Below are 56555 nucleotides of genomic sequence, written 5' to 3'. Positions count from 1 at the left end.
CGACCGTCACCGGCCGGGTTGAGCCGGTTGAAGCCCGGCAGCTCGATGTCGGCGACGACCTCGAGGGTCAGGCCGTCGACGACGAGCAGCCCGCCGTCGTACGCCGTCACGACGCGAGGGGTCTGGGTGGCGGCCTCCTCGCGGCCCGAGCCCTCCTCGTCCTCGTGCTCGTCCTCGTCGTCGTGCTCGTCCTCGGTGCTGACCTCGGCGGTCGTGTCCTCGGTCTCTGCCTCGGTCGAGCAGGCGGTCAGGGCGAGGGCGGGGATGGCGAGGGCGGCGAGCAGGGGGAGGGGGCGGCGGTGTCGAAGGCTGCGTGTCATGAGCGCCACCATAAACGATAACCATTCCCGTTCTCCAACCGAGGCCTGTCTGCTCCTGCGAACGGTTGGTAGGGTGATACCTGTCGCGACTGGCGAACGGGTGGGTCACCACCAGGGAGCGACGCACAGCAGACTTCGGGTCGTACGCCTGGGCCCTTCGGTCACCACACCACGTGTGTGTGCCCGGACCGATCCCGGGATCCCCACACGCACTGCTGATGCGAGGAGAAGCCATGAGCTCCGACGTCATGAACCAGTCCCTGTCCGAGCTGGACCCGGAGATCGCCGCCGTCCTGGACGGCGAGCTGACCCGCCAGCGCGACACCCTCGAGATGATCGCGAGCGAGAACTTCGTGCCCCGCGCGATCCTCCAGGCCCAGGGCTCGGTCCTCACCAACAAGTACGCCGAGGGGTACCCCGGCAAGCGCTACTACGGCGGCTGCGAGCAGGTCGACATCGCGGAGAACCTCGCCCGGGACCGCGCCAAGGCCCTGTTCGGGGCCGACCACGCCAACGTCCAGCCGCACGCCGGGGCCCAGGCGAACGCCGCCGTGCTGCACGCCCTCGCCGACGCGGGGGACACGATCCTGGGTCTCGAGCTCGCCCACGGCGGTCACCTCACCCATGGCATGAAGCTCAACTTCTCGGGCAAGCTGTACGACGTCGCCGCCTACGGCGTGGACCCCGAGACCTACCTGGTCGACATGGACGTCGTCCGCGCCAAGGCCCTCGAGACCAGGCCGCGCGTCATCATCGCGGGCTGGTCGGCCTACCCGCGCCAGCTCGACTTCGCGGCCTTCCGGTCGATCGCCGACGAGGTGGGTGCGGCCCTCTGGGTCGACATGGCGCACTTCGCCGGTCTGGTGGCCGCCGGTCTGCACCCGAGCCCGGTGCCCTACGCCGACGTCGTCTCCTCGACCGTCCACAAGACCATCGGCGGCCCGCGTTCGGGCTTCATCCTCTCCCGTGAGGAGCATGCCAAGAAGATCGACTCGGCGGTGTTCCCCGGGCAGCAGGGTGGGCCGCTCATGCACGTCATCGCGGCCAAGGCCGTGGCCTTCAAGATCGCCGCGACCGAGGGCTTCGTGGAGCGTCAGCAGCGCACCCTGGACGGCGCCCGGCTGATCGCCGAGCGGCTCGGTGCGGCCGACGTCGCGGGCGCGGGCGTCTCCGTCCTGACCGGGGGCACCGACGTCCACCTCGCGCTCGTGGACCTACGGCACTCCGAGCTCGACGGCCAGCAGGCCGAGGACCTGCTCCACGCGGCCGGCATCACCGTGAACCGCAACGCCGTGCCCTTCGACCCGCGCCCGCCCCGCGTCACCTCGGGCCTGCGCATCGGCACGCCCGCTCTCGCGACCCGCGGGTTCGGCGAGGGCGAGTTCCGCGAGGTGGCCGACATCATCGCCACCGCCCTGGTCCAGGGCCAGGGCGCCGACGTCGAGGCCCTCAAGGCCCGGGTGAAGTCGCTCACCGACGGCTTCCCGCTCTACCCCGAGCTCGCCCAGTGAGCGGGGCGCACGAGGGCGCGGCGCCGGACCAGGGCAACGAGGGGGCCGGCCTGACCGACGTCGGCACGCCCGTGGGGACCGACGAGGCCCTGCCGCAGGGGGCTGTCGGCACGGCCGAGACCGCGAGCCCGAGCGGCACGGCCCAGATCCTCGACGGCAAGGCCACGGCCGCGACGATCAAGGCCGAGCTGGCCGTGCGGGTCGCGGCCCTGCGTGAACGCGGCGTCGTGCCCGGCCTCGGCACGATCCTCGTCGGGGACGACCCGGGCTCGCACGCCTACGTGGGGGGCAAGCACCGGGACTGCGCCGAGGTGGGCATCGCCTCGATCCGTGAGGACCTGCCCGGCACGGCCACCCAGGCCGACGTCGAGGCCGCGATCGACCGCCTCAACGCCGACCCGGCGTGCACCGGCTACATCGTCCAGCTGCCGCTGCCCCGAGGGGTGGACGTCAACGCCGTGCTCGAGCGGATCGACCCGCGCAAGGACGCCGACGGCCTGCACCCGACCAACCTCGGGCGCCTGGTGCTGCGGGTCAACGAGCCGATCGACACCCCGCTGCCGTGCACCCCGCGCGGGATCCTGGAGCTGCTCGGCCGGTACGGGCTGAGCGTCAACGGCGCCAACGTCGTCGTCCTCGGTCGCGGTACGACGGTGGGTCGCTCGATCGGCCTGCTGCTGACCCGGCGCGAGCACAACGCGACCGTCACCCTGACCCACACCGGCACCCGGGACCTGCTGGCCCACCTGCGCGAGGCCGACGTGATCGTCGCCGCCGCAGGGGTGCCGGGGATCGTGCGTGCCGAGGACATCAAGCCCGGAGCGATCGTGCTCGACGTCGGGGTGTCCCGCACCGTCGACGAGGCGACCGGCAGGGCTCGCCTGGTGGGCGACGTCGACCCGGGGGTGCGGGAGGTCGCGGGCTGGATCTCGCCCAACCCGGGCGGGGTCGGTCCGATGACCCGCGCGATGCTGCTGGCCAACGTGGTCGACACCGCGGAGGCCGCCGTCGGCTGACCGCTCAGTGCCGCTGACCGCTCAACGCCGGGGAGCGGGGGGCGCTGTCAGGCCCTGGAGGCCGGACCGGGTCGGGTCCCCGGCACCGGGCCCACCTCGAGAGCGGCCTCCGGGCCGTCCTGCTGGACCAGGGCCTTGATCTCGTGGATGCCCGAGGGGATGGTCGGGGCGGTCCGGCCCGCACGGTACGTCGCAGCGATCTCGGCGATGCGGTACGGGCTCAGGCGACGCAGCGCCACGGGGCGGTAGTCGGCGTGCTGCACGGGCGACCACCACTCGTGCACGGCGTCGCGCAGCGTGGGTCTGGCGATCCCGCCGAGCGAGATGACGGCCGTGCGCTCCTTGTGGATGCGTCGCGCGTAGGCTCCGAGGCCAGCCTTGCGCCGGTGGCCGTCGCTGACCCGCAGCTCGGGCGCGAAGGCGATGGTGCCGCCGCGGGCCAGCGCGCGCCACGACCACTCCTTGTCCTCGGCGGCGTCCAGGTCCTCGCGGAAGGGCATCTCGCGCCAGGTGCTGGCCCGCCAGGACGACCCGTGGTTGGAGAAGCCCCAGCGCGGGTACCGCAGGGCGTCCTCGGGACGCTGGAGGTAGTACCCGTCGAGCGGCGTGCCGTCGGGGGTGCGCTTGGCGTAGTTGGTGCCGACGACGGCGGGATCGTCGTAGTAGCGCAACGAGTCCTCGACCCACGTGCGGGAGTGCGGCACCGAGTGGGCCGAGAGCGCACAGTGCACCGTCCCGTGCGCTGCGCGCGCGCCGAGGTTCAGGGCGCCGCCATAGGTGAACTCCTCGGGCGCCATCTCGATGACCTGGTCGGCGAGCTCGTGGGCGATGTCGAGGGTGCCGTCGGTCGAGCCCGAGTCGACGACGATCAGCTCGACCGGCACGGACTGCTCCCGCACCGCCCGCAGGGTCAGCCCGATCGTGTCGGCCTTGTCCTTGGCGCGCACGATCACGCTCGCGGTCCTCGTCATGGGGGCACTCCTCGACCTGGGGTCGTCGGTGGGGTGGCGGCACTGCTCCGGGCCCCCATCGTTCGCCCTCGGTCGGCGCGAACACTCACGTCACGATACGGCCGAACGGGTGACATGCCAACGTGCCCGACGGACGGCCGGTGCCCGGTGACTTCCGCCACCGGGTGCGGTCTGACCTGAGGACAGCACCGACGAGCGAAGGAGTTCCGATGGGCATCGTCCGACCGCACCTGTGGTTCCACAGCGGCGCCGAGAAGGCCGCCGAGTTCTACGCCTCCGTCATCCCGAACTCCGAGGTGACCCGCGTGACCCCCGCACCACCGGGCGGGGTCCCGGGGTGTGCCGAGGGGGAGCCCTTCATCGTCGACTTCACCCTGGACGGCATGCCGGTCACCGCGATCAACGCCGGCCCGTACCTGACGTTGGACGAGGCCTTCTCCATGTACCTGACCTGCGACGACCAGGACGAGGTCGACCGCTACTGGGAGGTTCTCACCGCCGACGGCGGCGACCCCGGTCAGTGCGGTTGGCTCAAGGACCGCTTCGGGCTGTCCTGGCAGGTGGTCCCGCGTCAGCTCGAGGAGATCATGACCCGGCCCGACGGCGAGGGTGTGGGGCGCGCCATGGCCGCGATGCTCACCATGACCAAGCTCGAGATCGAGCCGATGGAGCGCGCGTACGCCGACGGGTGAGTCCGTCGTTGCTGCCGCGGGCGCGGCGCGGTTGGATGCTCGCGTGACAGCACAGGCAGCAGGGGTGGGGCGCCGTGTGACCGGCGTCTTCGTCCACGTGACGGACATGGGCAGGGCGATCGCCTTCTGGTCGGCGGTCCTTGGGGTGCCGGCCGGCCGGACCAGCCACGAGGGTCTGATCCACGACCTGCACCCGCCAGGACCTGACGCCGTCCCCGTGGTGCTCGACGGTCACCGTCATGCCCGCGGGATCGATCGGGGCGACCACGGTCCGCTCTTCATGCTCGCGGTGGACGACGTCGCGGTGGCACGGGAGCGGCTCGCCGAGCTCGGCGGCGCCCCGGGGGAGGTCGAGGACATCGGCAGCGTCCTCGTGGTGCACGCCCAGGACCCGGACGGCAACCGGTTCGTCCTCGCCCAGCCCGCCCGCTGAGGACACGGCGCGCCAGGTCCGACGTCCGGCGTCGGCGCCCTTCGGTGCCTGTGGTGCCGGCGGGCGCCTGGCCTCGCTCGTGCTGGTGCTCGTGCTCGTGCGAGATTGTGGGGTCGATCGTGGTCGCGATGTGACCCTGATCGACCCCGATCCTGCCGATCGCCTGCGGTGCCCGATCGACCTCGGGCGTGGGCGGTCAGGGTGGTGCTGACCGCGTCGTTCGTGCCGTGTCGGTGGCGTGGGGTTGGATGGCCGGGTGCTGACGATCGCCACTGCCAACGTGAACGGAATCCGTGCCGCCTTCCGGCGGGGGATGGGGGACTGGGTCGAGGCCCGCAAGCCCGACGTCCTGCTGCTGCAGGAGGTGCGCGCCCCGCAGGAGATGGTCGGTGACTTCCTGCCGGCCGAGGAGTGGCACCTCGCCCACGACGAGTCCGTGATCAAGGGCCGCGCCGGGGTGGCCATCGCCTCGCGGCTGCCCATGAGCGCGATCCGCATCGGGCTCGGCCAGGGTGTCCCCGTCAACACGGGTCGCTGGGTCGAGGCCGACCTCGAGCTGCCCGAGGGCGGGACGCTCACCGTGATCTCGACGTACATCCACTCGGGCACCGTGGGCACGCCGAAGATGGACGAGAAGTACGCCTTCCTCGAGCTCGTGACCGCACGGCTCGCCGAGCTCCGGGCCTCGGGCGCCGACGTCGTGGTGGCGGGAGATGTGAACATCGCCCACCAGAACATCGACATCAAGAACTGGAAGGGCAACCTCAAGGCTGCCGGCTTCCTCCCCGAGGAGCGTGCCTACCTCGACCGCTGGTTCGGCGACGGGTGGGCAGACCTCGGTCGGCGTCTCGGTGGGGACGGCCCCGGGCCGTACACCTGGTGGTCCTGGCGCGGGCAGTCCTACGTGAACGACGCCGGGTGGCGCATCGACTACCAGCTCGCCACCCCCGAGCTCGCGGAGCGCGCGCTCAAGGCCGAGGTCGACCGTGCCCCCACGTACGAGGAGCGCTGGAGCGACCACGCCCCGCTGCTGGTCAGCTACGACCTCTGAGCGGCTGCCCTCCCCATCTGCCACGGCCACTACCTTGCGCTGCATGACACCTGCAGTGCAAGGTAGTCCCTGTGGCGAGCGACGGAGGTGGTGAGCGAGGGTCCCGGCTGCTGCGCGGGATCCTCGACGCCTGCCTGCTGGCCCTGGTCGCCGAGCAGGACCGCTACGGCTACGAGCTCGCCGCGGCGCTGCGCCAGGCCGGGCTCGGCATGGTGCGCGACGGGTCGATCTACCCCTTGGTCTCGCGACTCGAGGCCAAGGGGCTGCTCGACAGCTACGTCGCGCCGTCCACCAGCGGACCGGGCCGCCGCTACTACCGCATCACCGATGCCGGCCGTCGCGAGCTGTGGGAAGCGCGCACGACCTGGAAGCAGGTCGCGACCGGGGTCGACGCGATCCTGCACGTGAGCAGACAAGGGGACTGATCGTGGAACCACGACTGCGCCGCAGCGACGGCGCCGAGATCGACGTGCAGATCGAGCGGATCGACCGCTCCTGGTCCACGCGTGACCTGACGACTGCTGAGCGCCACGAGCGGTACGAGCGCCTCGACGGGCTGAGGGAGCATCTCGAGCGGGCGGCGGCCGAGGGGCGGTCGCCCGAGGAGGTGCTGAACCCGGACCCGGTCGCGTTCGCGTTCGCAGCGGAGTGGGGCGCGGCGCGATGCCCGCACGTACGCGCTGATCCTGCGCATCGCCACCGGTCCTCCCGCCGCGCGGCCCGGGCGGGCTCCGTGCTCGGCGGGCTGCTGCTCCTTGTCGGCCTCGGGCTCGCCTGGACGCTCCTCGACGGCACCGGGGTCTCGGTGACGTGGCCCGCGGCGGTCGTGCTCGTCGTCCTCGGCGCTGCCCTGACCGCGCTGCAGGTGCGGTGGTCGAACCGGGCCTGGGCGCGACGAGGCGGGGTGACGTCGTGACGGGGGCCGGGCCGTCCGCTCCCGTCGCTCGGGTCCTGGACCAGGTCGATCGGGCCTGGCGCCAGAGCGGTGTCCCGCGGCCCGAGCGTCAGGTACGCCTGGACGAGCTGCGCACCCACCTCGAGGATGCGGTGGCCCATGGCCAAGACCCGCAGGAGGTGGTGGGACCGGACCCCGTGGCCTTCGCGGCGGAATGGGTGCACGCTGATCGTCGGCGGCCGGTGGCGAGCGTGACCCTGCGTGTCGTGGGTGTGCTCCTCGTGGTGACGGGCGCGCTCGCCCTGACGTACGTGCTCGCTCCGGATGACCTCGGCGGTGGTCGCCCCGGGCTGACCTGGAGCGCCCTCGTCTTCGCGCTGATCCCGCCCGCTGTCGTGCTGTACCGGGAGGCCCTGACGTTGCGGCCCCTGGGGCTGGACCTCAGACGCCGCAAGGACGTCGCGCTCGCGGGCATCATCGCGGTGGCCCTCCTGGGCGGGGCCGCCGGCGCGCGCACGTCCGAAGCGCTGCTCCCGGTGCCCTACCCCGTCGCGTCCGGCCTGATCGGCGCCGGGCTGCTCCTCCTCGGCTGGGCCTGGGTGATGCGGCTGACGCCCCGCACCCGCCGGATGGTCTAGGGGGTGCCGTCGACCGCGGCGGCAGCTGCGTGGTCCGGCGTCGGGAGCTCGCGCATGCGGATCAGCGGTGACAGCACGACGGGTAGTGCCGAGAGCAGGGTCCCGCCCGCAGCGATCCACATCGTCGGGATCACGCCGAGCGCGGTCCCGAGCCACCCGCCGAGCAGACCGCCCAGGGGCACGGTGCCCCAGACGATGAACCGCACGGAGGCGTTCATCCGGCCCAGCAGCGCGGGCGGGCACAGGCGCTGCCGGAAGCTGACCTGCGCGACGTTGTAGACGACGACCGCGAAGCTGAACAGCACGCCGTTGGCGATGAGCGTGACCTCGGGCGGGATGCCGACGTCGGCGAGCGGGACGGCCAGCGGGACGAGCGCGAAGGCGGGCCCCATCGCCAGGGCCGAGACGGGGACGATGCGCCCCCCGCCGATCCACCGGGCGCACCGGTCGGCCACGACAGCACCCAGCAGCCCGCCCACCGCCCCGGCAGAGAAGACGACGCCGAGCCCTGCCTCGTCGAGGTCGAGGACGCGCAGCGCGTAGATGACCAGGAGTGCGCTCGAGACGGCGTTGAACAGGTTCCCGATCGAGGTGCAGGCCACGATCCTGCGCAGCAGGGGCTGGCGGACCACGAACTGCAGCCCCTCGGCGATCTCGACCCGCAAGGAGCGCCGGTCCTCACGCCGCGGCAGCACCTCCTCCTGCCGGATGCGCCCGACGAACACCGCCGAGGCCAGGTAGGTCACCACCGTCACGCCGATCAGGGCGGGGGCCGAGATCACCCGCAGCAGTGCACCGCCGATGGCGGGTGCTCCGACCATGGCGACCGACTGCGTGGCCTGGAGCTTGCTGTTGCCCTCGGAGATCCGGTCGAGCCCCACCAGCCCGGGCACGTAGCTCTGGTGGGCGACGTCGAAGAACACCGTCGCTGCGCTGAGGACCAGGCCCGCGGCGTACAGCAGGGGCATCGAGGCGTGGCCGGCCAGGGCGAGCGCTACCACCACCGCCAGGACGACGGCGCGCACCAGGTCCGCGACGATCAGGGTGCGGCGCTTGCGCATCCGGTCCACCCACGCCCCGGCGGGCAGCCCGATGACCAGGAACGCTGCGGTCTGGGTGGCGTTGAGGGCGCCCATCTGCCACTCGGTCGCGTCGAGGTGGGTGACCGCGTAGACGGGCAGGGCCAGGCCGGTGAGCTGGGCGCCGAACTGCCCGAGCGCATCGCCGATCCACAGCTGGCGGAAGTTGCGGTGGAAGGCGAGGGACCGCGGTCGGGGGCTGGGCATGGCGGCAGCATGGCGGGAGTGATTGGGAAGTGTCAATCGGTTTGTAGGATGAGGCCATGCCCGACGTCGAGGACGGTCCGCCCGCGGAGATCCCTCCCGAGCGCGCCGCCGAGGTGCCCGAGGCCTCGGAGCGCGAGGCGGACGCCGATGCCCGCGCCCTGGCCTCGGTGCTGCGCATGCGCATCCTGCGGCTGTGCCTGGACCAGGCGCTGACCAACAAGGAGATCGCCGAGCGGCTGGGGAGGCGCCCTGCGACCACCTTCCACCACGTGCGGACCCTCGCCGAGCGTGGCTTCCTCGCGGCTCAGCCGGAGCGGCGCGGTGCGCGGGGCGCGCGTGAGATCCCCTACCGGGCGACCGGGAAGTCATGGCGCATGCCCCGGGTGCCGGGCACCACGCGCGTGCTCATCGACACCTTCCTGAGCGAGGTCGCCGAGCTCGATGACCCGGACGCCATGGTGGTCAGCCGGCTCGGCCTGCGCCTCGACGAGGCCGGGTACGCCGAGCTGCACCGGCGGCTGTCGGAGCTCCTGCAGGATCTCGCCGACCGTCCGGGTGATCCGGGCGGCACCCCCTACTCGATCTTCCTCGCCGTGCACGAGGATGTTGCCCGCCGGGAGACCTGAGCCGCGGCCGATGCGTACCGCCCTCGGGCCTGCGGCGGGAACGGTCTGACCAGGAGAGGGAGGTGCAGCCCGCGCGGCCGGCTCGACGTGGCGCCCTGCCGCGGAGGCCGCGTTACCGTGACGAGCATGGCGACACCCCCGGACCAGGACCCCGACGGGCCGCACCCGCAGGACGACGCGTCGCGCCCGGTGGCCGAGATCACCACCGACCGGCTGCTCATGCGCGGCTTCACCGACGCCGACCGGGACCCCTTCGCCCGCATGAACGCCGATCCGCGGGTCATGGAGCACTTCGTGACGCCGATGACGCGGGACAGGTCCGACGCCTTCGTCGACCGGATCATCGACCACTGGAGCACGCACGGGTGGGGGCTGTGGGCCCTCGAGCGGCGGGACACCGGCGAGTTCATCGGCTACACCGGTCTGTGGCCCGTGCGGTTCGAGGCGGCGTTCGTGCCGAGGGTCGAGGTCGGGTGGCGGCTCGCCGCCGAGCACTGGGGGCACGGCTTCGCCACGGAGGCTGCCCGGGCCGCCGTCGACCACGCCTTCACGACCCTGGGCTGGCCCGAGGTGACGTCCTTCACCGCGGTCGGCAACCTGCGCTCGCAGCGGGTCATGGAGCGCATCGGCATGCGCCGCGAGCCCGAGTGGGACTTCGACCACCCTGCCGTCCCCGTCGGCCACCCGGTGCGCCCGCACGTGTTCTACCGGCTCCGGGCGCGCTGACCCGTCGGCACAGAGAGGAGTGCGATGGCACGGGATGCTGGAGGCCGAGGGGTCGGGGCTGCGTCGCCCTGGCGGAGGGCCGGGCTGGTTCTCGTCGCGGCCCTCGCCGTCGTCGCCGTGCTGATCGGCCTGTTCTGGGCCCTGCAGCGGCAGCTCATGTACCACCCGGACGCCACGCCCGTCGGGGAGGTGGCCGACCGGGTCGACGGTGCGGAGGACGTCGTCCTGCAGACCGAGGACGGCCTCGACCTCGGTGCGTGGCTGGTGCCCCCGCAGGGTGGGGACCGGGAGACCGCCGTGCTCTACCTGCCGGGCAACGGTGGCAACCGCGCCGGTCGGCTCGAGACCGCCCAGGCGATCGCCGCCCACGGCTTCACGGTGCTGCTGGTGGACTACCGCGGCTACGGCGGCAACCCCGGCTCACCGAGCGAGGAGGGTCTCGCGCACGACGCCCGCGCCGCCGTCGCCCTGCTCCGTGACCGTGGCTTCGAGCCCGCGCGCACCCTCTACGTGGGGGAGTCGATCGGCACGGGCGTCGCCTCGGGCCTGGTCGTGACGGACCCGCCGGCCGGGGTGCTGCTGCGCTCGCCCTTCACCTCCTTCGCCGAGGTGGTCGACGGCCACGCTCCGTTCCCCGCCCGCCGGCTCGTCCGCGACGAGTACCCCAGCGCCGCTGACCTGCGCAGCAGCGACGTCCCGGTCACGATCCTCTACGGGGACGCCGACGGCGTCGTGCCCCCTCGCCTCTCGGCGGAGCTCGCCACCCAGGTGCCCAACCTCGTCGACGAGGTCGTGGTGCCGGGGGCCGGGCACAACGACTCCCTGTGGTTCGGGGAGTTCCTCGCAGAGGCGGTCGTGGCGCTCGCGGACGTCGCGGTCTCCGACTGAGCCGGTTGCTTCGACGACCCGGCCGGCCGCGCCCGGCCGGGCTGGTCAGTGCGTGCCGTCGGCTCCGTGCTCGCGCAGCCAGTCCATCGCGAGCGGGACGGCCTCGAGCACGGAGATGTGACCGTCCCGGGGCCGGAACCACAGCTCGGCGTCGGGCAGGGTCTCGACGAGCCGTCGGCTGTGCGAGACGGGGACGACGCGGTCCTCGCCACCGTGGACGAGCAGCACGGGCGCGCTGATCGTGCTCGGGTCGAAGCCCCAGGGGGAGACGAACGCGACGTCGTCGTCGATGAGCCCGTCGGGGCCGGCCGCCTCAGCGGCCTGGGCGTCCTCGCCGAGCGCGGACCACGTGCTGTCGAGGGTCGCCCAGTCGCGGGCGGTGAAGCTGCGGGGGTCGAACTCGTCGGTCTCGGCGAAACGGGCGCGCGCCTGCCGGCCCTCACGGGCAGCCCGGAGCGCGGCGTCGGAGGCCATGCCGCCGAACCCGTCGAACGCCTCGGTGAACGGGGCGAGGCCAGCGAGGGTGACGGCGGCCGTCACGCGGGCTGGCAGCAGGGCTGCACAGGCCAGGGCGTGGGGGCCGCCGCCCGAGGCCCCCATGACGGCGAACTGGTCGAGGCCGAGGGTGTCGGCGACACGCTCGACGTCCGCGGCGGCCGAGGCGACGTCGCGTCCCGGCCGGGGCGATGACGTCGCGTAGCTCGGTCGGGCGTAGGAGACCAGGCGGACGCCTCGCGCCTCGGCGGCGTCGAGCAGCGGGCGCAGGAGGGCGCCGGTCTGGGGGGAGCCGTGGTGCCAGACGACCGTGATGGCGTCGAGCACCCGCGCCCCGGTGTCGTGCACCGAGAGGGCGCGGTCGTCGTGCGTCCGGACGGCGTGCTGGGTCGCCATGGGGGAACGGTAGTCCTGCGAGGTCGAGGAAGGCAGTATCCGGAGAGAGCAACGTCGGCAACCCGACCAATCGCAAATGCACCCCGACAGTCCCGACCTCGTTCAACCCGCGCTGCGAGGTCCCGCCTTGCTCCTTGGGTCACCGCTAGACTCCCCCACATCCTGAACAAGGGAGCGATTTGTGTCGATCTGGCTAGACCTCGGCTTCTCGGGCAACCCGTATGACTCTCGGCCGCTGAAGGCCAATACAGAGGGTGCGGCTCTTCTGGTAGGACGAACCAAGGAGAGTCGCGCCCTCATGAGTCAACTCAGGAATACCAGTCTGCACCCCACGCTAGAAGGCTCCAATGGCGTAGGCAAGACGAGCCTTGTACTCGTGAACGTCTTCACTGCGATGCAGGCAAAGTCGACCGGTCACACGCAACAGGCGCTCCTCCCAATTGACCGAGTCCTGCAGATCAGAAGCGACCCCGACCGTCTTCACCGAGAAGCAATTCTTGCAATCGCACAGGCGCTCATCACCCATCGTCCCCAGTTGCAGTCGTTCGGTTACAGCACGAGCAATTTTGGCGCGCTCGAGGATTGGCTAAATAGCCCGGTCGTAAAGTCTGGCGGCGGTGGTGCACAGTTCTTAGGGACTGGAGGAAATGCCGAAGTCACCCGTGAGGTAAATACGGGCGACGGGTTCCTAGATTCCGGGTTGGAGACACTTGTCCGGCGCGCCCTTGAGGACACGTTCCCAACTGACTCGGCTGGCGCTCTTATCGGTGTGATCGACAACGTCGAGCTGCTGAGCAGAAGCAACGAGGCGCGAAGGGTTCTCGAAGAGCTGCGCGACACTACATTCGATCTCCCTCGAGTGCGCTGGGTCCTGTGCGGCGCACTAGGCATCATCCGCTCGTCGGTCACATCTTCCCGTCTCGACGGGCGCGTTGCGCCGCCTATTGAGGTGCCGCCTGTAGCGGATGACGACATAGAAGCGCTTATTCAGACGCGCCTCGAATACTTCAAGGTTCGGGATGACGCGACCGCGCCCGTCGGCCCGACAGAGTTTCGGCACCTTTACCAGATTTGCCACAACAACCTCCGAGACGCGCTAAAGTACGCACAGGCGTTCAGTGTCTGGCTTGACCTGCAAGACGAGCTCGGTAGACCCGAGAACTACTTTGAGCTTCTTGAGGTCTGGCTCGCAGAGGAAGCGGAGAGCATCACAAAGGCGATCACCCTGCAACCGCGAGCGTGGAAGCTCTTTGATGACCTCGCTGGCGCAGGCGGCGCATGCGCACCAAGCGACAACGAGAAGTTTGGCTTCAATACGCCGCAGCAGATGCGAACGAACTTCGCAGCTCTTGAGCGCGTCAACTTGATCAAGGGCGAGGTGGACGAGGATGACCTCCGTCGACGCACTGTGAACTTGTCCGACAAGGGCTGGATAGTTCACTACGCACGCTCGGGCTTCGCCTCGGCCCCGGCGGGCGCGCCGGAGGCGGGCTCTTGACTTGAAGTAGCAACGTTACTGGTGGCGCTCCCTGAGGCGGCCCACTTGGAGGGCATCGTCCCGATAGCGGAGCAGCAGTCCGGAGGTCTCTCGGGTCAAGCGGTCGCCTCGTGCGCAGCCGGGGGCTCTTGGTGCGGAGCACCGTCCCCGGCCACGGGGAGAGGGCCGCTTGAGCCGTGGGGCCGGAGGGCAAGGCTCAAGCGGCCGGGATGACGCCCGGAGGTGAGGTACACGCTCGACCTGGCCAGGGCTTCCGGTGGCTCGGCGCGAGGGACTAGTCTCGTAGTCCTGGACTAGGAGGCTTCGTGTCTGACTTCCGCGCACAGCGCATGCCGTCCCCGGACGGCCAGGGCATCGCCAAGAGCAGGTGGGAACGGGCATGGTCGGCGTACACCAAGGCCGTCCGCCCGCTGACGGATCCGCTGGTTGAGCCGCTGCGGCCGCTCATGATGCCGATTGCTCGGGGGGCCACCTTCGATCTCGTCGGGTTCTGGTTCGTGTGGCACACCGCGGGCGGGTTCGAGGGGATCCAGTCCCAACTAGGGATGAGCCGGTCGGCGATCTATCGGCGCATCTCGGCGTTCCGCAGAGTCTTCGGTGAGCACCCGGACGTGTACCGCTTTCCCGGCGTGACGATCGATCTGGAGCAGGCCATCCAGGAGACCGCGAGCGACACGCGAGAGCCGTAGTCCCAAGAAGCTGGACTACAAGCAGGTGGGAGTCCTATAGTCCCGGAGCATGGGACTAGAGCATCGCGCCGATACGGGAGCCGTCGTGGCTGCGCGCGCTCGTGCTCCCAGGACCGCCGGATGGGTGCTGTCCTTGTACCCGCGTGCAGCTGAGGGCGGCGGGTGCTTTGTCTCGTCCTACCGCCCGCAGCGCTCCTACGTCGCGCGGGGCGCAGCTCGGGACCCCGAGCGCGCCGCGCAGGAAGCCGGACGGCGCGCCCGGGCGGCGCTCCGCCGCTACTGCGCGGCCAACCGGTTGAACCGGCTCGGCACCCTGACCTACTCCGGCGAGGGGTGTCACGACCCGCTGCAGACTCGCGAGCACGTCCGAGAGTTCTTTCGTGCGCTGCGCACGGGGCTGGGTGGTGAGCCTCTGGCCTACGTGTGGGTGCCCGAGTGGCACAAGACGGGCCACGGCCTGCACGTGCACTTCGCGGTCGGCCGGTACGTCTCGCGCTCGGCCATCAACGCCGCGTGGGGCCGGGGGTTCGTCCACATCAAGCTCCTGGGCCACGTGCCGGTCGGCGCCGGGGCGCTGGGCGAGGCGCGCCAGGCGGCGGGCTACCTGTCCAAGTACGTCTCCAAGACCTTCACGGACCCCACCGCGCGCGTGCTGGGCCTGCACCGGTATGGCCTGGCTCAGGGATTCCAACCCGAGAAGCTCACGCTGAGGGGACGCTCGCCGGAGGACGTGCTGGGCCAAGCCTCAGACCTCTTCGGCATGCAGCCGGCCAACGTCTGGTCCTCCGCCGACACCGAGCAGTGGTCCGGGCCGCCGGCCATCTGGGCGCAGTGGGCCGGATGAGCCCCCTGCCCGTGGATGACGCGGTGGCGCGGTGGGTGGCCAAGACCTGCCGCGCCCAGGGCCTGCCGGAGAAGATCACCGATCCCGCCGTGCTGGGCCAGATCGGCGTCCTGCTGGGGGCACGGACGGGGAAGCCGCGCGCGCACGGCGCGCCAGCGCCGAGCACGCGGATCCCCGCCGCGCCCTCACAGCCGCCACTCGGGCTGCACCCGGTCCGGATCTAGCCCGCGCCTGCCCGGCACGGCCGCCGGGAGGATCGTCGCCTTGGCTAAAACCGCCTTGACGATCGCAACCTGACGCGAGAACGCTAGGCCGTCCCACTGCCCGCGTAGCTCGTCCCCGCGACCCACGTACGCGGCCACGGCGTCGCGGTGGGTCACCCGGTAGAACTCAGCTCGGTTGGCCTCGAGGCGAGCCTGGATCCGGCTTCTTGCCTTGAGCCACTCGGCCTTGGAGATCTCCCCGTCCGCCCAGGTCGCCGCCAGGTCGTCGAGCCGGTCGGTGTCGCCCTTGATCGCCTCACCCAGGTCTCGCACGCGCTCGTCGTCCTGCCCGCCGCCGGTCAGGACCTCGTCCATCACCGGGGAGTCCAGTCGGTACAGCACCGCCGTGGTGATGAACTGCTCCAGCATCTCGGCGTAGATGAACACCCCGCCACAGCCCCGATGGTCCGGCCCCATCGCACACCCATACCGGCGCTTGCCGTCCTTCGGCGTCGAGTACAGCCGCCCCCCGCACTTGCCGCACTCGAGCATCCCGGTCAGCAAGTACCGGCGCGCGCTGCGGTTCGTGCGCCGCGCAGGATCCAGCAGCAACCGGCGTAGCCGCTCACCGTCCTCGGGACTGATGATCGGCTCCCACAGGCCCGGCCCGATGACCTGACCCCGGTGCACCCGCATCCCCCACGATCGCGGATTCGTCAGCAGCTGCCGCACGGTGTTGGTCCGCCACTCCTTGCCGCCCACCGTCCGCACCCCGCTCGCCTGCAGCCACGTCGACAGCGAGATCAAGGTCTCCCCGGCGAGCGCCCGTGCCGCCAACTCCCGCACCACCGGGGCCTCGGCGGGGTGATGGGTCACCCGATCGTCCAAGAAGCCGAACGGGCGCGGGCCGCCCATCATCGGACGGCCGGACTCGGCAATCTCCAGCGCCTTGCGCGCCCCGCGACGACGCTTGGCCTCGGACTCGCTCGCCGAGAACGCCGCGACCACCCGCGCCACGAGCAACCCGTCCCCCTTGGCCAGATCGACGTCACCGGAGAGGGTCACCACGTCCTCCACCCCGGCACGCTTGCAGACCTCGACGAACTGCTCGAACTCGATCGGACGCCGGTGCAAGCGATCCATGTGCCACACCACCACGGCATCTCGCCGCCCATCAGCCAAGTCGCTGACCATCCGCTCGTAGGCAGGGCGCAGCTTGCCTGAGAACGCCGATGAGTCGTCGTCCACGTACTCCTCGGCCACCGTCCACCCGCGCCGCTCAGCCTCAGCTCGGCAGTCGGCCAGCTGCCGCCGGACCCCGAGCTCTTCGCCAGATCGATCCTGGGAGATCCGGGCGTAGACCGCCACTGCGGCGCGCTTCGTCATGGGGGCAGACTAGCGACATGTCGGCAACCCGACCTTGCTCACACCTAGGCTGCAAGCTGGCTCTCTTCACGCCCCCGTGCCGCCGCAACGTCGGCCGGATGGCCGATCCGCCAGCCGCTCCGGCGCCATAGCCTGACGCTCATGCGTACCGTCCTGGCGAGCCTCTGGTCGGAGCCCCGGGCGCCCGGTGCGGAGGGGACGAACCGGCGCGACCTCTTCGTTCTCGCGTTCATTCCGGTTGCCATCCTGGAGGGGGCGCTCCGCGTCGACCTGCCGGACCGTTGGGCGCAGGTCGCGCTTCTCGTCGTCGTCCTCCCGGCCCTGGTGTGGCGACGGAGGCGTCCGCTCGCCACCCTCGCCGCGACCGTCCTCCCTGGGTTGGTGTTCACGTGGATCACGGGCACCTCCCTCGAGCTCGGCACATCGGTGGCGTTCCTGCTGCTCCCGTACTCCTTGGCGCGGTGGGGGTCCGGACGCGAGACCGTCCTCGGGTTCGTCGCGCTGCTCGCGTGGCAGACGGTGTCACTCGCAACCGAGGGCCTCTCCTCGGACACCGTCGGCGGGCTCGTCGTGCTCGGAGCAGCCGGAGCGGTGGGCGCTGCCGTGCGGTTCCGTGCCCGGTCGCGCGTGCGGACGCTGGAGCAGGTGCGCCTGCTGGAGCGCGAACGTCTGGCCCGAGACCTGCACGACACTGTCGCCCACCACGTCTCGACGATCGCGGTCCGGGCGCAGGTCGGGCAGACGATCGCGCAGACGCGCCCCGAGCAGGCGGCGGCGGAGCTGGCACTCATCGAGGCGGAGGCCCGCCGTACGCTCGACGAGATGAGAGGCCTGGTGAAGGTGCTGCGGCGGACCGACCCCGACGACCTCACCCGGCCGGGGCTCGGGGACCTCGAACGCCTCGCGTCGCCGGACGGCTCCGGGCTCTCCGTCCGGGTGCGGACCGACCCGCTGGACGAGGTGGCCGCCCCCGTCATCGCCGCGCTCGTCCGGTTGGCCCAGGAGTCGGTGACCAACACCCGCCGGCACGCACGACGCGCCACCGTCGTCGAGGTCGACGTGCGTGTCGACGCGGAGGAGGTGCACCTGCGGGTGCACGACGACGGCGAGGGGAGCGGCCCGCGCGCCGCGGGCAAGGACGGATGGGGGCTGGTGGGCATGCGTGAGCGGACGTCGCTGCTCGGAGGGTCCTGCGCTGCGGGGCGTGATCCCGACGGTGGCTGGACCGTGACGGCCGTCCTCCCACGGCGGTGGCCGGCATGAGCATCCGGGTGCTGCTCGCCGATGACCAGCAGCTCGTGCGGACGGGGGTACGCGTCCTGCTCGAGTCCCAGCCGGGGATCGAGGTCGTCGCCGAGGCGTCCGACGGGCAGCAGGCCGTCGAGCTCGCCCGTCAGCTGCGGCCCGACGTGTGCCTCCTCGACATCCGTATGCCCGTGATGGACGGCGTGGAGGCCACTCGGCTGCTTGCCGGCCCTGGCGTCGTCGACCCGTTCGCCGTCGTCGTCATCACGACCTTCGACCTCGACGAGCACGTGCACGACGCCCTGCGCGCGGGTGCACGGGGCTTCCTCCTCAAGGACGCCGGGCCCGTGCTGCTCGGCCAGGCCGTTCATGCCGCAGCGGCAGGAGATGCCTTGATCGCCCCGAGTGTCACGGCGCGGCTGCTGCAGACCTTCGCTGCCGGTCGGCACGACGGCGCTGCGCGTCCCCCCGCGGAACCGCTGACGCCCCGTGAGGACGACGTGCTGCTGGCCGTCGCGCGCGGACGGACCAACACCGAGATCGGCGACGAGCTGTTCATCAGCCTCAGCACCGTCAAGACCCACATCGCCAGCCTCATGGCCAAGCTCGGGGTGCGGAACCGGGTCGAGATCGCGCTCTGGGCGTACGAGTCAGGCCGCCTGCGCGACGGTCGGTGACCTCGGCCGAAAGGACGAGGCGCGGCTCAGCCGGACGCCGACCGGGTTCGGGCTCCGAGGCCGATGTCGAGGGGCGCCCCCGACGACGACGCTCGGTGCATGAGCGACGTCACCGCACCGCCACGGTCCACCGCCGCGAAGTCCACCCGGCGGGACCGCTGGCCGCGCCGAGAACGGTGGGCCGTCACCGGCCTGCTGGCGCTGTCCACGGTGCCGGTGCTCGCCGGCGCCATCCGCGTCGGCGAGCTGGCCAGCGGAGCGGTGATGACCGAGGCCAACGCGCGGTTCGTGTCAGACCCTGCGCCCGTCGTGATCCACATCGTCACGGCGACGGTCTTCTCGGTCCTGGGCGCCTTCCAGCTCATGCCGTCGTACCGCCGTCGGAACCTGCGTCGCCACCGGATGACAGGACGCGTGGTCGCACCGGCGGGACTGGTCGCTGCGCTCTCAGGTGTCTGGATGACTGTCTTCTACGCGACTCCGGCTCCGGACGGAGTCTGGCTCGCGGTCGTCCGCCTGGTCGTCGGCGTGTGTATGGCCGCGTCTATCGTGCTCGGCGTCCGCGCGGCAGTGCGGCGTGACATCCGGTCGCACCGGGGATGGATGATCCGCGGATATGCGATCGGCGTCGGTGCGGGGACCCAGGTGCTGACGAGCGTCCCGTTGCTCCTGGCTGACGGGCTGCCCACCGAGTTATGGCGCACCGCCACGATGGCGCTCGGGTGGCTCATCAACGCGGTGATCGGCGAGGTGATCATCTGGCGAGGCCGTGCCCGATCGGTCAGCCCTCTGGCGCGCTGACCGATCGCTCGCCCTCGGCGGGAGGAGCCTCGTGCGGCCCCGGCGTAGGCATGTGCGCCCGCTCCCCGTCCTGGTCGAAGATCGTCAGGATCTCCGCGGGTCCGCCTTCTGCGCCCAGGGAGTGCGGCACCATCGTCGAGAACTCCGCGGCGTCGCCGGTCTCGACGAGCATCTCGCGGTCGCCCAGGTAGAGGCGCATCGTCCCGGACAGCACGGTGAACCACTCGCGTCCGGGGTGCACCCGCTGATGGTGAGGGCTCGAGGGGTGCTCGGGGGTGTACCGCATCTTGGCGACGGTCACCCCGCGCACCGTGCTCTCGCGCGACATCACCCACGTCGTGATGCCGGCACGGTGCTGGGGTTCGGGGCGGATGACGACGTCCTCGTCGTCGATGGCCTCGAGGAGGTGGTCGATGGTCGTGTCGAGGGCGCGGGCGATGGGCACCAGCTGGTCCAGGGCGATGCGCCGGTGGCCCGTCTCGATACGGCTCAAGGTCGACGGGCTCAGGTAGCAGCGGGCTGCGAGGGCGTCGAGCGACCAGCCGCGCGCGAGGCGCAACCCGCGGATCCTCTGTCGGATCACCGCGTCCAGGTCCAGTTCTTGCTTCATGCGCAAGACTGTATGCCCTAGCAGCAATCCGTGCCTAGCCTGGAGCCATGCCGCACCTCGACTCCCGCACCACCCAGCACGGTCAGACCGGTGATGCCACCCACGCCGGTCACGCCACCCACCCCGACCTTGCCGATCTGCTCGATCTCGACGCCCAGGTGCTCGGCACCTACCTCCCCGCCGTGACGGCGTGGGCCGCCGAGCACACCACCGACGTCCGGACGGTCCTGGACCTCGGAGCCGGCACCGGCGTCGGCGCGGTCGCCCTCGCCGCACGCTTCCCCGAGGCGCAGGTGCTCGCTCTCGAACGCTCGCCCCTGATGATCGAGCGGCTCGCCGCCGCGAGCCTCGCCCACGCCCTGACTGACCGCCTCCAGACGGTTCTCGCCGACCTCGACGAGCCGTGGCCCGCCCTCCCGCCGGTTGACCTGGCCTGGGCCTCGAGTTCCCTGCACGAGGTCACCGACCCCGCCCGCGTGCTCCGCGCCGTCCACGACGCCCTGCGCCCCGGTGGTGTCGCCGTCGTCATCGAGATGGACGCCCTACCCGGCGTGCTGCCCCACGACGTCGGCTCGGGCCGCCCTGGCCTTGAGGCTCGCTGCCACGCTGCCCTGGCCGAGGCGGGCTGGAACGCGGTCCCCGACTGGACTCCCGCCCTCGCGGCCGGTGGGCTCGACGTGATCGAGCAGCGCCGGTTCCCCGTCGAGGTGGGCCCTGGGGACCCGCAGGCCGAGGAGTACGCCCGTGCCGGTCTGCGCCACCAGCGCCTCGCCCTCACCGACAGGCTCCCCGCCGAGGACCTTGCCACCCTCGACCGCCTCCTGGCCGATCACGGCCCCGACGCCGTGCTCTCCAGCGCTCGCCTGACCATCCGCGGCAGCCGCGTGGCCTGGCTCGCCCGCCGTCCCTGACCCCGCCGCCGTCCCCCCTGACCCCGCGACCCCACACACGAGGAGCCCAGCCATGACCTTCCAACCCAGCACCGCCGTCCTGCCCGCCGGCGCCCCGACCGACCCCGCCCGCCACGACGTCGTCATCGTCGGCGGGGGAGCGGCCGGCCTCAGCGCCGCCGTGACCCTCGCCCGGTCCCTGCGCGACGTCCTGGTGATCGACGCGGGCGAGCCTCGCAACGCCCCGGCCGAGGGTGCCCACAACCTCCTCGGCCGCGAGGGCATCCCGCCCCTCGAGCTGCTCGCCACCGGCCGCGAGGAGGCCCTCGCCTACGGCGCGCAGATCCGCCGCGGAACCGTCACCACAGCCCGCCGCACCGACGACGGCTTCGCGCTCACCCTCGCCGACGGCGACACCGTGACCGCCCGACGCCTGCTCCTCGCCACCGGCCTGGTCGACGAGCTGCCCGAGGTCCCCGGGGTGCGCGAGCTGTGGGGCAACCACGTGCTGCACTGCCCCTACTGCCACGGCTACGAGGTGCGCGGCCGCCGCATCGGCGTGCTCGGCACCAGCCCCAACGCCCTGCACCAGACGTTCCTCCTGCGCCAGCTCAGCGCCGACGTCACCCTCTTCCTCCACGAGTCGCCCGAGCCCGACGACGAGGGCTGGGAGCAGCTCGCGGCCCTCGGCATCACCGTGGTCACCGGACGGGTCCGCGAGCTGGCCAGGGAGGGCGACTGCCTGCGCGCCGTCGTGCTCGAGGACGGGCACGCCTTCCCGGTGGACGCCGTGGCCGTGCAGCCACGGTTCGTGGCCCGAGGGGACCTCTACGAGCAGCTCGGCGGGACGCTGACCGAGAACCCCATGGGCACCCACATCACGAAGGACATGGCCGGAGCGACAGACCTGCCCGGCGTGTGGGCCGCGGGCAACGCGGGAGATCTCAGCGCCATGGTGGGCGCCTCGGCGGCCCAGGGCGTCATGGCCGGTGCGGTGATCAACTCCGACCTCGTCTTGGCCGACCTGCGCACCGCGGTCGAGGCCCGCGTCGGGGCCTAGTCCCACCCCCACACGTCGGCCGAATCCCTCGCGTGCACCGTCCCCGCCGACCCCCCCGCCATGGCCGAGCGGAGAGTTGGTCACGAGATCCGTGACCAACTCTCCGCAGCCGTGCGCGACCCAGAGAGCAGCGGCAAGGGCTGGTCCGGCGACGGGCGGGGAGAGCTTCTCGTGCCATCCGTGAGGGACTCACCCGCTCTTCGGGGCGCACGGCGCCGCGCCAGCGCCCTTGACCTCCGGGAGTCGCCGGCGGGACCGGATCGCGGGGGTCACCTGGTGCGCTGCCGGTCCGCGGCGCTGTTGATCACCCCGGCGACCTCCTCGGCCTGCGGGGTGGTGACGACCCACTGCGTGCCGTCGGCCTTGGTGAGCTCGACGGCCCGGGAGCCCCGCCCGAGGAAGGCGTAGCGGCTGCCGGTCGGGGACGTGCGCAGCCCCCACCCGCCGAACTCGCCGAAGGCCGAGACCGTGATCGCCTCGGCGCCGGTGACCTCGGCGACGTCCAGCCGGAGCGCGTCGCCCAGGTACCACCGGATCCGTACGAGGTCCTCGTCCACGCTCAGCCGTCCGCCCCCGCCGATCGGGTGGGCGAGGACCGCGCGTGCCGCCGAGCGGCGGAGGGCGGGGTCCGGTGGGTCAGTCGCCAGGACCACCGGTCGATGGTCCTGCGGTACGCGCGCGGCGACCACGCCGACCAGGGTCGCGAGCACGGCGATCCCGAGGGTTGTCCACAGGGGCAGCCGTCCCGCCGCACCGTCTCGCTGCACGGCGAGCGCGACGATCCCCAGGCCTCCCAGGTACACGGAGGTCCCGACGCCGAGACCGAGCAACCCGCGACGCATCGTGACCCAGGTGCGCCCGTAGCCGGCCGCGATCCCCAGGGCCACGCCCAGCACGGTCGTCAGCGCCGGGACGACCGCGACGAAGCTGGTCCGTGAGCCGAACCCGTCGGGCTCGCCCGACCAGTCCCAGTGCGTGGCGACCTGATCACCCAGGCCCTCGGACCACACCGCCGCGACCGTCAGGAAGGTCGCGCTGACCAGGATCGGGACCCCGAGGGCCACGGCCATCGCGGGCGGGTCGAGCCGTGGTCCACGATCCCTGGTCGGCGCCTCCATCCCGCTACGTGCCCCCGCGCAACGCCGTGATCGGCTCGATGGCCGCGGCCTTGAGCGCCGGGTAGGTGCCGGCCAGCAGGCCGATCACCGCGCCCAGGACCGAGGAGCCGAGCACCACCCAGGTGTCGAGGATCGGTGTCCACTCCTTCGAGAGCGACACCACGAGCACGACGGCCACGCCCAGGGCCGAGCCGATCAGCCCCCCGAGCAGGCCGATCACCGCAGACTCGACGAGGAACTGGCTGCCGATGTTCTTGCGGGTGGCGCCCAGGGCCCGGCGCAGGCCGATCTCACCGATCCGCTCCCGCACCGACAGCAGGGTCACGTTGGCGATGCCCAGCCCACCGACCAGCAGGGCCACCGCGCCGAGGGCCAGGAAGATCGCGTTGATGTCCGCCTGCACGTTCTGCTGCACGGCCGACGGCGGCGGGGGCACCTGGACGTTCACCGACTCGGGGTCGTTCGGGGCGAGGGCGATCGGCACCTGCTCGCCCACCACGGGTCCCGCTCCGATGGCGATCCGCGCGTGGGCCTCCTCGAGCACCGAGAGCTCGAAGTCGCTGCGCGCGGTCCCCATGGGCAGGATCACGGCGTCGAGCAGGTCGGTGCGTCGGGAGACGTCACCGATCACGCCGATCACCGTGTACGGGCGCCCGTCGATGAAGATCGAGGGCTGCCGGTCGACCCGGTTCACGCCCAGACGGGTCGCCGCCCTCGAGCCCAGGACGACCACGCGGTCGGCTCGCTCGTCGTGCCCGGCGTCGAAGAACCGACCCGTGACGACCTGGCCCCGGACGGCCTCGAGGAGACCCGGGGTCGCTGCCAGCACCTGCGGGCTGACGGTCGCGGCGGCCGCGGGGTCGTTGACCGGGACGGCCGTGATCTCGGCGTCTGCGACGTCGACCGCGCTGACCCCGCCCACGGCCTCGATCCCGGCGAGCCGCATCATGCGGTCCTCGACGTCCCAGGGGATGCGACCGGTGGCCCGCTCGCCACCCTGCGTCCGGGCGGTCGCCGGCTCGACCGTCACCTGGGTCGATGCCACGGCGTCGAACTGCCGCGAGATCTGCCCCGCGGCGGTCTGCGCGAGCCCGACCGTCACCACTAGGGAGCCGATGCCCAGCACCGTCCCGACGATCGTCAGGAGCAGACGGGCCGGCCGGGCACCGATGCCGTGGGCCGCCTCGGCGACCAGGTCCCGCACCCCGAAGAGGTCGCCCGCCGCAGCCCCGCCACGGCTCACCTCGCGGGCGGCCCGACGGTCCGCCCGGCGCTGCCGCAGACGACGCCACGGCGAACCGAGCCGACCCGGTCGGCGACCGCGCCGGGGCCGCGGGGCGCCGTCCGCCGTCGTCTCGGGGGCGGCCCCCGTCTCGGCCTCCTCCGCGCGGGCGGTCGTGACCTCCGCCGGGCTGCCCGTCACGCGACGACCTCCGTGAGGGTCCCGTCGGCGATGCGCACGCTGCGCTCGGCCCGGCGGGAGACGGCTGCGTCGTGGGTGATGACCACCAGGGTCAGGCCGTCGGCGTGCAGCTCGTCGAACAGGTCGAGCACCCCGGCGGAGTTCTCCGAGTCGAGGTTGCCGGTGGGCTCGTCGGCCAGCAGCACGTGCGGCTGGGTCATCACGGCCCTGGCCACAGCCACCCGTTGCCGCTCACCGCCCGAGAGGACCGTGGGCATGAACTCCAGGCGGTGGCTCAGCCCCACCCGGTCCAGGGCCGCGAGCGCGCGATCACGACGCTCGACCCGCGGCACCCCGCTGTAGAGGGTCGCGAGCAGCACGTTGTCGAGCACCGAGCGGTGCGGCAGCAGGTGGAAGGACTGGAAGACGAAGCCGATGCGCCCGCCCCGCAGGGCTGCCCGCTGGTCCTCGGTGGCCTCGGCCGTGCTCACGCCGTCGAGCAGGTAGTCCCCCGAGGTCGGACGGTCGAGCAGCCCGAGGATGTGCAGCAGGGTCGACTTGCCCGAGCCGGAGGGTCCGACGATGGACACGTACTCGCGCGCCTCGACCTTCAGGTCCACCGAGCGCAGCGCCTCGACGGGGGGAGTGCCCGGGAAGGCCCTGCCGAGCCCGCGCAGCTCGATGACCGGCGGCGGTGGCCCTGCGGGCTCCTCGGCGGGGGTCGGGTCGGCGAACACCTCGAGGACGGTCACCCTTCGGCCTCGTCCTCGGTCGCCTCCTCCGCGTCGGCGTCCTCCTCCTCGTCCTCGCCGTCCTCCTCGTCGGCCCCGCCGCCCTCCTCGGGCTCCCAGGCCTCACCCTGGGTCTGCCCGACGACCACGCGGTCACCGGCCGCGAGCTCGCCACCGATCGGGGTCACCGCGACGAACCCGCCTGCGGCGAGCCCGGTCTCGACCTCGACGAGGACGGTCTCCTCCTGGCCGGCCACCACGAGCTCGACCCGCGCCTCGCCCCCGGGGCCCGCGGTCAGCGCCGCGATGGGCACGGCCAGCACCTCGCCCCCGGTCGAGGAGACGCCGATGGTGATCCGGACGTTCGAGCCCTGGAGCTCGGAGCGCTGCTCCTCGGTGAGCTCTCCTGGCTCGATGACCACCCGCTCGCGGTTCGCCGCGGCGGCGCCCGAGTCCCCGCCGGATCCGCCGTCCTCGCCACCGCTCGAGCCGGTGCTCTTCGCGGCGACGCCGACCGACACCACGGTGCCGGTGACGTCCTCGCCGCCTGGCAGCGTGATGGTGGCCTCCGTGCCCTCCTCGATCAGCGCGGCGTCGGCCTTGCCGACCGACCCCTCGATCTGCAGGGTGGCCCCCGAGACGCTCATCACCGAGCCTGACACCGTGGCACCCCGCTGGACGCTGACCGCGTCGACCCGTCGCGGCGCCGCAGCGAGGTAGACGACCTCGCTGGCGGGCAGCGGCGTGATGACGTCCCGCTGGGCCGCGGCGAGGTCCTCCTGGGCCTGGGCCAGGCTGCGCACCGCGGCGTCGACCATGCCCTGGGAGGCCGAGGTGTCCGGGCCGGCCTGGCCCTCCTCCCGGGCGGCGATCGCGACGTCGTAGGCCCCCTGGGCGTCGATCACGGCGCCCGGGTCGCAGGGCTGCTCCTCGGTGGGCCTGTCGCAGGCTGCTCGTGCGGCGTCCAGGCGGTGCTGGGCGCTGTTGACGTCGGCCTGCAGGCGGACCCGCTCCGAGTGGAGGGTGCCGGTGCTCGAGGAGGCGAGCTCGCGTCGTGCGTCGGCCACGGCCTGCTCGGCCGCGGTCACGCTGTCCCGCGCGGAGTCGAGGGCCAACTCGGCCTCCTCGCCCGCGGTCGGGGCCGGGTAGCCGACCGCGGCGTACAGGGCCGCCACCCCGTTCGCGGTGCTCGAGTCGTAGACGTCGCCGTCGCCGACCTCGATACCCAGGCCGCGCAGGGCCCCCTTGAGCTGGGCGACGTCGGGGCCAGACACCCCGGCGCGCAGGGTGCGGTAGACGGGCAGGTCGCCCTCGAGCAGGATCACGGGCCGACCGGTGATCTCCAGGAGCACCTCGCCCGCGTCGATCGTGGCCCCGACCTCGGGGACCTGACCGGTCACCACGGCAGGGCCGCCCAGGTCACCGGCCTCGATGGTCACCTCCGCCGGGTCCTCGTAGATCGCGTCGCCGCGCAGGACGACGTCGTTGGCCAGGACCCGCTCCTCGACGGGCACGGTGATGGGGCCCGCCTCGGGGGGCTCGGCGTCGGCCGCGGCCTCAGCCGGGGAGACGATCATGCGGCTGAGGCCCAGCCCCGCGGCCAGGCTGATCACCGCGGTCAGCGCGATGATCCAGATGGTGCGGGTGGAGCCTGCGGCGGGCAGGCGGAACGAGGACAGACGAGGACGTCGCACGATGAGGGCCCCTCAGCCCATCGACTCGCGCACGTGCTCGACATAGGCCTCCAGGTCGGCCTTGTGGGCGTCGACGAACGCCTGCTGGTGCTCGTGGTTCACCTCGGTCAGGACCTCGGTGTAGCCCACCTTGTCGCGGCACTCGAAGTCGGCCACGGCCGTCTCGATCTCGCGCGGGGTCAGCTCGGACTGAGCCTCCCGGGCGGCCTTGTCGAGGGCCTCCCAGTCCTCCGCGGTCGCGTCCTCGCCGAGGTCCTGGCCGTAGGCCTCCTCCTGGATCGCGTTGATCTCCTCGTAGAACGCCTCCTCGGCGTCCCCGACGGCGGCGAGGCCGGGGTAGCCGGCGTCGGCCATGCACGAGCCCCACTCGGCACCGGCCTCGGCCAGGCGCGGGTCCGCCTCGGTGGCCTCCCACATGCGGCTCATCTCGTCCTCGAGGGCAGCGAACCTCTCGCTGTCGGCGCTGTCACCGCCCTCGTAGACCTCGTGCTGGGCCAGGCCCTGGCATCCCGCCAGCTCCCAGTCGTACTCCCACTCCTCCTCCTCGCCCTCCGCGGGGCCGGGGTCGGTGCCGTAGAGCGCGGCGTAGTAGGCGTCCTGCTCGGACGGAGACATCGCCTCGACGTACTCGGCGTTGGGGTCGACCCACTCCTCCTCGTCGACGGGTTCACCCTCGTCGACAGTCCCCCACGGGTCGGTCGTGATGCCGTAGCCGTACTGCTCGGCGAACTCGGCAGTGCCCCACTCGACGTCGAGGTCGTCGGAGCTGAACGACACACCGCCGCTGGTGTCCTGCGGGATGTACTCGAAGCCCTGCTCGGCCATGCACTCGGCGGCGATCTCCTCGACCCGCATCATCTGGGCCTGGCCCTCGTCCGAGTCCCAGTCCGCGTAGAGGTCCTCGAAGTAGACGTCGAGGGGCCCGGGCTCCGGGGCGCTCGAGGACTCCGAGCTCCCGCCGGAGCAGGCCGCGAGGGCCAGGACCAGGCCCGCTCCGGTAAGGGTGAGGAAGGATCGGGACGTGGTGGTGCGCATCGTGGTGCCCCCTGCTTTCGTGCTGACGTCGACGTGATGGCACAGACGGTAGCGACTCCCCGGGGTCGAGGAGATCATTCCCAGGGATGACATCCTGCGACGTCAGGACCGACCTGCAGGGGAGGCCGGGGTCGCCACGAGGAAGCCTGGGGCCTCGAGCGCTGCGTCGGCGAAGGCCGCGGCGACGGTCGCGGCGACCTGCTCGACCTCGGAGTCCCGGACCAGCGCGATCGCCGAGCCACCGAACCCGCCGCCGACCATCCGGCCGCCGAGGGAGCCGGCCGCGATCGCGGTGTCGACGGCGAGGTCGAGCTCGCGGCAGCTGACCTCGTAGTCGTCGCGCAGCGAGGCGTGGGCAGCGGTCAGCACGGCACCGACCTCCTCGACCTGGTCGGCCGCGAGCAGGTCGTCGACCAGCTCGACCCGCGCGATCTCGGTCACCACGTGACGCACGCGCCGCCGGGAGACCTCGACCTCGGCCCCGGGGGGCAGGGCTTGCCCGAGGCGCTCGAGCGCGCCGTCCAGGTCGGTGACCTCGCGCAGGGTCGAGACGCCCAGGGCCGTCGCGGCCTCCTCGCAGGTCGCCCGGCGCGCCGCGTACTGGCCGTCGACCAGCTGGTGCTCGGCACGGGTGTCGATGACCAGGAGCGCGAGGTCGTGCGCCGCGAGGTCGAAGGGGATGTGACGGGTGCTGCCGTCGCGGGTGTCGAGCATCAGGGCGAAGCCCTCACGGGTGCGCAACGCGGCGGCCTGGTCCATCCCACCGGTGTTGGCCCCGGCGATGTCGTTCTCGGCCCGGACGCACACCTCGGCCAGGCGGGCCCGTCCGGCGTCGTCCCCGCCCAGACCGAGACCGTGCACCTCGTCGAGGGCCACCGCGACCGCGCTCTCGAGGGCCGCCGAGGAGGACAACCCCGCCCCGTACGGCACGCAGGAGTCGACCACGGCGTCGAAGCCGGCGACCGTGAACCCCGCCTGGCGCAGCGCCCAGGCGACGCCCACGACGTAGGACCCCCAGCCGCTGACCGAGCCCGGCGCGACCTGGGCGAGGTCCGCCGTCCAGACACCGGCCTGCGGCTCCTGGGCCGAGACCAGCCGCACGACGTCGTCCTCGCGCGGCCGCAGCGCCAGGTAGGTGCGGTGCGGCAGGGCCATGGGCAGGCAGAGGCCGCCGTTGTAGTCGGTGTGCTCGCCGATGACGTTCGCGCGGCCCGGGGCCGACCAGACGCCTGCGGGCTCGGCCGCGAAGGCCGCGTGGAAGGCGGCCGTGGCCCGGGCGGCGCCCTCGGCCGGGGTCCAGGCCTCGAGCCACTCGACGGGGGTGCCCGGGTGGGTGGGGGTGCTGGGCGTGCTCACAGGGCGACCTCCTGCAGTCGGGCGGCGATGCGCTCGGGGGTGGTGTCGGAGATCCACGAGGCCATGCCCGACTCGACCCCGGCCAGGTACTTGAGCTTGCCGGGGGCGCGCAGCACCGAGATCACCTGCAGGTGCAGGCGCCCGAGCTCACGGCCCTCGCCGACGACGGCCTGGTGCCAGCCCGCGATGTAGGGCAGCGGGATGGGGGCGCCGCCGGCCTCCTCCGGCTCGACGAAGAACCGGTCGAGGCGGCGCAGCAGCTCGAGGTAGGCGAGGGCGAGGTCCTCGCGCTCGACCTCGGTGAGTCCCGGCAGGTCCAGCACGTCCCGGTTCGGGGCCAGGTGCACCTCGACGGGCCAGCGTGCGGCGGCCGGCACGTACGCCGTCCAGTGCTCGGTCTCCAGGACCACGCGGGTGCCGGCGCGGCGTTCGGCGTCGAGGACGTCGCGCAGCAGGTGGCCGCCGGTCCGGTCGCGGTAGGCCGCGGCCTGGCGCAGCATCGCCTGCGTGCGGGGGGTGACGAAGGGAAAGGCGTAGATCTGCCCGTGCGGGTGAGGCAGGGTCACCCCGATCTCCTTGCCGCGGTTCTCGAAGCAGAAGACCTGCTCGATCCCCGGCAGGGCCGAGAGCTCGGTGGTGCGGTCCGCCCAGGCCTCGATGATGGTCCGCACGCGGCGCGGGGTCAGGCCTCCGAAGGACCCGGTGTGGTCGGAGCTGAAGCACACGACCTCGCAGCGTCCGGCGGCGGGGCGCGCCTGCCACAGGTCCTCGCCGTCGACGGCCCAGCCGTCCTCGAGACCGACGCCGGGCAGCTGCATGAGGGCCGGGAAGCGGTTCTCGAACACGACGACGTCGTAGTCGGTGTCGGGCACCTCGCCGTCGGAGTAGTCGGTGCCCGAGTCCGCCGGGCGGGCAGGGCACAGCGGGCAGGCGTCGGCCGCGGGGAGGAAGGTCCGGTTCATGCGGTGCGAGGCCATGGGGATCCAGTCCCCGGTGAGCGGGTCGAGCCGCATCTCGGGGCCCAGGGGAGGCTGCTCGACCCCGTCGGCGTCGATCCTCGGCTCGAAGCGCGCGGGCAGCGGGCGCGGGTCGTCCAGGCGACGGGTGCGCTCGCCCGAGACGTACGCCTCGGTGTCGTCGAAGTAGATGAGGTCGCGGCCGTCGGCCATCTGCGTCGCGGTGCGACGGACGGGTCCGGCGGCGGTGTCGGGTCCGGTGGGTGTCACGGTGGTCCTCAGGGTGCGGTGGTGGGGGTGGGGCCAGGAGGAGGGGGTGCGGGGGCAGGCTCGGCGAGGACCAGCTCGCCGACCTGCTCGCGGGCGGAGCGGGCGGCGTCGCGGGCCAGTCCGGTGTCGCAGACCAGCACGTCGACCTCGGTCAGGCCGACGATGCGGCTCAGACCGACCTCGCCCCACTTGGTGTGGTCGGCCAGGACGACCGTCTGGTTCGCGGCCGCGATGAGCGCGCGGTCGGTCTCGGCCTCGAGCAGGTTGGGCGTGGTGAGCCCCGCGTCGACGTCGAGCCCGTGCACGCCGACGAAGGCGACGTCCACGCGCAGGGTCTGCAGGCTGGCCGTGGCGACCGGGCCGACCAGGGCGTCCGAGGGGGTACGGGTGCCCCCGGTGAGGACCACCGTGAGGTCGTGGTCCTCGGGGCGGTGCAGGGTGTCGGCCGCGGGCAGGGAGTTGGTGACCACGGTCAGGGGACGCAGGCCCGGGGTCTCGGCGATGAGCGCGGCGAGCAGGTGCGTCGTGGTGCCGGCCGAGAGGGCCACCGCCCCGCCGGGGGAGACCAGGTCGAGGGCCGCCCGGGCGATGGCCTGCTTCTCGGGGCCGGCGAGGGTGCTCTTGGCGAGGAACCCGGGCTCGTGCGCGGCGTGCCGGGCGTCGACCGCGCCGCCGTGCACCCGGTGCACCAGGCCGCGTCGGGCGAGCTCGGCGATGTCCCGACGGACGGTCATGTCCGAGACGTCGAGGTCGGCCACCAGGTCGGCGACCCGGACGGCCCCGCGCGCGCGGATCTCACCGAGGATGAGGTCCTGCCGTTGTTGCGCGAGCACGTCAACAGTATTCACCAAGAACGGACAGGAATCGAACACGACCGCACATCGGGCGGGTGAGGTTCTGCTCGGCTCCCGTGGTCCTCGGCGGGGGACTGGGGGGCCACCTGGCCCGAGGGCCCCGGGTCAGCGCCCCACGGGGGACAGCCCCAAGGACCGCCCGGCGAGCCCGCGCGAGCGCGTCGCCAGGCCCCGGGCGACCTCGTGCAGCACCCGGGCGCCAGGGGAGTCCGGGGTGGCCAGGGTGACCGGCGTCCCGCCGTCGGCCGCGGCTCGCAGCTCGGTGTCCAGGGGGATCTGGCCCAGGAGAGGTACGGGTGCGCCGGTGGCCTTGCCCAGGTTGTCCGCGACCGCCTGGCCACCCCCGCTGCCGAAGACCTCGACCCGTGAGCCGTCGGGCTGCTCGAGCCAGGACATGTTCTCGATCACCCCGACGATGTGCTGCCGGGTCTGCAGCGCGATCGACCCGGCACGCTCGGCGACCTCGGCAGCCGCGACCTGCGGCGTCGTCACGACCACGAGCTCGCTCGAGGGCAGCAGCTGAGCCACCGAGATCGCGATGTCCCCGGTCCCGGGCGGCAGGTCGAGGAGCAGCACGTCCAGGTCTCCCCAGAAGACGTCCGCCAGGAACTGCTGCAGGGCACGGTGCAGCATCGGGCCGCGCCAGACCACGGGCTGACCGGGGGGCACGAACATCCCGATCGAGATCACCTTCACCCCGTGGGCCACCGGCGGGATGATCATGTCGTCGACCTTGGTCGGCGTGTGCTGGACGCCCAGCATGCGGGGGATCGAGAAGCCGTAGACGTCGGCGTCGACCACCCCGACCTTGAGGCCCTGCTCGGCCATCGCGACCGCGAGGTTCGCGGTGATCGAGGACTTGCCCACCCCGCCCTTGCCCGAGGCGATCGCGTAGACCCGGGTCAGGCTGTCCGGCTGGGCGAAGGGGATCACCGGCTCGGCCGCGCCGCCGCGGAGCATCGTCTTGAGCTCGTCACGCTGCTCGGCGCTCATCGCCCCGAGCTCGACCCGCACCTCCCCGACCCCCTCGAGGGCCTGGACGGCCGCCGTCACGTCCTTGGTGATCGTGTCCTTGAGAGGGCAGCCCGCGGTGGTCAGGTCGATGCCGACCGTGACCGACGCGCCGGCCTCCGCCGTCGGGCCGGGTTCGACGTCGACCGAGCGGACCATCTTGAGGTCGGTGATCGGGCGCTTGATCTCGGGGTCGATGACCCCGGCGAGGGCGGCGGTGACGGACTCGACGGTGGGGGCGGACATGCATCCATCGTAGGTTGCTCATCGGTGCCCGACGTCGGCCGATGATCCTGACGGGGAGCAGACGGAGGAGGCGCCATGACCGAGGACCAGGTCTACGCGCTGCTGTACCTCGCTGCCGGCACGGTCGGCCTGGTGGTCGCCGGGCTCGTGTGGCGGGTGCACCGACGGTGGCCCGCTCCTCGGTACCTCGCCTTTGCGCTGGCCGCGAGCTCGGTGTGGGCCCTCGGCTCGCTCTCCTCGGTGCTCGTCGCGGACGCCAACCGCTCCGCCGTCGTGACCGTGACGGTGTTCCCCTCGGTCGCGATGTCCGTCGGCGCGTTCCTCTGCATGCTCTCCGCGGTCGCCGACAGGTCGTGGCGACCGGGTCTGGGGATGCGCCGCGCCCTCGTCGCCCATCCCGCGGTGATGCTGCTGCTCGGAGCCACGAACGACCTGCACCACCTGGTCCTCGCGCCGTCCGGCACGGGGGACGGGTACCGGTTCGCGCTGCTGTTCTGGGTGCACACGGCCTACTCCTACGGGCTCGTGGTGGTCGGGGTGACCCGCGTGGTCCGGGCGCGACGCCACGCCCCCGCCCTGCGCGACGCCCAGCTCACCATCATGCTCGCGGCCGGCTGCGTGCCCGGGCTCACGGTCGCCGCGCAGATCGGCTACATGGTCGCCGCGGAGCGGGTGGTCAACGACCTCTCCCCGGTGGCCTTCCTGATCGCCGGCCTCATCGACGCCCATGCGGTGCTGCGCCGCGGCACGCTGAAGGTGCTGCCGATCGCGCGGGCCCAGGTGCTCGACCACCTGGGCGACGTCGTCGTGGTGCGTGACGACAGCGGGCAGGTGATCGACCTCAACCTCGCCGCCCGGAGACTGCTCGAGCGCCTGGGAGCGCCCCCGGACCGCGAGGACGGCGCCCCGCCGGACCTCGGCCCCCTGGCCGAGCTGGTCCGTGCGGGCAGCGGTGAGCACCTCCTCGACACCGCGGACGGACCCCGGGTCCTGGACGTGCGCTCGACGCCGCTGACCGACCCTGGCGGACGATCGGTCGGCACGGTGCTGGTCGCCCGCGACGTCACCGTCGAGGTCACCCGCCGTGTCGAGCTGGCCCACGCCAACGACGCGCTCCGCGAGCACGTCGAGATCATCGAGCAGCTGCGTGCCGAGGTCGCGGAGCAGGCGGTCCGGGACGCGATGACGGGCCTGCACAACCGCCGTCACCTCGACGGCGCCCTCGCGGACCTCGCCGTCGACCTCGGGGCAGGGGCCGAGCCCGCCTCCGTGATCATGCTCGACGCCGACCACTTCAAGCAGGTCAACGACGAGCACGGGCACGCCGTCGGGGACCGGCTCCTGGCCGAGATCGCCCGGGTCATGGCCGACACCGTGCGCCCGGGGGAGACCGTCGCCCGCTACGGGGGCGAGGAGTTCGTCGTCGTGCTGCCCGCGACCGGTGCCCAGGAGGCGTGGCGCCGGGCCGAGGAGCTGCGCCGACGGTGCGCCCGCGTCGAGGTCCCCGTCCGGGGCGGTGGCCGGCTCGGTGTGACGGTGAGCGCCGGCGTGACGACCTCCGACCAGGGTCGCACCTCGGCGAGCGCCCTGCTCGACGCCGCCGACGCCGCCCTCTACGAGGCCAAGCGCCAGGGCCGGGCGCGCACCTGCGCCTCCCCGGCCGGCACGCCGGTCACCCTGCTCGCTCGTCCTCGCGCTCGGGCGTGAGCTCCTCGAGCAGGTTGCGCAGCTCGGACCGCACGAAGTCACGGGTCGCGACCTCACCCAGCGCGATGCGCAGCCCAGCCATCTCCCGCGCCAGGAACTCGGTGTCGGCGAGGGACCTGGCCGCACGCTGCCGGTCGTGCTCGAGGGCCACGCGGTCGCGGTCGTCCTGGCGGTTCTGCGCGAGCAGGATCAGGGGCGCTGCGTAGGAGGCCTGCACCGAGAAGAAGAGGTTGAGCAGGATGAACGGGTACGGGTCCCACCGCAGGCCGAACAGGGCGACCGCGTTGATGGCCACCCACACGATGACGAAGCCCGTCATGTACAGCAGGAACGTGCCCGTGCCCATGAAGCGGGCGAAGGCCTCGGCGCCCCGCCCGATGAAGTCGGGGTCGAGCCGGGGCCGCCAGACGCGACGGTCTTCCTTGGGGGTGTCGAGACGGTCAGCCACGGCCGGCCTCCATCTGCTCGGTCATCGCGCGATCGGTGTCCTCGGCGTCGGCCTCGCGCCAGTCCTGCGGGAGCAGGTGGTCCAGGACGTCGTCGACGCTGACCGCGCCCAAGAGGCGGCGCTCGGTGTCGACCACGGGCAGGGCCAGCAGGTTGTACGTCGCGAGCAGGCGGGTGACCTGGCTCAGCGGCGCGTCAGGTGCGACCACCTCGATCTCGGGGTCGACGAACACCCCGATCGCGTCGTGCGGGGCCTCGCGCAGCAGGCGCTGGAAGTGCACCACGCCCAGGAAGCGCCCGGTCGGGGTCTCGAGCGGAGGCCGTGAGACGAAGACCATCGACCCGAGGGCAGGGGTCAGGTCCCGGCGCCGGATGTGCGCCAGGGCCGCAGCCACCGAGGTCTCGGGCCCGAGGACGACGGGCTCGGTGGTCATCAGACCACCCGCGGTGTCGTCCTCGTACGCGAGCAGACGCCGCACGTCCCGCGCCTCCTCGGGCTCCATCAGCGCGAGCAGCTCGGCGGCCTTCTCGACCGGCAGGTCGCTCAGCAGGTCAGCGGCGTCGTCAGGCTGCATGGCCTCGAGGACGTCGGCCGCGCGGCCCAGCTCGAGGGAGGACAGGATCGAGACCTGGTCGTCGACGGGCAGCTCCTCGAGCACGTCGGCCAGGCGCTCGTTGTTGAGGGCCGTGGCGACCTCGAGGCGGCGGGTCGCCCCGAGCTCGTGGAGCACGTCGGCGAGGTCGGCCGGCTTGAGGTCGTCGTAGGAGGCCAGGAGCAGCTCGGCCCCCTGCAGCTCGGTCCCGCCCGCCAGGCTGCGCACCTCGTCGACGTCGATCAGGAGGGTCTCCCCACGACGACGCAGGCCCAGACCGCCCTTGCCCTGAGGACGGCGCCGCACGAAGAGCTGGGACACGAGCCAGTCCCGGGTGCGCTGCTGCTCGATCGCGACGTCGACCACGGTGGCGCCCCCGCTGCCGTCGACCATCTCGACGTGGCGGTCCAGGAGGTCGCCGATGACCAGGGTCTCCGAGGCGCGCTGCTCGAAGCGGCGCATGTTCAGCAGGCCCGTGGAGATCACCTGACCCGCGTCGATGCTGGTCACCCGGGTGAGGGGCAGGAAGACCCGACGCCGGCCCGGCACCTCGACGACCAGGCCCACGGCCCGGGGCGCACCCTTGAGGCGCAGCAGCACGACGACGTCGCGCACCCGGCCCACCTGGTCGCCGATCGGGTCGAAGACCGTGGTGCCCACCAGGCGCGCGGCGAAGACTCGGTTCCCGGCGCTGCTCACGGCGTCAGCGTAGTGCGCACGGTCGCATCGGGCGGGGGATGGCCCACGCGTGGTCGGTGGGGGAGAATCCCTGCATGACCATGAACCGCTCGGGCCGTCTCCCCGCCATCCCGACCATGCCGCGCGGTGAGCAGATCGCCGTGTACGAGGAGTACCTCGCTGCGCAGAAGGCCGTCGACTACCTCTCCGACAAGGAGTTCCCGGTCCAGCACGTGACGATCGTGGGGGCCGACCTGCACATGGTCGAGCGGGTCACCGGGCGGCTCACCTACTCGCGCGTCGCGCTCGCAGGGCTCGCGAGCGGTGCATGGTTCGGCCTGTTCGTCGGGCTGCTGCTGTCGCTGTTCTCGAGCGAGGCCTCCTTCCGGCCGATCTTCCTCGGCATCGCGATCGGCGCGGCCTTCGGCATCCTCTTCTCGGTGATCTCCTACTCCTTCACCGGGGGCAAGCGGGACTTCACCTCGGCGAGCCAGATCGTCGCCTCGAGCTATGCGGTGCTGTGCGCCCCCGAGCAGGCGCACAAGGCGCGCGCGATGCTCACCGAGTCGGGCGGGCCTGGCGTGGGCCGGGTGCGCGTCGCCCCGGCCGCGGCCCCGCCGTCCCAGGCCCAGCCGCCTCAGGCCCCGGTCCCGCCGACCACGCCGTCGGCCGGTCCCTCCGAGCCGGGGCCGACGCCCCCCGCCTGACGGACGGGTCAGCGCCCGCGGACCGTCCGCATCCAGGCCTCGATCTCCTCGGGGCGGCGGGGCAGGGCCGCGGAGAGGTTCTCGTGGCCGTCGACCGTGATGAGCACGTCGTCCTCGATGCGCACCCCGATGCCCCGGTACTCCTCGGGCACGGCGAGGTCGTCGGCCTTGAAGTAGAGGCCGGGCTCGATGGTGAAGACCATGCCGGGCTCGAGGACGGCGTCGAGGTACATCTCGCGGCGGGCCTGCGCGCAGTCGTGCACGTCGAGGCCCAGGTGGTGGCTCGTGCCGTGGACCATCCAGCGCCGGTGGAACTGGCCCTCGGGCTCGAGGGACTCCTCGGCGGTGCCGGGCAGCAGGCCCCAGTCGGCGAGCCGGGCCGCGATGACCTCCATCGCGGCCGCGTGCACGTCGCGGAACCGTGACCCGGGACGCGCGACGGCGAAGGCCGCGTCGGCCGCGTCGAGGACCGCGGTGTAGATGCGGCGCTGGACCTCGGTGTACTCCCCGTCCACGGGCAGGGTCCGGGTGATGTCCGCGGTGTAGAGGGACTCGACCTCGACCCCGGCGTCGACCAGCACCAGGTCACCGGCGTGCACCTGGCCGTCGTTGCGGATCCAGTGCAGCGTGGTCGCGTGGTCCCCCGAGGCCGCGATCGTCTCGTAGCCCACGGTGTTGCCGACCTCGCGCGCGTGGCCGTCGAAGCTCGACTCGATGACCCGCTCGCCGCGCGGGTGCCGCACGGCGCGGGGCAGGCTCGTCACGACGCGCTCGAAGCCCGCGATCGTCGCGTCGACCGCGGCGCGGAGCTGCTCGACCTCGAAGGCGTCCTTGACCAGGCGCAGCTCGGAGAGCGCCTCGGCCAGCTCGGCGTCGGCCGCCTCGAGCTCCTCGCCGTCCAGATCGGTGCCGGCCCGGGCCTGGTCGACCGTGGCCGTGACGCCGTCGTCGGCCCCGGGCACCACGCGCACCCGGACGCCGTCGGGCCCCACGTCCTTGGCCAGGGCGTCACCCAGCTCGTCGAGGGGGGCGGTCGGGATGCCGGTGACCGCGGCGAGGTCGTCCAGGGAGGGGCGGGCGCCGACCCAGAACTCCCCGTAGCGCGCGTCGGCGAAGAACTCCTCGCTGTCCCGGCCCGCCATGGGGCGGAAGTACAGGACGGCCTCGTGACCGTCCTCGACCGGGTGCAGCACGAGCACGGCGTCGGGCTCCTGGTCGGTGCCCAGGCCCGTCAGGTGCGCGAAGGCCGAGTGCGGGCGGAACCGGTAGTCGGTGTCGTTGGACCGCGTGACCAGCGGGCCCGCGGGGACCACGAGGCGCTCGCCCGGGAACAGGGCCGACAGCCGGCCGCGCCGCACGAGGGTGTACGGGGCTGCTGGGCCGGGCTCCGGGCGGGACGCGGGGCGCTCGGCCCAGCGGTCCGCGACGAACTCGAGGAAGGCGGCCGAGCTCGGTCGCTGCGAGCGGTTGGTCGCCCGCTCGTCGAGGGCCTGCTGGTCGGTGGTCTGGTCAGCCATGGGCCCATCGTCGCACCTCACGGGACCCCTACGCTTGGCCCGTGCGCATCGACCTCCACACCCACTCGACCGTCTCGGACGGCACCGACACCCCGGCCCAGGTGGTCGAGGCCGCTGCCCGGGCGGGGCTCGACGTCCTCGCGCTCACCGACCACGACACCACCGCGGGCTGGGCCGAGGCCGCCGCCGCGGTGCCCGAGCACGGGGTCGCCCTGGTGCGCGGCGAGGAGATCTCCTGCCGTGCCGCGGGGACCAGCGTGCACCTGCTCAGCTACCTGCACGACCCCGCGGACTCGCCCCTGCTCGCCGAGGCCGAGCGCACCCGCACCGCACGGCTCGAGCGTGCCCGGCACATCGTGGCCAGGATCGCCGTCGACCACGAGATCACCTGGGCCGACGTCGAGGCCCAGACCGCGGACGGCACCACCGTCGGACGCCCGCACATCGCCGACGCCCTGGTCGCCCGCGGGCACGTCGCGGACCGGTCGGCGGCCTTCGCGGGCATCCTCGCGGCGGACTCGCCCTACTACGTGCCCCACCACGCCCCGGACGCGGTGCTCGCCGTCGAGCTGGTGAGGTCTGCGGGCGGGGTGCCCGTGCTCGCGCACCCGGGCGCGAGGGCCCGCGGCAGCGTGGTGCCCGACGACGTCGTCGCCGCGATGGCCGAGGCCGGGCTGGTGGGCATCGAGGTGGGGCACCGCGACCACGACCTCGCCGACCGCGCCCGCCTCTCCGCGCTCGCGGACCGGCTCGGGCTGCTGGTCACGGGCTCGAGCGACTACCACGGCCAGGGCAAGCCCAACCTGCTGGGGGAGAACACGACCAGCCCCGAGGTGCTCGCACGGATCGAGGAGCTCGGTCGCATCGCGGTGGTGCGGCCGTGAACGACGTCATCGACCTGCGGATGCTGGCCGAGGTCTTCGTGACCCTCTTCGTCATCATGGACCCGCCCGGGACGGTCCCGATCTTCCTCGGGCTGACGGGCGCCATGACCGGCAAGCAGCGCAGCCGCGCCGCACGCCAGGCGATCCTCGTGGCCTTCGGCGTGATCGTCAGCTTCGCCCTCTTCGGCCAGCAGCTGCTCAGCTACATGCACGTCTCGTTGCCGGCCCTGCAGGCCTCGGGCGGCCTGCTGCTGCTGCTCGTGGCCATGGAGCTGCTGACGGGCAAGATGGAGGAGCCCGAGCCCTCGGGGACCAAGGGGGTCAACGTGGCGCTGGTGCCGCTGGGCACACCGCTGCTGGCCGGACCCGGGGCGATCGTCGCCACCATGGTCTTCGTCCAGCGGGCCGAGGCGACGAGCGACTGGGTGGCGATCGCCGTCGGCGTCATCGCCGTGCACCTGTGCCTGTGGCTCTCGATGAGGTTCGCCAACGTGATCCACCGCGTGCTCAAGGACAGCGGGACCATCCTGGTCTCCCGGATCGCTGGGCTGCTGCTCGCCGCGATCGCCGTGCAGCTCATGGCCGACGCGGTGCGCGCCTTCATCCTCGAGGGCTGACGCAGGACGGGGCGGCTCGCACGGGAGTTCCCGTGCGAGCCGCCCCGTCCTGGTGCTCGGCGCCCTCAGCCGGTGGTCGGCCTCAGCAGGTGGGCCACCTCACTCGGTGGTCGCGGTGCCCTGGGGGGTGCCGCCGCCGCTGCGGGTACGACGGCGGGTCCGCGTGCGGCGAGCACCGCCGTCCCCCTCGGTCGCCGACGCGCTCTGACGTGCGGGAGCGGCCTCGGACCCGGACGTGCCCCGGGGGGCCTCGGAGGTGCGGGGCTCCGACGCGCGGGACTCGCCCGAGCCCTCACCGCCGCGGCGCCGACGGCGGCGTCCGCCACCCTCGCCACGCCCCTCTTCGGACCGCGGGCCCTCGCTCCGTGCTCCGCCGGTGCCACGTCCGCCGTCGCGACCGCCGCCGGCCCCCCCGCGGCCCGTGCCGCGCCCGCCGCCGGACCCACGGCCGCCGTCACGGCCACCGCGGCCGCCGTCACGCCCACCGGTGGAGCTGCCGTGACGCTTGCCCGTCTCGCCCAGGTCCTCGAGCTTCTCGGCGTCGAGCCCTGCGCGGGTCCGGGCCGAGGCCGGGAGCCGGCCCTTCGTGCCCTCGGGGATGTCGAGCTCGGTGTAGAGGTGCGGCGAGCTCGAGTAGGTCTCGACCGGCTCGGGGAACCCGAGGTCCAGGGCACGGTCGATCAGGCCCCAGCGCGGCAGGTCGTCCCAGTCGACGAAGGTCACGGCCGTGCCGGTGCGCCCTGCGCGGCCCGTGCGGCCGGTGCGGTGCAGGTAGGTCTTCTCGTCCTCGGGGCACTGGTAGTTGATGACGTGGGTGACGTCGTCCACGTCGATGCCGCGGGCCGCGACGTCCGTCGCGACGAGGACGTCGATCTTGCCCGAGCGGAAGGCGCGCAGGGCCTGCTCGCGGGCGCCCTGGCCCAGGTCGCCGTGGATCGCGCCCGAGGCGAAGCCGCGCTCGGCGAGGTCGTCCGCCACCTTCGCGGCGGTGCGCTTGGTCCGGGCGAAGACGATGGTCAGGCCGCGGCCCTCGGACTGCAGGATCCGGGCGAGGACCTCGACCTTGTCCAGCGCGTGCGCGCGGTAGACGACCTGCTTGATCGCCTTGAGGGTCGCACCGCCGTCGTCGGGGTCGGTGGCCCGGATGTGCGTGGGCTGGGTCATGTAGCGGCGGGCCATCGAGACGACCGCGCCCGGCATCGTCGCCGAGAAGAGCATGGTGTGCCGCGAGGCGGGGGTACGGCCCAGGAGCTTCTCGACGTCGGGCAGGAACCCGAGGTCGAGCATCTCGTCGGCCTCGTCGAGCACGACGGTCCTGGCACGGCTGAGGTCCAGGTGCCCCTGGTTCATGAGGTCGATCATGCGACCCGGCGTCCCGACGACGACCTCGACCCCGCGGGTGAGGGACTCGACCTGGGGCTCGTACGCCCGGCCGCCGTAGATCTGCAGGACGCGGACGTTGCGTCGGCGCGAGGCCGTGTCGAGGTCCCCGGCGACCTGCACCGCGAGCTCACGGGTCGGGACGATGACCAGGGCCTGGGGCTTGCCCGGGGCGGGAAGCTCGTCGTAGCCGTCCTCGTCGGGGCCGATCACCCGGCTGAGCAGCGGGATGCCGAAGCCGAGGGTCTTGCCGGTACCGGTCTTGGCCTGGCCGATGATGTCGTGGCCCGCGAGGGCTACCGGCAGGGTCATCGCCTGGATCGGGAAGGGGGTCGTGATCCCCGCGTCGGCGAGGGCCGCGACGATCTCGGGACGCACGTCGAAGTCGGCGAAGGTGGCGCCGGCGGCCTGGACGGTGGAGTGGCGCGCGTGCTGCTCGGGCGCCTCCTCGATGGTCGGGATGCCGGGGGCGAGCGCCTCGTCGGCCAGGACCCCGGCCTCGGGCACGGGGAGCTCGGCGACGTCGGGCGCGTTGAGCTGGTCGTCGGTGCTGGTCATGGATGAACCTCACGGTATGGACCGCGGGGCCACACGCTCCGTGCGACGCTGGGTCGCACCGGGAGCGGGCCGCGCCGCGGGCGGGTCCGGCAGCCGATCGTGGAGGGCGCGCCCTGGGCCGGGAGCTCCGCGTCGAGCGCGGGGTTCCGCCCGGCGGGCGGGTGTTTCGGGACGACCGGTCAACCGCTGAACACGGTCATGCTAGCGGACGGTGCTCACGCGCCCCGGCACGACCGCCCCCGGCGCGCGGGCACTAGCCTGGCGCCATGAGCGAACCCACCGCCGACGCAGGCCCGGACAACGCCCTCGCGGTCCTGGGGATGCTCGCCTACAGCGAGCTCGCGGCCTTCTCCCGGCTCGCCGCCGACGCCACCCTGGCCCCCTCGCTGGACCAGCGGCTCGAGCTGAGCCGGATGGCGGGGATGGCCCTCGAGCGCCTCGAGCAGGTCTCGGACCGCGTGGGTGAGCTGGGCGGCGAGCTGCAGCCCGTCATGCAGCCCTTCGCGGGGGTGCTCGTCGAGTTCGACCGTCGCACCGAGCCCTCGACCTGGTGGGAGCGGCTGCTGAAGGCCTACGTGGGTTACGGGGTGGCGGACGACTTCTGCCGGATGGTCGCGGCCCCGCTCGACCCGACGACCCGTGACCTGGTGGTCCAGGTGCTGGGGGACGACGGGCACGCCGGGCTCGTGGTCACGGCCCTGAGCGAGGCCGGGGCCCAGGACGCGACCCTCGCCTCTCGGCTCGCCCTGTGGGGGCGACGGCTGGTGGGGGAGTCCCTCGGGGCGGTCCAGGGCGTCCTCGCGGCGCACCCGCGGATGCGCGACCTGCTCATGCAGACGATGGACGACGACGTCGTGCCCGGGGAGGCCCAGCAGCGGCTCTTCGCCGTGCTGACGGCCGAGCACTCACGCCGGATGGAGCGCCTGGGCCTCACGCCCTGACGCCCCACCCGGGTGCTGCGGATCCTGCTCAGATGTTGTGGAAACCCACCTTGCGGGCCTCCTCGCCACCGAGCTCCACGTACGCGACGGTGCTCGCGGGGACGATGACCCGCCGACCCTTGGCGTCGGTGATGTCCACCGGTGCGCCCACCTCGAGGGCCTTGAGCACGTCCTTGGCCACCTTCTCCGACGGCTGGTCGGTCTCGACCACCAGCTCTCGTGCCACGTTCTGCACGCCGATCGTGATCTCCACGCCCATCGCCTCCTGAAGGTCCGGTTCTCCTGCCCGGTCATCCTAGGTCGTGTCGGGACGCTCCCTGACGAGACCGGCGACCCCGCGCCAGGCCAGGCTCGTGACGAGCTCGACGGCGTCCTCCACCGGGACGTCGCCCGAGCGGTAGCGGGAGGTCGCCGCGACCCGCGTCATGCCGACCAGGGCGGCACTCAGCAGCTCGGCGTGCGCGGCCGGCAGCCCGGCGAGGCCCTCGAGCCCTCGACGGATGGCGCGAGCCGCGTCCTGCGAGGCCTGCTCGACGCGCCGGCGGACGTCGGCGTCGCGGGTCACGTCGGACTCGAAGAGCAGCGAGAAGGACTCGCCGGCGTCCTCCACGAACTCGACGATGGCGCGCACGATCGCCCGCACCACGGACCGGCCGTCAGGGGGCGCACCGGCCCGGACGGTGGTCAGGGCGTCCTCGATCGCGGTGACCAGGCCGACCCCGCGGTGGTCGACGACCTCGAGGTAGAGGTCGAGCTTGGACGGGAAGTGGCGGTACAGGACGGGCTTGCTGACCGCGGCCCGGTCGGCGATGTCGTCCATCGAGACGTGGTGGAAGCCCTCGCGGGCGAAGAGCTCCTGGGCGACCTCGAGGACCTGGGCGCGTCGCGCGTCACGGGGCATGCGTGTGGCGCGCGGTCGGTTCGAGGGTGCGGGCACCTCCTGATGCTAGTCAGCGGGTCCGACGGCGGGCCGCGGTCGAGCCGGGCGGCGCCGCCGGGCGAGCCGGGCAGCGCGGTCCGGGCAGCGCGGTCCGGGCAGCGCGGTCCGGGTCCTCCGGCGGAGCCAGGGCACGGGCTCGGCTGCGGCGGATGCTCGGGGATGCGACCATGAGGCGTGGTCGTCCGCCCCGCTCAGCCCCGCCGCGCCCGCGCGGCGGCCCCGACGAGCGCCGACGGACCGCGCCACGGGCACCACGGTCGGCGTCGCCGCGGCCCGGGCTTCGGGGCGATGACCCTCGCGACAGCCGGGATCCTCTCCCTGGGCGCAGGCCTCGGCGCCGGCGCGGCCCTGGACCGCGTCGTCGGACCGCAGCCCCAGGCCTCGGCCCTCGGGGTGATCTCCCCGGACGACGCGCGCGAGGCCGTCGGCACCCCGTCGCCGACCCCCGCCCCGGCCCCGGCCGAGGACGCCGCCGCAGCCGGTCAGGGACTGTGGCGGGTCGACGGCTCTGGGCTGCCGGAGGTCCCCGACCCGGTCGAGCTCGTGCCGCCGACACCGCTGCCCGCACCCACCCCCGTCGAGCCTGAGCCCGACCCGGACGCGGTCGACGCCGACGGGCTCACGCTGGCGGACCGGGAGGCGGGGCTGCTCAGCACCGACGTGCCGGAGACCGGTTCGGGGGAGCTCGTCGTCGTGCCCGGTGAGCAGGAGGCCCCGGACCCGACCCGGCCCGTGCAGACGGTCCGGGTCGAGGTCGAGGAGGGGCTCGACATCGACCCCCAGCTCTTCGGCGCGACCGTCATGCGGATCCTCAACGACCCCCGCGGCTGGGGGGCGGACGGCTCGGTCAGCTTCGCCCGGACCGACGGCGAGGCGCAGCACCGGGTCCAGCTCGTCTCGCCCGGGACGGTCGACCAGACCTGCGCCCCGCTCGACACCCGCGGCCTGTACTCGTGCGCGATCGCGGGCAAGGCCGTGATCAACCACATGCGCTGGGTGCGGGCGACCACGGAGTTCGAGGACCGCACGCAGTACCGCGAGTACCTGATCAACCACGAGGTGGGGCACCTGCTCGGCCACGGGCACGTCGACTGCCCGGCCGAGGGCGAGCTCGCCCCCCTGATGCAGCAGCAGACCGTCGAGGTCGCGCCGTGCGTGCCCAACGGGTGGCCGTTCCCCGAGGTCGAGGTCCCCGGGGAGACCTGACGGGCGAGGCCGACGGCCCGGGCTGTCGGTGGGCTGTGATGGGATCGTCCCGTGCTCGCCCCCGTGACCCTGCGCCCTCCGGCGCCGTCCGCGCCGCGGCACTCCCTCGACCCCGACCAGCAGCGGGCGGTCGACCACCGCGGTCCCGCGCTCCTGGTGCGCGGCGCGGCAGGCACCGGGCGGACGACGACGGCCCTCGAGATCGTCGCCGACCGGATCGAGCGGGGCGAGGTCGACGCCGAGAAGGTCCTCCTCCTGGCGCCCACCCGACGATCCGCTGCCACGCTCCGGGACGAGCTCTCGGCGCGACTGCGCCAGACCTCCGGGCGGCCTGTCGTCCGCACCGCCTCCTCGGCGGCCTTCGCGGTGCTGCGTGCCCGGGCCGCACTGGTCGGTGAGCCGCCCCCCGCCCTGATCAGCGGGCCCGAGCAGGACCTCGTCCTGGCCGACCTCCTCGAGGGTCACGCGGCGGGGGAGGGAGCCGGGGTCACCTGGCCGGCCCGCGTCCCTGAGGGGGCTCTGGGCCTGCGGGCCTTCCGCGACGAGCTGCGGGACCTGCTCATGCGTGCCGCCGAGCGTGGCCTGCGTCCGGAGGACCTGCATCGGCTCGGACGGCGGCACGACCGTCCCGAGTGGGTCGCGGCCGCCACCGTCTACCGCGAGTACCTCGAGGTCACCCGCCTGCGCACCGGGACCCCGGACACGGGGGCACGCTTCGACGCCGCCGTGGTGGTCGACGAAGCCGCCGAGGCCCTGCGGTCCTGGGAGGCCGAGGTCCCGGGCACCCCGCGACCGCGCTGGCAGCTCGTCGTGGTCGACGACTACCAGGAGGCCACCGCGGCCACCGCACGGCTGCTGCACGTCATGGCCGAGGACGGCGCCGACCTCGTCCTCCTCGCCGACCCGGACGCCGCGGTCCAGACCTTCCGCGGGGCCTCCCCAGGGCTGGTCGACAGGGCGGGGCTCCCCCCCGGCAGCGAGCTCGGCGCCTTCGGGGCCGTCGAGGTCGGCCTCGGGCGCGTGTGGCGCCACGGCGCCGTCCTGCGCACCGCCGTCCGCACCGTCACCGAGCAGATCCGCGGCCCGGTGCGCGAGCACCGCCGCGTCGACGGCGACCCCGGGCTGCCCGGCACCGCCGAGGTGCGCCTGCTGCGCTCGGAGGCCCAGGAGGCCGCCTACGTGGCCTACGTGCTGCGCGCGGCCCGCCTGCACGACGGGGTGCCGTGGAGCGCGATGGCCGTCGTGGTGCGCTCGGGGGCCCAGGTCACCGCCCTGCGCCGGGCGTTGCTCGCCGCGCAGGTTCCCGTGGCGGTGGTGGGCAGCGACGTCCCGCTCCGCGCCGAGCCGGCCGTGCGCCCGTTGCTCGACGCCTTGGCCTGCGTCCTCGACCCTGAGGCCCTCGACGCCGAGGTCGCGTCGTTGCTGCTCACGTCCCCGCTCGGCGGGCTCGACGCGGTGGGCCTGCGCCGCGTGCGTCGCGCCCTGCGCGCCGAGGAGCTCGCGGCCGGGGGCGGTCGTTCGAGCGACCCCCTGCTCGCCGAGGTGCTCGCCGAGCCGGGCCGCGCCCACACCCTGCCGGCCACCGTGCGCCGGCCCGTGCAGCGGCTGGCCCAGGTCCTGGCCGCGGGGCGCGCCGTCGCGGCCGACCCCGGGGCGTCCGTGCTGGACGTCCTCTGGGCGCTGTGGTCGACCGCCGCCCTCGGCGAGGGCTGGCGGCGCAGCGCGCTCGCGGGCGGACCTGGCGGGGCACGGGCCGACCGTGACCTCGACGCGGTGCTCGCGCTGTTCCGCGCGGCCGAGCAGTTCGTCGACCGGCTGCCCCAGGCCCCGGCCGAGGCCTTCCTCGAGCACCTGCGCTCGCAGGACCTGCCGGCGGACTCCCTCGCCGCGCACGGCGACACCGCCGAGTCCGTCGCCCTGCTCACCGCGGCCGGAGCGGCCGGCGGCGAGTGGGAGGTCGTGGTGGTCGCCGGGGTCCAGGAGGGGACGTGGCCCGACCTGCGTCTGCGGGACTCGATGCTCGGTGCGCAGCAGCTCGTCGACCTGCTCTCGGGCCGGGGCGTCCCGGGGGTCGCAGGTGACGGGGCCTCCGCGGCGGCCGAGGCCCGCGCCGCGGTGCTCGACGACGAGCTGCGGGCGTTTGCGGTCGCGACCTCTCGCGCCCGGCGACAGCTCGTCGTGACCGCCGTGCGGGACACCGATCACCAGCCCTCCGGCCTGGTGGACCTGATCGACCCGGGTCCGCAGGACGAGGGCCCGGACCACCGGCTCACCACCGTCCCCCCGGGCCTCGACCTGCGTGCCGTCGTGGCCCAGTGCCGCGCCGAGCTCGAGGGCGTCGCCCTCGCGGACGGCGTCGTGCCTGGGCCGGACCACCCGGCGGCCCGGCTCCTGGCCCGCCTCGTGGCCCACGCCGTCCCCGGTGCGCGTCCCGACCAGTGGTACGGCACCACGGCGCTCTCGACCACGGCCCCGCTCTGGTCCGAGGAGGAGCCGGTGCCGCTGAGCCCCTCGACCCTCGAGTCGGCCTCCTCCTGCGCCCTGCGCTGGGCCCTCGAGGCCGCCGGGGGCAGGGCCGCGGACTCCCGTGAGCAGTCCCTGGGGACCCTCGTGCACGAGATCGCCGCAGCCCTGCCGACCGGCACCGAGGCCGAGCTCGCCGCGGCCCTCGACGAACGCTGGTCCCGGCTCGGCCTCGCCGAGGGCTGGGTCGGGTCGGTCCAGCGCCGCCGGGCCGCGGCGATGATCCGGCACCTCGCGGCCTACCTGCGTACCGCGGGTGCGGTGGTCGCGGTCGAGGAACCCTTCCACGTCGAGCTCGGCCGGGTGGTCCTGCGGGGGAGCGTCGACCGGCTCGAACGCGCTGAGGACGGCCCTGACGGCCGACCCCGGCTGCGGGTCGTGGACCTCAAGACCGGGCGTAGTCCCGTGGCCAAGGGCGAGGCCGCCCGGCACGCCCAGCTCGGCGCCTACCAGGCAGCGGTGGAGGCGGGGGCGTTCGAGCACCTGGCACCGGGCAGCACCAGCGGCGGCGCCTCCCTCGTCTACGTCGGCACGGCGAACAAGACCTGGGCCGGGCGGGAGCAGGTCGCTCCCACGGAGGACGAGGACCCCCGCTGGGTCGAGGGGATGCTCGAGGAGGTCGTCGAAGCCGTCACCCGCTCGGCCCCGACCGCGACGGTCAACGCCCTGTGCCGCACCTGCCCCGTGAGCCGCTCCTGCCCGGTGCAGCCCGAGGGGCGCGTGGTCGGCGCATGAGCACCCCCCGCACCGACACCCTGCAGCTCCGCGCGGTGCAGATCGCCGAGATGCTCGGTCAGCACCGCCCGACCGATGAGCAGGTCGCGGTGATCGAGGCTCCTCTCGAGCCCCTCCTGGTCGTCGCCGGGGCGGGCTCGGGCAAGACCGAGACCATGGCCTCGCGGGTCGTCTTCCTCATCGTCAACGGCCTGGTCGACGCCGAGCAGGTGCTCGGGCTGACCTTCACCCGCAAGGCCGCGGGCGAGCTCTCCGACCGGGTCCGGCGACGCCTGCGGGCGGTCCGCCTCGCCCTCGGCCAGGACGCCCGCCGCTCGGCGCTGGCCGTCCCTACCGTCTCGACGTACAACGCGTACGCCGCCGGGCTCGTCGGCGACCACGCCCTGCGCCTGGGTCTCGAGCCCTCCGCCCGGCTGCTCGGCGAGGCCGGGCGGTGGCAGCTCGCCCACGATCTCGTCGAGCAGTGGACCAGCGACCTCGAGGTCGACCTCGCCCCCTCGACCATCACGACCGCTGTCCTCGACCTCGCCGGGGCGCTCGCCGAGCACCTCGTCGAGCCCGAGGCCCTCCGCCACGAGGCGCAGCGGCTGGTCGACCGGATCGCGGAGGCCCCGACCCTGGCCAAGGTCACGGCCACGCAGACCAGGCTCGTGCAGGAGGTCCGCGCCTCTCTGCAGCTGCGCTCACGGCTGGTCGACCTCGTCGAGGCCTTCGCCGAGCGCAAGCGGGAGGACGACGTCATGGACTTCGCCGACCAGGTCGCGGTGGCGGCCCGGCTCGCGCGCGAGGTCCCCGAGGTCGGCGCGGGGGAGCGGGCGCGGTACGGGGTGGTGCTGCTCGACGAGTACCAGGACACCTCGGTCGCCCAGCTCGAGCTGCTGCGCCACCTGTTCGGCTCGGGCACCGGCGCGGGCCGGGGCCACCCCGTCACCGCGGTGGGGGACCCGCACCAGGCCATCTACGGCTGGCGCGGGGCGAGTGCCGGGGGCCTGGCGCGCTTCCCCGACCACTTCCCCGGGGCGGACCGCCCGACCGAGGTGCTGGCCCTGGCGACCTCCTGGCGCAACGACCGCGCGGTGCTCGCCGCCGCGAACCTCGTCGCCGCACCGCTGCGCGCCGGTTCGCCCATCGCCCTCCCGGAGCTCGCCCCCCGCCCGGGGGCCGGGGCCGGCGAGGTCAAGGCCGTGTACCTCGAGACCGTCGAGGACGAGGCCCGCGCCGTCGCGGAGTTCGTCGTCGCGGGCAGGGCTGCCTTGCGTCGGCCGGAGGAGCCCGAGCCCACCGCCGCGGTGCTGTGCCGTCGTCGGGCCCAGTTCCCCGCGCTCCAGGCCGCCCTGCTCGAGGCGGGGCTCGCCGTCGAGGTGGTGGGTCTGGGCGGGCTGCTCAGCACCCCGGAGGTGGTCGACCTCGTCGCCGCCCTCGAGGCCGCGCACGACCCGTCGCGGGGAGACTCCCTGATGCGACTGCTCACCGGGCCCCGCGCCCGGCTCGGGCTGGCGGACCTGCACGCCCTGAACGACTGGTCGGCCGAGCTCGCCGGACCGCGCCCCGGCGGCCGATCCGCGGACCCGGCCCCAGAGAGCGAGGCGGACGTCGTCGACGAGCGAAGTCTCGTCGACGCCCTCGACGACCTTCCCCGGCCGGGATGGCGCAGCAGGCGCGACCGCTCCCTCTCCGAGGTGGGCCGTGGCCGCCTGGCCGACCTCGCCGCGGTGCTACGGACCCTGCGCAGCCAGACCTTCCTGCCCGTCGTGGACCTCGTGGGAGAGGCCGAGCGCCTGCTGGGCCTCGACATCGAGGTGGCCTCCCGTCCCGGGGTCAGCCCCGCCGGCGCACGGGCCAACCTCGACGCCTTCCGCTCGGTCGCGGCCTCCTTCAGCGACACGAGCGAGACCGGCACGCTGGGCGCCTTCCTGGCCTGGCTCGAGGCCGCCCAGCGCGAGGAGCGTGGTCTCGAGGCCCCCGTCGCCGAGATGGACCCGCACGCGGTGCAGCTCCTCACGGTGCACGCCTCGAAGGGACTCGAGTGGGACGTGGTCGCGGTCCCGGGGCTCGTCGAGCGCTCCTTCCCGAGCCAGCCGCGCACCTCAGGCTGGATCAAGGACCACGGCTCCTTGCCGACCTCCCTGCGAGGGGACCGCGACAGCCTGCCCGACGTCGACCTGGCCCCGGGGCTCGAGGTCGCCGACCTCGCGGGGCGTCTCGAGGAGTACCGCCTGGCCCACGGCGACCACCAGCTGGCCGAGGAGCGCCGCCTCGCCTACGTGGCCCTGACCAGGGCTCGGAGCCTGCTCCAGCTCAGCGGGTCGTGGTGGCGTGATGGCAGCCGGCCCACCGGTCCCTCGGCCTTCCTCCACGAGCTCACCGAGGACCTCGTGCCCCTCCTCGAGCTCGCCCCCGACCCAGCGGCACCGGGGCCCGACGGCCAGGTCCGCACCCCGGTCAAGCCCGAGCCCGAACCGGGGGAGCACCCGCACTGGCCCGTCGAGCAGCCCTTCGGGGCGGCCCGGCAGGCCCGACTCGCCCAGGCCGCGGCGGCCGTCGAGGCGGCCGTCGCCGCCGCGGCCGCTGCTGCTGGTCGTGACGGCCCTGCTGGGCCCGACGGGCCGGAGCACGAGGACTCCGACCTCGCCCAGGTCGTCGACCTGCTCCTGGACGAGCGCCACCGGACCCACGCGGACCGCTCGGCTGTCGCCCTGCCCGCGCACCTGTCGGCCTCGGCCGTGGTCCGGCTGGCCGGAGACCGCGAGGGCTTCGCGCTCCAGCTGCGCCGTCCCGTACCTCTAGCCCCCTCGGTGCACGCCCGACGTGGGACCCTCTTCCACGCGTGGGTCGAGAGCTACTTCGGGTCAGCGGCGCTCGTGGACGTCGACACGCTGCCCGGCGCCGACGACGAGTCCCTCCGTGAGGACGAGGACCTCGAGCAGCTGCGCAGCACCTTCCTGGCCTCGCCCTGGGCCCGTCGCAGCCCGCTGGCCATCGAGGTCGACGTCGAGACCCCGGTCGGTGATGTGATGGTCCGCTCCCGGATCGACGCCGTCTTCACCGACCCCGAGGTCCCCGGAGGGGTCGTCGTCGTCGACTGGAAGACCGGGCGCCCCCCGCAGGACCCGGCCGCGGCCGGGCACCGCGAGCTGCAGCTCGCCGTCTACCGGCTCGCCTGGTCCCGATGGACGGGCACCCCCCTCGACCAGGTCCGTGCGGCGTTCTACTACGTGGCGGCCGACGAGACGGTCCGGCCCCAGCGGCTCCTCGAGGAGGCCGAGATCGAGGCCCTCGTGCGCGGTCAGGACCGGGGCTGAGGCTCCCCGAGCGAGTCTCCCGGGGAGAGGGCCTCCGGGGCTGAGCCTTCGGGGGCTGAGCCCTCGGGGGCTGAGCCCTCGGGAGTGGAGTCGTCCGGCTCAGGGCCGTCGGGGGCGGGGTCGTGCGACGGCCCTGAGCCGCTCGGCGGTCCGGGCTCGTCGGCCGCCGCAGCGTCCTCCTCGAGGGAGGAGCCGGCCGAGGAGAAGCCCGCCGAGGCGAAGCCGGGAGCGGTCACCACGGGTGCCTCTTCGGCCGAGGTCTGCTCGTCCAGCTCGACCAGCATGGCGGTCGCGTCGTCGACGACCTCGGCGCTGTCGTTGCGTACGCCGTGCAGCAGCCACCGGGCCAGGGCGAGCTCGCCCGCCAGCATCGCGCGCTCGACGAGGTGGCGGTCGCTGGTCTCGGTCCGGCGCAGGGTGTAGGCCTCGACGATCGGGTCCACCGCCTCCTGCGGGGCCGCCACCAGCAACCAGGCGAGGTCGTCGGCAGGGTCGGCGACCTTGGCCTCGGACCAGCCGAGGATCCCGGTCGGGGCCTCCCGCGAGCACAGCACCTGCTCCGAGGACAGGTCCCCGTGGACCACCGTCGGTCGGAAGCGCCACAGGGCGACGTCCTCGAGGGCCCGCTCCCAGCGGCGCAGCAGCCCAGCCGGCACGTACCCCGTACGGGCTGCCTCGTCCACCTCGGAGAGGCGGCGCTGGCGGTACGCCTCGGCCTCGTAGACCGGGAGGCCGGCGTCCTCGACGGTCTGCTCGGGGAGCTCGTGGAGGGCGCCGATCGCGCGGCCGACCTGGGCCGCGAGCCCTGGTCCGGGTCCCAGCAGCTCGAGGGCCAAAGGGCGACCCTTGAGCTGGGGGTGCACCACCGCGCGCCCGCCCTCGGGCAGCGGGGCGAAGCCCACGGGCCGCGGCACGTCGAAGGGCAGGCGATCGGCGTCGACGTGCTCCATCAGACGGCTCAGCAGGGCGACCTCGGCCTCGAGGGCCGCGCCGGCCGCGCTCGAGCGCGGGGCACGGACCACCCAGCGACGGCCTGCGGCGTCGATCACGACGGCCGAGTCCACGTCACCGCCCGAGGGTCGCGCGGCGCGGGCGTCGACGACGTCGAGCCGGGGGATCGCGACCGTCGCCAGCGCGGCGAGGGACAGGGGGGAGCGGGCCACGGGCCAACCGTAGGCTCCCGGGAGCCACCCGGCACAGCCAGCCGCGGGTGTGTCCGCGATCGGTCGCGCCGTACGGTGGCGAGATGAACTCGGACTCCTTGCCGCTCTCCCGCGCCGTCGCCGACCGTGCGGCCCACCGCCGCAGCGAGCCGGAGCTGCTCGCCGCGGCCTGGCGGGACGAGGGCACCCGGGTTCTCGTCCTGCACGGCAGCCGGCTCGCCGTCACGGGCGAGGCCCTGGACCTGCGCCGGCCGGCCGAGCTCGAGCAGGCAGGCATCCCCGCCCCCGTCGACGCCGGACGCCTCGCCGACCGCGCACCCGCAGGCCCGGCCGACCGGACGTCGGACGCCGGGGTGACGGCCGGCGCGCTGCTGTGGTTCTTCCTCGGGGAGCACGAGGGCACGACCTTCCTCGCCCTCGTGCTGCCCCCGGGGGACCCCCGCCCCCAGGACCGGCTCGACATGGGTGTCGACGCCAGGGACTCGGGCTCGACGGTGCTGGCAGCACTGGTCGACGGTGCCACCTGGGCGACGCTGCGCGAGGTCGGGCACCGGCTCGAGGACCGCGACACCGGGCTGGCTGCGGCGGCGGTCGGGCTCGCGGCGTGGCACCCGCGGCACGTGCACTGCCCCCGCTGCGGTGCGCCGACCGTCCCGGCCCTCGGTGGCTGGGTGCGGCGCTGCACGGTCGACGGGTCCGATCACTACCCGCGCACCGACCCCGCGGTCATCATGGCCGTCACCGACGACCAGGACCGCCTGCTCCTGGGGCACGCGCCGCACTGGCCCGAGCGGCGCTTCTCGACCCTCGCGGGGTACGTCGAGCCGGGGGAGTCCCTCGAGGCGGCGGTGCGCCGCGAGGTCGGCGAGGAGGTCGGCGTCGTGGTCGGGGAGGTCGCCTACCAGGGCAGCCAGCCGTGGCCGTTCCCGGCCTCCCTCATGCTGGCCTTCACGGCGCGGGCGACCTCGACCGAGATCGACGTCGACGGCGACGAGCTCACCGAGGCGCGGTGGTTCACCCGGGACGAGCTCGTCGGGGCCGTCGGGCGGGGCGAGGTGCTGCTGCCCACCCGTGCCTCGGTGGCTCGGGCCCTCATCGAGGACTGGCTCGGCGCCCCGATCGAGAGCGACTGAGCGCCGAGCGCCTGCTCAGCCCGCGAGGCGCTGCTGGACCTCGGCGAGGGAGGGGTTGGTCGCGGACGTCCCGTCGGGGAAGAGCAGGGTCGGCACCGTCTGGTTCCCGCCGTTGATCTGCTCCACGTAGCTCGCCGCGCCAGGGTGCTCCTCGATGTTGACCTCGGTGTAGGGCACGCCTGCCGAGTCCATCTGGGACTTCAGGCGGCGGCAGTAGCCGCACCAGGTCGTCGAGTACATGGTCACCGAGCCCGGGGCGGGCGGGGTGGTCGTGGCGTCGCTCATCAGATCCCTCACGTCGTCGGCTGTCGTCACCGTAACCCGCGAGGACCGCGTCCTCTTCCCGCGTCCCACCCCGGCTCCCGCTCGCGGTCGGACGTGTCGGCGGAGCCTGCCAGACTCGGGGGCGATGTCCGCCGACCAGCTCCTCGACGCCCTCGACCCCGACCAGCGCGCGGTCGCCCTCGCCCTCACCGGCCCCGTCTGCGTGCTCGCGGGAGCGGGTACCGGCAAGACGCGAGCCATCACGCACCGCATCGCCTACGGGGTCCGGACGGGGACCTACAAGCCGACGAGCGTCCTGGCGGTGACCTTCACCGCGCGGGCCGCGGGAGAGATGCGCACCCGGCTGCGGCAGCTCGGGGTCGCGGGGGTCCAGGCGCGCACCTTCCACGCCGCGGCGCTGCGGCAGCTGAGCTACTTCTGGCCCCAGGTGGTCGGCGGCACCCCGCCGCGCATCCTCGAGCACAAGGCCTCCGTGGTCGCCGAGGCCGCGGCCCGCCTCAGCCTGGGCGTGGACCGACTCAGCATCCGTGACCTCGCCTCGGAGATCGAGTGGTCCAAGGTGAGCCTGGTCGCGGCCGACGACTACGTCCGGGCCGCGACCGCGACCGACCGCCCGCCGCCCGCGGGGTACGACCGTGCGACGGTCGCCCGGCTCATCACCGCCTACGAGGAGGCCAAGGACGCGCGCGGGGTCATCGACTTCGAGGACGTCCTCGTCATGCTCGGGCACATGCTCGAGAGCCGGCGCGACGTCGCCGAGACCGTCCGCGGGCAGTACCGGCACTTCGTGGTGGACGAGTACCAGGACGTCTCCCCGGCCCAGCAGTACCTGCTCGACCAGTGGCTCGGCGGCCGTCACGAGCTGTGCGTGGTCGGGGACCCGAGCCAGACCATCTACTCCTTCACCGGAGCGACGCCGCACCACCTTCTCACCTTCGCGCAGAAGCGCCCCGGGGCCCAGGTCGTCCGGCTGGTGCGGGACTACCGCTCGACCCCGCAGGTGGTCGACCTCGCCAACCGTCTCCTCAGCGCGGTCCCCGGTCGCCGGCGCGGCACCACGGCCCTCGAGCTCGTGGCCCAGCGCCCGACCGGGCCGCCGGTCGGCTTCACGGTCTACGACGACGACGAGGCCGAGGCCTCGGGGGTCGCCGCACGGGTGGGGCGGCTGATCGCCGCGGGCACCCCCGCGAGCGAGATCGCTGTGCTGTACCGGACCAACGCGCAGTCCGAGGCCCACGAGCAGGCCCTGGCCGACGCGGGCATCGGCTACCTCGTCCGGGGCGGGGAGCGGTTCTTCGCCCGCAAGGAGGTGCGGGACGCGATCGTGCTGCTGCGCGGGGCGGCGCGCTCCTCGGCGGACACCTCGCTGGGTGAGGCGGTGCGCGGGGTCCTGGCCTCGGTCGGGTGGACCGAGGAGGCACCGGCGGCCCGCGGGGCGGTGCGCGAGCGGTGGGACTCGGTCCAGGCCCTGGTCGCGCTCGCGGACGACCTCGTCGCGACCCGCCCGGAGGCAACCTTGGTGGACCTGGTCGCCGAGCTCGACGAGCGGGCCTCGGCCCAGCACGCCCCCGCTGTCGACGGCGTGACCCTCGCCTCCCTGCACGCCGCCAAGGGGCTCGAGTGGGACGCGGTCTTCCTCACCGGCCTGAGCGAGGGCCTCATGCCGATCTCCCTGGCCGAGACCGACGCCGCCGTGGCCGAGGAGCGGCGCCTGCTCTACGTCGGGATCACCCGGGCCCGTGAGCACCTCGAGCTCAGCTACGCCCGGGCACGCAACCCCGGGTCGCGTGCGAGCCGCAAGCGCACGCGCTTCCTCGACGGGCTGTGGCCCACCGGGGGCCGCGGGCGTCGGTCGGGGGTCGCCGGAGGGTCTGCCGTCGACCTCGAGGACGTGGACCCAGTGCTGCTCGAGGCCCTCCACGAGTGGCGCCGCACGGTGGCGGTCGAGGCCGACAAGCCGGCCTGGACGATCGTCGTGGACGCGGCCCTCGAGACCGTGGCCAGGGACCGCCCGACCACGATCGCCGAGCTCGCCCGGGTGCGGGGGATCGGCCCCGCCAAGCTCGACCGCTACGGCTCCTCACTGCTCGCCCTGGTCGCCGAGCACCCGCAGCCCGGCCTCTGAGCACCCTCGCCGAACTCGGTCGTTAATTCGGTTGTGCGGTCCTGGGGCGCGGTTCTAGAGTTCTTCACGTCCTTGTAGGAGGTCGGGCCGAAGAGGCCTGGGCCTGATCAGAGAGGGGGTGGGTGCACTGATGAAGACGATGACAGTGGTGAACGGCGCTGCGATGGCAGCGGGTTTCGTGCCGCGTCCTGTCGCACCCGCTCTGGATCTGATCCAGGGGAGTGGTGTGTCCGCGTACCTCGGCATCCGCCCGCGTCTGCGCGGCGAGGGACTCACCTCTGCCACCGAGCCCGACTCCGTCACGGGGGCGCTCACGGTCTGACACGACCAGGAGCCTCACCAGGCCGCGGAGTCCATCTCGGGACCCGCGGCCTTCTGCATTCCTCCGCCTCCGGGCGGTCAGCGAAGGTCCGTCGATCCCGGCACCCGACCAGCTGTCCACTCCGGAACTCAGGAGGACCTCGTGCGGCTCACCACGCTGCTCGACACGTTGAACCAGGGCGGATCAGGCCCCTGGCCCGTCCCTGCTGCACCTGCCGCTCCCACCACACCCAGCGAGGAGCAGGCCTTCGACCAGCTCGTCGCCTCGCTCAT

At 73.5% G+C, this 56555-nt stretch carries 54 protein-coding genes and 1 riboswitch (2 of these 55 cut by a window edge); of the genes, 31 read left to right on the top strand and 23 right to left on the bottom strand.

Annotated features, from left to right (window positions below; genetic code table 11):
• Positions 1 to 320, bottom strand: partial view of a zinc metallochaperone AztD gene (gene aztD / locus J4G33_RS13290; RefSeq protein WP_243759069.1) — the beginning only. Its footprint begins 982 nt before the window's first position; 320 of the gene's 1302 nt are visible here — the first part of the coding sequence; it begins with the start codon at positions 318 to 320; its stop codon lies off the left edge, out of view.
• A gap of 75 nt (positions 321 to 395) precedes the next feature.
• A riboswitch (ZMP/ZTP riboswitch) is annotated at positions 396 to 481 on the top strand.
• Positions 482 to 553: 72 nt separating this feature from the next.
• On the opposite strand from aztD, the gene glyA reads away from it, so the two are divergent.
• Both glyA and J4G33_RS13280 read left to right on the top strand, forming a co-directional pair.
• Positions 554 to 1831, top strand: coding sequence for a serine hydroxymethyltransferase (gene glyA, locus J4G33_RS13285; RefSeq protein WP_305852930.1), 1278 nt, complete (start codon positions 554 to 556; stop codon positions 1829 to 1831).
• Positions 1832 to 1920: 89 nt separating this feature from the next.
• On the top strand, positions 1921 to 2847 hold the full coding sequence (locus tag J4G33_RS13280; protein WP_208056473.1) for a bifunctional methylenetetrahydrofolate dehydrogenase/methenyltetrahydrofolate cyclohydrolase: 927 nt from the start codon (positions 1921 to 1923) through the stop codon (positions 2845 to 2847).
• Between the two features lie 47 nt (positions 2848 to 2894).
• Here J4G33_RS13280 and J4G33_RS13275 read toward each other — a convergent pair whose 3' ends face one another.
• Entirely contained in the window at positions 2895 to 3818 is a 924-nt protein-coding gene (locus J4G33_RS13275; RefSeq protein ID WP_208056452.1) for a glycosyltransferase family 2 protein, read from the bottom strand.
• A 209-nt stretch (positions 3819 to 4027) separates the two neighbouring features.
• Here J4G33_RS13275 and J4G33_RS13270 point away from each other — a divergent pair, with 209 nt between their 5' ends.
• The 6 genes from J4G33_RS13270 (at position 4028) to J4G33_RS13245 (ending at position 7527) form a co-directional block, all read left to right on the top strand.
• Positions 4028 to 4510: a VOC family protein gene (locus tag J4G33_RS13270; protein ID WP_208056451.1), complete on the top strand. Its 483-nt coding sequence runs from the start codon at positions 4028 to 4030 to the stop codon at positions 4508 to 4510.
• 43 nt (positions 4511 to 4553) lie between these two features.
• Positions 4554 to 4943, top strand: a complete 390-nt coding sequence (locus J4G33_RS13265; protein WP_208056450.1) for a VOC family protein — start codon at positions 4554 to 4556, stop codon at positions 4941 to 4943.
• A gap of 256 nt (positions 4944 to 5199) precedes the next feature.
• The gene (locus tag J4G33_RS13260) at positions 5200 to 5994 is read left to right on the top strand and encodes an exodeoxyribonuclease III (protein ID WP_208056449.1); all 795 of its coding nucleotides are present in this window, start codon (positions 5200 to 5202) and stop codon (positions 5992 to 5994) included.
• A gap of 71 nt (positions 5995 to 6065) precedes the next feature.
• A complete protein-coding gene (locus J4G33_RS13255; protein WP_208056448.1) occupies positions 6066 to 6419 on the top strand; it encodes a PadR family transcriptional regulator in 354 nt (117 codons plus the stop codon).
• Between the two features lie 2 nt (positions 6420 to 6421).
• On the top strand, positions 6422 to 6910 hold the full coding sequence (locus tag J4G33_RS13250) for a hypothetical protein (RefSeq protein ID WP_208056447.1): 489 nt from the start codon (positions 6422 to 6424) through the stop codon (positions 6908 to 6910).
• A complete protein-coding gene (locus J4G33_RS13245; RefSeq protein ID WP_208056446.1) occupies positions 6907 to 7527 on the top strand; it encodes a hypothetical protein in 621 nt (206 codons plus the stop codon). The genes J4G33_RS13250 and J4G33_RS13245 overlap by 4 nt, the downstream gene beginning before the upstream one ends.
• Here J4G33_RS13245 and J4G33_RS13240 read toward each other — a convergent pair.
• The gene (locus tag J4G33_RS13240) at positions 7524 to 8813 is read right to left on the bottom strand and encodes an MFS transporter (protein ID WP_208056445.1); all 1290 of its coding nucleotides are present in this window, start codon (positions 8811 to 8813) and stop codon (positions 7524 to 7526) included. The genes J4G33_RS13245 and J4G33_RS13240 overlap by 4 nt on opposite strands.
• A gap of 56 nt (positions 8814 to 8869) precedes the next feature.
• Here J4G33_RS13240 and J4G33_RS13235 point away from each other — a divergent pair, with 56 nt between their 5' ends.
• The 3 genes from J4G33_RS13235 to J4G33_RS13225 all read left to right on the top strand — a co-directional run bounded on the left by J4G33_RS13235 (position 8870) and on the right by J4G33_RS13225 (position 11053).
• Complete coding sequence (locus J4G33_RS13235) at positions 8870 to 9439, top strand: ArsR/SmtB family transcription factor (RefSeq protein WP_208056444.1); 570 nt, start codon at positions 8870 to 8872, stop codon at positions 9437 to 9439.
• Positions 9440 to 9565: 126 nt separating this feature from the next.
• Positions 9566 to 10165, top strand: coding sequence for a GNAT family N-acetyltransferase (locus J4G33_RS13230; RefSeq protein ID WP_208056443.1), 600 nt, complete (start codon positions 9566 to 9568; stop codon positions 10163 to 10165).
• Positions 10166 to 10189: 24 nt separating this feature from the next.
• Entirely contained in the window at positions 10190 to 11053 is an 864-nt protein-coding gene (locus J4G33_RS13225; RefSeq protein ID WP_208056442.1) for an alpha/beta hydrolase, read from the top strand.
• Positions 11054 to 11098: 45 nt separating this feature from the next.
• Here the strand turns inward: J4G33_RS13225 and J4G33_RS13220 are convergent, their stop codons facing one another.
• On the bottom strand, positions 11099 to 11944 hold the full coding sequence (locus J4G33_RS13220) for an alpha/beta fold hydrolase (protein WP_208056441.1): 846 nt from the start codon (positions 11942 to 11944) through the stop codon (positions 11099 to 11101).
• Between the two features lie 376 nt (positions 11945 to 12320).
• Between J4G33_RS13220 and J4G33_RS13215 the strand changes: the two genes are divergently transcribed.
• The 4 genes from J4G33_RS13215 (at position 12321) to J4G33_RS13200 (ending at position 15199) form a co-directional block, all read left to right on the top strand.
• Positions 12321 to 13442, top strand: coding sequence for a TniB family NTP-binding protein (locus tag J4G33_RS13215; RefSeq protein ID WP_208056440.1), 1122 nt, complete (start codon positions 12321 to 12323; stop codon positions 13440 to 13442).
• 305 nt (positions 13443 to 13747) lie between these two features.
• Positions 13748 to 14131 (top strand): hypothetical protein, encoded by a 384-nt coding sequence (locus tag J4G33_RS13210; RefSeq protein ID WP_208056439.1) that lies wholly within the window; start codon positions 13748 to 13750, stop codon positions 14129 to 14131.
• A 49-nt stretch (positions 14132 to 14180) separates the two neighbouring features.
• The gene (locus tag J4G33_RS13205) at positions 14181 to 14975 is read left to right on the top strand and encodes a rolling circle replication-associated protein (RefSeq protein WP_243759068.1); all 795 of its coding nucleotides are present in this window, start codon (positions 14181 to 14183) and stop codon (positions 14973 to 14975) included.
• Positions 14972 to 15199, top strand: a complete 228-nt coding sequence (locus J4G33_RS13200; protein WP_208056438.1) for a hypothetical protein — start codon at positions 14972 to 14974, stop codon at positions 15197 to 15199. Before J4G33_RS13205 ends, J4G33_RS13200 begins: the two co-directional genes overlap by 4 nt.
• On the opposite strand, the gene J4G33_RS13195 is transcribed toward J4G33_RS13200, so the two are convergent.
• Entirely contained in the window at positions 15161 to 16564 is a 1404-nt protein-coding gene (locus J4G33_RS13195; protein WP_208056437.1) for a recombinase family protein, read from the bottom strand. The two genes, J4G33_RS13200 and J4G33_RS13195, sit on opposite strands and share 39 nt — an antisense overlap.
• 141 nt (positions 16565 to 16705) lie before the next feature.
• Between J4G33_RS13195 and J4G33_RS13190 the strand changes: the two genes are divergently transcribed.
• The 3 genes from J4G33_RS13190 (at position 16706) to J4G33_RS13180 (ending at position 19287) form a co-directional block, all read left to right on the top strand.
• On the top strand, positions 16706 to 17827 hold the full coding sequence (locus tag J4G33_RS13190; RefSeq protein WP_208056436.1) for a sensor histidine kinase: 1122 nt from the start codon (positions 16706 to 16708) through the stop codon (positions 17825 to 17827).
• Positions 17824 to 18486, top strand: a complete 663-nt coding sequence (locus J4G33_RS13185; protein WP_208056435.1) for a response regulator — start codon at positions 17824 to 17826, stop codon at positions 18484 to 18486. Before J4G33_RS13190 ends, J4G33_RS13185 begins: the two co-directional genes overlap by 4 nt.
• A 99-nt stretch (positions 18487 to 18585) precedes the next feature.
• Positions 18586 to 19287, top strand: coding sequence for a DUF2306 domain-containing protein (locus J4G33_RS13180; protein WP_208056434.1), 702 nt, complete (start codon positions 18586 to 18588; stop codon positions 19285 to 19287).
• Here the strand turns inward: J4G33_RS13180 and J4G33_RS13175 are convergent.
• Positions 19268 to 19897 (bottom strand): helix-turn-helix domain-containing protein, encoded by a 630-nt coding sequence (locus tag J4G33_RS13175; protein ID WP_208056433.1) that lies wholly within the window; start codon positions 19895 to 19897, stop codon positions 19268 to 19270. The two genes, J4G33_RS13180 and J4G33_RS13175, sit on opposite strands and share 20 nt — an antisense overlap.
• 47 nt (positions 19898 to 19944) lie before the next feature.
• Here J4G33_RS13175 and J4G33_RS13170 point away from each other — a divergent pair, with 47 nt between their 5' ends.
• Complete coding sequence (locus tag J4G33_RS13170) at positions 19945 to 20808, top strand: class I SAM-dependent methyltransferase (RefSeq protein ID WP_208056432.1); 864 nt, start codon at positions 19945 to 19947, stop codon at positions 20806 to 20808.
• A 52-nt stretch (positions 20809 to 20860) separates the two neighbouring features.
• Positions 20861 to 21847 (top strand): NAD(P)/FAD-dependent oxidoreductase, encoded by a 987-nt coding sequence (locus tag J4G33_RS13165; protein WP_208056431.1) that lies wholly within the window; start codon positions 20861 to 20863, stop codon positions 21845 to 21847.
• Between the two features lie 269 nt (positions 21848 to 22116).
• On the opposite strand, the gene J4G33_RS13160 is transcribed toward J4G33_RS13165, so the two are convergent.
• The 9 genes from J4G33_RS13160 to J4G33_RS13120 form a co-directional block, all read right to left on the bottom strand.
• A complete protein-coding gene (locus J4G33_RS13160) occupies positions 22117 to 22917 on the bottom strand; it encodes an SdpI family protein (protein WP_243759067.1) in 801 nt (266 codons plus the stop codon).
• A 52-nt stretch (positions 22918 to 22969) separates the two neighbouring features.
• Positions 22970 to 24208, bottom strand: coding sequence for an ABC transporter permease (locus J4G33_RS13155; RefSeq protein WP_208056471.1), 1239 nt, complete (start codon positions 24206 to 24208; stop codon positions 22970 to 22972).
• Positions 24209 to 24384: 176 nt separating this feature from the next.
• The gene (locus J4G33_RS13150) at positions 24385 to 25104 is read right to left on the bottom strand and encodes an ABC transporter ATP-binding protein (protein ID WP_208056470.1); all 720 of its coding nucleotides are present in this window, start codon (positions 25102 to 25104) and stop codon (positions 24385 to 24387) included.
• A gap of 11 nt (positions 25105 to 25115) precedes the next feature.
• Positions 25116 to 26792, bottom strand: a complete 1677-nt coding sequence (locus J4G33_RS13145) for an efflux RND transporter periplasmic adaptor subunit (protein WP_307793898.1) — start codon at positions 26790 to 26792, stop codon at positions 25116 to 25118.
• 12 nt (positions 26793 to 26804) lie between these two features.
• Entirely contained in the window at positions 26805 to 27827 is a 1023-nt protein-coding gene (locus tag J4G33_RS13140; protein WP_208056429.1) for a hypothetical protein, read from the bottom strand.
• Between the two features lie 102 nt (positions 27828 to 27929).
• The gene (galK, locus tag J4G33_RS13135; RefSeq protein WP_208056428.1) at positions 27930 to 29183 is read right to left on the bottom strand and encodes a galactokinase; all 1254 of its coding nucleotides are present in this window, start codon (positions 29181 to 29183) and stop codon (positions 27930 to 27932) included.
• Positions 29180 to 30352 carry a galactose-1-phosphate uridylyltransferase gene (galT, locus tag J4G33_RS13130; protein ID WP_208056468.1) on the bottom strand — a complete coding sequence of 391 codons (1173 nt, stop codon included), beginning with the start codon at positions 30350 to 30352 and terminating at the stop codon, positions 29180 to 29182. The genes galK and galT overlap by 4 nt, the downstream gene beginning before the upstream one ends.
• 65 nt (positions 30353 to 30417) lie before the next feature.
• Positions 30418 to 31242, bottom strand: a complete 825-nt coding sequence (locus J4G33_RS13125; RefSeq protein WP_208056427.1) for a DeoR/GlpR family DNA-binding transcription regulator — start codon at positions 31240 to 31242, stop codon at positions 30418 to 30420.
• Positions 31243 to 31368: 126 nt separating this feature from the next.
• Positions 31369 to 32520 (bottom strand): Mrp/NBP35 family ATP-binding protein, encoded by a 1152-nt coding sequence (locus J4G33_RS13120; RefSeq protein WP_208056426.1) that lies wholly within the window; start codon positions 32518 to 32520, stop codon positions 31369 to 31371.
• 75 nt (positions 32521 to 32595) lie between these two features.
• Between J4G33_RS13120 and J4G33_RS13115 the strand changes: the two genes are divergently transcribed.
• Positions 32596 to 34227, top strand: coding sequence for a GGDEF domain-containing protein (locus J4G33_RS13115; protein WP_208056425.1), 1632 nt, complete (start codon positions 32596 to 32598; stop codon positions 34225 to 34227).
• Here the strand turns inward: J4G33_RS13115 and J4G33_RS13110 are convergent.
• Entirely contained in the window at positions 34193 to 34675 is a 483-nt protein-coding gene (locus tag J4G33_RS13110) for a DUF1003 domain-containing protein (RefSeq protein WP_208056424.1), read from the bottom strand. The two genes, J4G33_RS13115 and J4G33_RS13110, sit on opposite strands and share 35 nt — an antisense overlap.
• Positions 34668 to 35966, bottom strand: a complete 1299-nt coding sequence (locus J4G33_RS13105; protein WP_208056423.1) for a magnesium transporter MgtE N-terminal domain-containing protein — start codon at positions 35964 to 35966, stop codon at positions 34668 to 34670. The genes J4G33_RS13110 and J4G33_RS13105 overlap by 8 nt, the downstream gene beginning before the upstream one ends.
• Positions 35967 to 36040: 74 nt before the next feature.
• Between J4G33_RS13105 and J4G33_RS13100 the strand changes: the two genes are divergently transcribed.
• Positions 36041 to 36652: a YflT domain-containing protein gene (locus tag J4G33_RS13100; protein WP_208056422.1), complete on the top strand. Its 612-nt coding sequence runs from the start codon at positions 36041 to 36043 to the stop codon at positions 36650 to 36652.
• Positions 36653 to 36660: 8 nt separating this feature from the next.
• Here J4G33_RS13100 and J4G33_RS13095 read toward each other — a convergent pair whose 3' ends face one another.
• Positions 36661 to 38169 (bottom strand): aminopeptidase P family protein, encoded by a 1509-nt coding sequence (locus tag J4G33_RS13095; protein WP_208056421.1) that lies wholly within the window; start codon positions 38167 to 38169, stop codon positions 36661 to 36663.
• A 41-nt stretch (positions 38170 to 38210) separates the two neighbouring features.
• Here J4G33_RS13095 and J4G33_RS13090 point away from each other — a divergent pair, with 41 nt between their 5' ends.
• Together J4G33_RS13090 and J4G33_RS13085 are read left to right on the top strand one after the other, a co-directional pair.
• Positions 38211 to 39053 (top strand): PHP domain-containing protein, encoded by an 843-nt coding sequence (locus tag J4G33_RS13090; protein WP_208056420.1) that lies wholly within the window; start codon positions 38211 to 38213, stop codon positions 39051 to 39053.
• Positions 39054 to 39073: 20 nt separating this feature from the next.
• Entirely contained in the window at positions 39074 to 39670 is a 597-nt protein-coding gene (locus tag J4G33_RS13085) for a MarC family protein (protein ID WP_243759096.1), read from the top strand.
• A gap of 99 nt (positions 39671 to 39769) precedes the next feature.
• Here the strand turns inward: J4G33_RS13085 and J4G33_RS13080 are convergent, their stop codons facing one another.
• The gene (locus tag J4G33_RS13080; RefSeq protein ID WP_208056418.1) at positions 39770 to 41608 is read right to left on the bottom strand and encodes a DEAD/DEAH box helicase; all 1839 of its coding nucleotides are present in this window, start codon (positions 41606 to 41608) and stop codon (positions 39770 to 39772) included.
• Between the two features lie 266 nt (positions 41609 to 41874).
• Here J4G33_RS13080 and J4G33_RS13075 point away from each other — a divergent pair, with 266 nt between their 5' ends.
• A complete protein-coding gene (locus tag J4G33_RS13075; RefSeq protein ID WP_208056417.1) occupies positions 41875 to 42549 on the top strand; it encodes a ferritin-like fold-containing protein in 675 nt (224 codons plus the stop codon).
• Positions 42550 to 42577: 28 nt separating this feature from the next.
• Here J4G33_RS13075 and J4G33_RS13070 read toward each other — a convergent pair whose 3' ends face one another.
• Together J4G33_RS13070 and J4G33_RS13065 are read right to left on the bottom strand one after the other, a co-directional pair.
• On the bottom strand, positions 42578 to 42808 hold the full coding sequence (locus tag J4G33_RS13070) for a DUF3107 domain-containing protein (protein ID WP_243759066.1): 231 nt from the start codon (positions 42806 to 42808) through the stop codon (positions 42578 to 42580).
• Between the two features lie 36 nt (positions 42809 to 42844).
• Complete coding sequence (locus J4G33_RS13065) at positions 42845 to 43486, bottom strand: TetR/AcrR family transcriptional regulator (RefSeq protein ID WP_307793897.1); 642 nt, start codon at positions 43484 to 43486, stop codon at positions 42845 to 42847.
• A 177-nt stretch (positions 43487 to 43663) separates the two neighbouring features.
• Between J4G33_RS13065 and J4G33_RS13060 the strand changes: the two genes are divergently transcribed.
• Genes J4G33_RS13060 through J4G33_RS13050 form a run of 3 tightly spaced genes read left to right on the top strand, consistent with a single transcriptional unit; the run spans position 43664 to position 51255 of the window.
• Positions 43664 to 44695, top strand: coding sequence for a DUF3152 domain-containing protein (locus J4G33_RS13060; protein ID WP_307793896.1), 1032 nt, complete (start codon positions 43664 to 43666; stop codon positions 44693 to 44695).
• 51 nt (positions 44696 to 44746) lie between these two features.
• Entirely contained in the window at positions 44747 to 47953 is a 3207-nt protein-coding gene (locus J4G33_RS13055) for an ATP-dependent helicase (protein ID WP_208056415.1), read from the top strand.
• On the top strand, positions 47950 to 51255 hold the full coding sequence (locus J4G33_RS13050; protein WP_208056414.1) for an ATP-dependent helicase: 3306 nt from the start codon (positions 47950 to 47952) through the stop codon (positions 51253 to 51255). The genes J4G33_RS13055 and J4G33_RS13050 overlap by 4 nt, the downstream gene beginning before the upstream one ends.
• Here the strand turns inward: J4G33_RS13050 and J4G33_RS13045 are convergent.
• Entirely contained in the window at positions 51240 to 52418 is a 1179-nt protein-coding gene (locus J4G33_RS13045; protein WP_307793895.1) for a macrolide 2'-phosphotransferase, read from the bottom strand. The two genes, J4G33_RS13050 and J4G33_RS13045, sit on opposite strands and share 16 nt — an antisense overlap.
• An 83-nt stretch (positions 52419 to 52501) precedes the next feature.
• On the opposite strand from J4G33_RS13045, the gene nudC reads away from it, so the two are divergent.
• Positions 52502 to 53551: an NAD(+) diphosphatase gene (gene nudC, locus J4G33_RS13040; protein ID WP_208056413.1), complete on the top strand. Its 1050-nt coding sequence runs from the start codon at positions 52502 to 52504 to the stop codon at positions 53549 to 53551.
• A 15-nt stretch (positions 53552 to 53566) separates the two neighbouring features.
• Here nudC and J4G33_RS13035 read toward each other — a convergent pair whose 3' ends face one another.
• A complete protein-coding gene (locus J4G33_RS13035) occupies positions 53567 to 53836 on the bottom strand; it encodes a mycoredoxin (protein ID WP_208056412.1) in 270 nt (89 codons plus the stop codon).
• Positions 53837 to 53960: 124 nt separating this feature from the next.
• Here J4G33_RS13035 and J4G33_RS13030 point away from each other — a divergent pair, with 124 nt between their 5' ends.
• Together J4G33_RS13030 and J4G33_RS13025 are read left to right on the top strand one after the other, a co-directional pair.
• On the top strand, positions 53961 to 55961 hold the full coding sequence (locus tag J4G33_RS13030; protein ID WP_208056411.1) for an ATP-dependent helicase: 2001 nt from the start codon (positions 53961 to 53963) through the stop codon (positions 55959 to 55961).
• Positions 55962 to 56424: 463 nt separating this feature from the next.
• Positions 56425 to 56555: the 5' end (the start) of a WhiB family transcriptional regulator gene (locus J4G33_RS13025; RefSeq protein ID WP_208056410.1), read on the top strand. The gene runs 235 nt beyond the window's last position; only the first 131 of its 366 coding nucleotides appear in the window; it begins with the start codon at positions 56425 to 56427; its stop codon lies off the right edge, out of view.

This window comes from Actinotalea soli (assembly GCF_017565425.1).
Classification (GTDB): domain Bacteria; phylum Actinomycetota; class Actinomycetes; order Actinomycetales; family Cellulomonadaceae; genus Actinotalea; species Actinotalea soli.
This window is presented reverse-complemented; position numbering and strand designations above follow the sequence as displayed.

Coding starts and splice junctions, on each gene's coding strand:
- J4G33_RS13220 (WP_208056441.1), bottom strand. CDS start 11,944: ATGGCGACCCAGCACGCCGTCCGGACGCACGACGACCGCGCCCTCTCG.
- J4G33_RS13230 (WP_208056443.1), top strand. CDS start 9,566: ATGGCGACACCCCCGGACCAGGACCCCGACGGGCCGCACCCGCAGGAC.
- J4G33_RS13160 (WP_243759067.1), bottom strand. CDS start 22,917: ATGGCCGTGGCCCTCGGGGTCCCGATCCTGGTCAGCGCGACCTTCCTG.
- J4G33_RS13180 (WP_208056434.1), top strand. CDS start 18,586: ATGAGCGACGTCACCGCACCGCCACGGTCCACCGCCGCGAAGTCCACC.
- J4G33_RS13120 (WP_208056426.1), bottom strand. CDS start 32,520: ATGTCCGCCCCCACCGTCGAGTCCGTCACCGCCGCCCTCGCCGGGGTC.
- J4G33_RS13085 (WP_243759096.1), top strand. CDS start 39,074: ATGCTGGCCGAGGTCTTCGTGACCCTCTTCGTCATCATGGACCCGCCC.
- J4G33_RS13190 (WP_208056436.1), top strand. CDS start 16,706: ATGCGTACCGTCCTGGCGAGCCTCTGGTCGGAGCCCCGGGCGCCCGGT.
- galT (WP_208056468.1), bottom strand. CDS start 30,352: ATGGCCGACGGCCGCGACCTCATCTACTTCGACGACACCGAGGCGTAC.
- J4G33_RS13240 (WP_208056445.1), bottom strand. CDS start 8,813: ATGCCCAGCCCCCGACCGCGGTCCCTCGCCTTCCACCGCAACTTCCGC.
- J4G33_RS13070 (WP_243759066.1), bottom strand. CDS start 42,808: ATGGGCGTGGAGATCACGATCGGCGTGCAGAACGTGGCACGAGAGCTG.
- J4G33_RS13030 (WP_208056411.1), top strand. CDS start 53,961: ATGTCCGCCGACCAGCTCCTCGACGCCCTCGACCCCGACCAGCGCGCG.
- J4G33_RS13200 (WP_208056438.1), top strand. CDS start 14,972: ATGAGCCCCCTGCCCGTGGATGACGCGGTGGCGCGGTGGGTGGCCAAG.
- J4G33_RS13270 (WP_208056451.1), top strand. CDS start 4,028: ATGGGCATCGTCCGACCGCACCTGTGGTTCCACAGCGGCGCCGAGAAG.
- J4G33_RS13100 (WP_208056422.1), top strand. CDS start 36,041: ATGACCATGAACCGCTCGGGCCGTCTCCCCGCCATCCCGACCATGCCG.
- J4G33_RS13205 (WP_243759068.1), top strand. CDS start 14,181: ATGGGACTAGAGCATCGCGCCGATACGGGAGCCGTCGTGGCTGCGCGC.
- J4G33_RS13170 (WP_208056432.1), top strand. CDS start 19,945: ATGCCGCACCTCGACTCCCGCACCACCCAGCACGGTCAGACCGGTGAT.
- J4G33_RS13095 (WP_208056421.1), bottom strand. CDS start 38,169: ATGGCTGACCAGACCACCGACCAGCAGGCCCTCGACGAGCGGGCGACC.
- J4G33_RS13165 (WP_208056431.1), top strand. CDS start 20,861: ATGACCTTCCAACCCAGCACCGCCGTCCTGCCCGCCGGCGCCCCGACC.
- J4G33_RS13175 (WP_208056433.1), bottom strand. CDS start 19,897: ATGAAGCAAGAACTGGACCTGGACGCGGTGATCCGACAGAGGATCCGC.
- J4G33_RS13235 (WP_208056444.1), top strand. CDS start 8,870: ATGCCCGACGTCGAGGACGGTCCGCCCGCGGAGATCCCTCCCGAGCGC.
- J4G33_RS13115 (WP_208056425.1), top strand. CDS start 32,596: ATGACCGAGGACCAGGTCTACGCGCTGCTGTACCTCGCTGCCGGCACG.
- J4G33_RS13035 (WP_208056412.1), bottom strand. CDS start 53,836: ATGAGCGACGCCACGACCACCCCGCCCGCCCCGGGCTCGGTGACCATG.
- nudC (WP_208056413.1), top strand. CDS start 52,502: ATGAACTCGGACTCCTTGCCGCTCTCCCGCGCCGTCGCCGACCGTGCG.
- J4G33_RS13185 (WP_208056435.1), top strand. CDS start 17,824: ATGAGCATCCGGGTGCTGCTCGCCGATGACCAGCAGCTCGTGCGGACG.
- J4G33_RS13275 (WP_208056452.1), bottom strand. CDS start 3,818: ATGACGAGGACCGCGAGCGTGATCGTGCGCGCCAAGGACAAGGCCGAC.
- J4G33_RS13075 (WP_208056417.1), top strand. CDS start 41,875: ATGAGCGAACCCACCGCCGACGCAGGCCCGGACAACGCCCTCGCGGTC.
- J4G33_RS13195 (WP_208056437.1), bottom strand. CDS start 16,564: ATGACGAAGCGCGCCGCAGTGGCGGTCTACGCCCGGATCTCCCAGGAT.
- J4G33_RS13050 (WP_208056414.1), top strand. CDS start 47,950: ATGAGCACCCCCCGCACCGACACCCTGCAGCTCCGCGCGGTGCAGATC.
- J4G33_RS13080 (WP_208056418.1), bottom strand. CDS start 41,608: ATGACCAGCACCGACGACCAGCTCAACGCGCCCGACGTCGCCGAGCTC.
- J4G33_RS13140 (WP_208056429.1), bottom strand. CDS start 27,827: ATGCGCACCACCACGTCCCGATCCTTCCTCACCCTTACCGGAGCGGGC.
- J4G33_RS13225 (WP_208056442.1), top strand. CDS start 10,190: ATGGCACGGGATGCTGGAGGCCGAGGGGTCGGGGCTGCGTCGCCCTGG.
- glyA (WP_305852930.1), top strand. CDS start 554: ATGAGCTCCGACGTCATGAACCAGTCCCTGTCCGAGCTGGACCCGGAG.